Annotated in this window: 56 protein-coding genes (2 of these 56 only partly in view); 43 read left to right on the top strand and 13 right to left on the bottom strand. The window is 70.6% G+C overall.

The genetic code is table 11. The features are described from left to right. Positions 1 to 1056, bottom strand: the 5' portion of a protein-coding gene (locus EDD29_RS30260; protein ID WP_123667713.1) for a TldD/PmbA family protein. It extends 447 nt beyond the left edge of the window; 1056 of the gene's 1503 nt are visible here — the first part of the coding sequence; its start codon is at positions 1054 to 1056; the stop codon falls past the left edge of the window. 172 nt (positions 1057 to 1228) lie between these two features. Here EDD29_RS30260 and EDD29_RS30255 point away from each other — a divergent pair, with 172 nt between their 5' ends. Both EDD29_RS30255 and fabI read left to right on the top strand, forming a co-directional pair. Further along, the gene (locus EDD29_RS30255) at positions 1229 to 1933 is read left to right on the top strand and encodes a beta-ketoacyl-ACP reductase (protein ID WP_123667712.1); all 705 of its coding nucleotides are present in this window, start codon (positions 1229 to 1231) and stop codon (positions 1931 to 1933) included. A 4-nt stretch (positions 1934 to 1937) separates the two neighbouring features. Then, positions 1938 to 2726 (top strand): enoyl-ACP reductase FabI, encoded by a 789-nt coding sequence (gene fabI / locus EDD29_RS30250; RefSeq protein ID WP_123667711.1) that lies wholly within the window; start codon positions 1938 to 1940, stop codon positions 2724 to 2726. A 291-nt stretch (positions 2727 to 3017) separates the two neighbouring features. On the opposite strand, the gene EDD29_RS30245 is transcribed toward fabI, so the two are convergent. The 3 genes from EDD29_RS30245 to EDD29_RS30235 form a co-directional block, all read right to left on the bottom strand. Beyond that, entirely contained in the window at positions 3018 to 3623 is a 606-nt protein-coding gene (locus tag EDD29_RS30245; RefSeq protein ID WP_148086142.1) for a hypothetical protein, read from the bottom strand. A 109-nt stretch (positions 3624 to 3732) separates the two neighbouring features. Continuing rightward, entirely contained in the window at positions 3733 to 5373 is a 1641-nt protein-coding gene (locus EDD29_RS30240; protein WP_123667709.1) for an ATP-dependent DNA helicase, read from the bottom strand. Then, the gene (locus EDD29_RS30235; RefSeq protein WP_123667708.1) at positions 5363 to 6301 is read right to left on the bottom strand and encodes an aldo/keto reductase; all 939 of its coding nucleotides are present in this window, start codon (positions 6299 to 6301) and stop codon (positions 5363 to 5365) included. Before EDD29_RS30235 ends, EDD29_RS30240 begins: the two co-directional genes overlap by 11 nt. 119 nt (positions 6302 to 6420) lie before the next feature. On the opposite strand from EDD29_RS30235, the gene EDD29_RS45825 reads away from it, so the two are divergent. Continuing rightward, positions 6421 to 7023, top strand: coding sequence for a hypothetical protein (locus EDD29_RS45825; RefSeq protein WP_170201643.1), 603 nt, complete (start codon positions 6421 to 6423; stop codon positions 7021 to 7023). Next, complete coding sequence (locus EDD29_RS30220; RefSeq protein WP_123667705.1) at positions 7020 to 7802, top strand: SDR family oxidoreductase; 783 nt, start codon at positions 7020 to 7022, stop codon at positions 7800 to 7802. The genes EDD29_RS45825 and EDD29_RS30220 overlap by 4 nt, the downstream gene beginning before the upstream one ends. 4 nt (positions 7803 to 7806) lie before the next feature. Here EDD29_RS30220 and EDD29_RS30215 read toward each other — a convergent pair whose 3' ends face one another. Next, positions 7807 to 8775 (bottom strand): magnesium and cobalt transport protein CorA, encoded by a 969-nt coding sequence (locus EDD29_RS30215; protein ID WP_123667704.1) that lies wholly within the window; start codon positions 8773 to 8775, stop codon positions 7807 to 7809. A gap of 142 nt (positions 8776 to 8917) precedes the next feature. Here EDD29_RS30215 and EDD29_RS30210 point away from each other — a divergent pair, with 142 nt between their 5' ends. From EDD29_RS30210 to EDD29_RS30195, 4 genes are read left to right on the top strand one after another with little or no spacing between them, the layout of a single operon-like run. Beyond that, positions 8918 to 9577: a histidine phosphatase family protein gene (locus EDD29_RS30210; protein ID WP_123667703.1), complete on the top strand. Its 660-nt coding sequence runs from the start codon at positions 8918 to 8920 to the stop codon at positions 9575 to 9577. Between the two features lie 10 nt (positions 9578 to 9587). Beyond that, entirely contained in the window at positions 9588 to 10130 is a 543-nt protein-coding gene (locus tag EDD29_RS30205) for a DUF3090 family protein (RefSeq protein ID WP_123667702.1), read from the top strand. After that, entirely contained in the window at positions 10127 to 10855 is a 729-nt protein-coding gene (locus EDD29_RS30200) for an SCO1664 family protein (RefSeq protein ID WP_123667701.1), read from the top strand. Before EDD29_RS30205 ends, EDD29_RS30200 begins: the two co-directional genes overlap by 4 nt. 10 nt (positions 10856 to 10865) lie before the next feature. After that, positions 10866 to 11645 carry an NRDE family protein gene (locus tag EDD29_RS30195; RefSeq protein WP_123667700.1) on the top strand — a complete coding sequence of 260 codons (780 nt, stop codon included), beginning with the start codon at positions 10866 to 10868 and terminating at the stop codon, positions 11643 to 11645. A 92-nt stretch (positions 11646 to 11737) separates the two neighbouring features. Here EDD29_RS30195 and EDD29_RS30190 read toward each other — a convergent pair whose 3' ends face one another. From EDD29_RS30190 to EDD29_RS30175, 4 genes are all read right to left on the bottom strand, one after another. Next, positions 11738 to 12421, bottom strand: coding sequence for a hypothetical protein (locus EDD29_RS30190; RefSeq protein ID WP_123667699.1), 684 nt, complete (start codon positions 12419 to 12421; stop codon positions 11738 to 11740). 276 nt (positions 12422 to 12697) lie between these two features. Continuing rightward, positions 12698 to 13927, bottom strand: coding sequence for a cysteine--1-D-myo-inosityl 2-amino-2-deoxy-alpha-D-glucopyranoside ligase (mshC, locus tag EDD29_RS30185; RefSeq protein ID WP_123667698.1), 1230 nt, complete (start codon positions 13925 to 13927; stop codon positions 12698 to 12700). 34 nt (positions 13928 to 13961) lie between these two features. After that, positions 13962 to 14810 carry a PAC2 family protein gene (locus tag EDD29_RS30180; protein ID WP_123667697.1) on the bottom strand — a complete coding sequence of 283 codons (849 nt, stop codon included), beginning with the start codon at positions 14808 to 14810 and terminating at the stop codon, positions 13962 to 13964. 156 nt (positions 14811 to 14966) lie between these two features. Further along, entirely contained in the window at positions 14967 to 15422 is a 456-nt protein-coding gene (locus EDD29_RS30175; protein WP_123667696.1) for a universal stress protein, read from the bottom strand. 94 nt (positions 15423 to 15516) lie between these two features. Between EDD29_RS30175 and EDD29_RS30170 the strand changes: the two genes are divergently transcribed. The 18 genes from EDD29_RS30170 (at position 15517) to EDD29_RS46525 (ending at position 37035) form a co-directional block, all read left to right on the top strand. Further along, complete coding sequence (locus EDD29_RS30170) at positions 15517 to 16170, top strand: HAD family hydrolase (protein ID WP_246053081.1); 654 nt, start codon at positions 15517 to 15519, stop codon at positions 16168 to 16170. Between the two features lie 133 nt (positions 16171 to 16303). Then, positions 16304 to 16699, top strand: a complete 396-nt coding sequence (locus EDD29_RS30165) for a hypothetical protein (protein WP_123670768.1) — start codon at positions 16304 to 16306, stop codon at positions 16697 to 16699. 486 nt (positions 16700 to 17185) lie between these two features. Continuing rightward, the gene (locus tag EDD29_RS30160) at positions 17186 to 18178 is read left to right on the top strand and encodes an ABC transporter permease (RefSeq protein WP_123667694.1); all 993 of its coding nucleotides are present in this window, start codon (positions 17186 to 17188) and stop codon (positions 18176 to 18178) included. 58 nt (positions 18179 to 18236) lie between these two features. Then, positions 18237 to 19988 (top strand): ABC transporter substrate-binding protein, encoded by a 1752-nt coding sequence (locus tag EDD29_RS30155; protein ID WP_123667693.1) that lies wholly within the window; start codon positions 18237 to 18239, stop codon positions 19986 to 19988. A 94-nt stretch (positions 19989 to 20082) separates the two neighbouring features. Further along, complete coding sequence (locus EDD29_RS30150) at positions 20083 to 21099, top strand: ABC transporter permease (RefSeq protein ID WP_123667692.1); 1017 nt, start codon at positions 20083 to 20085, stop codon at positions 21097 to 21099. Then, on the top strand, positions 21096 to 22166 hold the full coding sequence (locus EDD29_RS30145) for an ABC transporter ATP-binding protein (RefSeq protein ID WP_123667691.1): 1071 nt from the start codon (positions 21096 to 21098) through the stop codon (positions 22164 to 22166). Before EDD29_RS30150 ends, EDD29_RS30145 begins: the two co-directional genes overlap by 4 nt. A gap of 14 nt (positions 22167 to 22180) precedes the next feature. Further along, positions 22181 to 23161, top strand: a complete 981-nt coding sequence (locus EDD29_RS30140) for an ABC transporter ATP-binding protein (RefSeq protein WP_281280959.1) — start codon at positions 22181 to 22183, stop codon at positions 23159 to 23161. Positions 23162 to 23518: 357 nt separating this feature from the next. Beyond that, entirely contained in the window at positions 23519 to 24514 is a 996-nt protein-coding gene (locus tag EDD29_RS30135; RefSeq protein WP_123667690.1) for an ABC transporter permease, read from the top strand. A gap of 67 nt (positions 24515 to 24581) precedes the next feature. Continuing rightward, the gene (locus tag EDD29_RS30130) at positions 24582 to 26339 is read left to right on the top strand and encodes an ABC transporter substrate-binding protein (protein WP_246053080.1); all 1758 of its coding nucleotides are present in this window, start codon (positions 24582 to 24584) and stop codon (positions 26337 to 26339) included. Between the two features lie 92 nt (positions 26340 to 26431). Next, positions 26432 to 27445 (top strand): ABC transporter permease, encoded by a 1014-nt coding sequence (locus tag EDD29_RS30125; RefSeq protein WP_123667689.1) that lies wholly within the window; start codon positions 26432 to 26434, stop codon positions 27443 to 27445. After that, positions 27442 to 28551 carry an ABC transporter ATP-binding protein gene (locus tag EDD29_RS30120; protein ID WP_123667688.1) on the top strand — a complete coding sequence of 370 codons (1110 nt, stop codon included), beginning with the start codon at positions 27442 to 27444 and terminating at the stop codon, positions 28549 to 28551. Before EDD29_RS30125 ends, EDD29_RS30120 begins: the two co-directional genes overlap by 4 nt. 38 nt (positions 28552 to 28589) lie before the next feature. After that, the gene (locus EDD29_RS30115; protein WP_123670765.1) at positions 28590 to 29621 is read left to right on the top strand and encodes an ABC transporter ATP-binding protein; all 1032 of its coding nucleotides are present in this window, start codon (positions 28590 to 28592) and stop codon (positions 29619 to 29621) included. A 114-nt stretch (positions 29622 to 29735) separates the two neighbouring features. Further along, on the top strand, positions 29736 to 30920 hold the full coding sequence (locus EDD29_RS30110; RefSeq protein WP_123667687.1) for a sensor histidine kinase: 1185 nt from the start codon (positions 29736 to 29738) through the stop codon (positions 30918 to 30920). After that, on the top strand, positions 30917 to 31609 hold the full coding sequence (locus EDD29_RS30105) for a response regulator (RefSeq protein WP_123667686.1): 693 nt from the start codon (positions 30917 to 30919) through the stop codon (positions 31607 to 31609). Before EDD29_RS30110 ends, EDD29_RS30105 begins: the two co-directional genes overlap by 4 nt. A 202-nt stretch (positions 31610 to 31811) precedes the next feature. Beyond that, positions 31812 to 32591, top strand: a complete 780-nt coding sequence (locus EDD29_RS30100) for an ABC transporter ATP-binding protein (protein ID WP_123667685.1) — start codon at positions 31812 to 31814, stop codon at positions 32589 to 32591. An 8-nt stretch (positions 32592 to 32599) separates the two neighbouring features. After that, positions 32600 to 35113 (top strand): ABC transporter permease, encoded by a 2514-nt coding sequence (locus EDD29_RS30095; RefSeq protein ID WP_123670764.1) that lies wholly within the window; start codon positions 32600 to 32602, stop codon positions 35111 to 35113. Positions 35114 to 35281: 168 nt separating this feature from the next. Continuing rightward, complete coding sequence (locus EDD29_RS30090) at positions 35282 to 35860, top strand: HdeD family acid-resistance protein (protein ID WP_123667684.1); 579 nt, start codon at positions 35282 to 35284, stop codon at positions 35858 to 35860. Between the two features lie 104 nt (positions 35861 to 35964). Continuing rightward, complete coding sequence (locus tag EDD29_RS46525) at positions 35965 to 37035, top strand: phosphatase domain-containing protein (RefSeq protein WP_211360007.1); 1071 nt, start codon at positions 35965 to 35967, stop codon at positions 37033 to 37035. On the opposite strand, the gene EDD29_RS30080 is transcribed toward EDD29_RS46525, so the two are convergent. Beyond that, positions 37032 to 37472 carry a MarR family winged helix-turn-helix transcriptional regulator gene (locus tag EDD29_RS30080; RefSeq protein ID WP_123667683.1) on the bottom strand — a complete coding sequence of 147 codons (441 nt, stop codon included), beginning with the start codon at positions 37470 to 37472 and terminating at the stop codon, positions 37032 to 37034. The genes EDD29_RS46525 and EDD29_RS30080 overlap by 4 nt on opposite strands. A gap of 63 nt (positions 37473 to 37535) precedes the next feature. On the opposite strand from EDD29_RS30080, the gene EDD29_RS30075 reads away from it, so the two are divergent. Further along, positions 37536 to 38606, top strand: coding sequence for a hypothetical protein (locus tag EDD29_RS30075; protein ID WP_123667682.1), 1071 nt, complete (start codon positions 37536 to 37538; stop codon positions 38604 to 38606). 59 nt (positions 38607 to 38665) lie between these two features. Here the strand turns inward: EDD29_RS30075 and EDD29_RS30070 are convergent, their stop codons facing one another. Together EDD29_RS30070 and EDD29_RS30065 are read right to left on the bottom strand one after the other, a co-directional pair. After that, the gene (locus EDD29_RS30070; RefSeq protein ID WP_123667681.1) at positions 38666 to 39256 is read right to left on the bottom strand and encodes a 3'-5' exonuclease family protein; all 591 of its coding nucleotides are present in this window, start codon (positions 39254 to 39256) and stop codon (positions 38666 to 38668) included. Positions 39257 to 39375: 119 nt separating this feature from the next. Continuing rightward, positions 39376 to 40272 carry a RecB family exonuclease gene (locus EDD29_RS30065; protein WP_123667680.1) on the bottom strand — a complete coding sequence of 299 codons (897 nt, stop codon included), beginning with the start codon at positions 40270 to 40272 and terminating at the stop codon, positions 39376 to 39378. A gap of 62 nt (positions 40273 to 40334) precedes the next feature. Here EDD29_RS30065 and EDD29_RS30060 point away from each other — a divergent pair, with 62 nt between their 5' ends. The 10 genes from EDD29_RS30060 to EDD29_RS30015 all read left to right on the top strand — a co-directional run bounded on the left by EDD29_RS30060 (position 40335) and on the right by EDD29_RS30015 (position 52253). Continuing rightward, positions 40335 to 41453, top strand: coding sequence for a M50 family metallopeptidase (locus EDD29_RS30060; RefSeq protein ID WP_246053079.1), 1119 nt, complete (start codon positions 40335 to 40337; stop codon positions 41451 to 41453). A gap of 63 nt (positions 41454 to 41516) precedes the next feature. Further along, positions 41517 to 42485, top strand: coding sequence for a tRNA (adenine-N1)-methyltransferase (locus EDD29_RS30055; RefSeq protein WP_123667679.1), 969 nt, complete (start codon positions 41517 to 41519; stop codon positions 42483 to 42485). A 202-nt stretch (positions 42486 to 42687) separates the two neighbouring features. Beyond that, the gene (gene arc, locus EDD29_RS30050) at positions 42688 to 44448 is read left to right on the top strand and encodes a proteasome ATPase (RefSeq protein WP_123667678.1); all 1761 of its coding nucleotides are present in this window, start codon (positions 42688 to 42690) and stop codon (positions 44446 to 44448) included. 141 nt (positions 44449 to 44589) lie between these two features. Continuing rightward, positions 44590 to 46107, top strand: coding sequence for a depupylase/deamidase Dop (gene dop, locus EDD29_RS30045; RefSeq protein WP_123667677.1), 1518 nt, complete (start codon positions 44590 to 44592; stop codon positions 46105 to 46107). Positions 46108 to 46520: 413 nt separating this feature from the next. After that, entirely contained in the window at positions 46521 to 46730 is a 210-nt protein-coding gene (locus EDD29_RS30040) for a ubiquitin-like protein Pup (protein WP_123667676.1), read from the top strand. A gap of 107 nt (positions 46731 to 46837) precedes the next feature. Next, on the top strand, positions 46838 to 47689 hold the full coding sequence (locus tag EDD29_RS30035; RefSeq protein ID WP_123667675.1) for an endonuclease VII domain-containing protein: 852 nt from the start codon (positions 46838 to 46840) through the stop codon (positions 47687 to 47689). A gap of 391 nt (positions 47690 to 48080) precedes the next feature. Next, positions 48081 to 48923, top strand: a complete 843-nt coding sequence (gene prcB / locus EDD29_RS30030; protein ID WP_123667674.1) for a proteasome subunit beta — start codon at positions 48081 to 48083, stop codon at positions 48921 to 48923. A gap of 42 nt (positions 48924 to 48965) precedes the next feature. Next, positions 48966 to 49688, top strand: coding sequence for a proteasome subunit alpha (gene prcA / locus EDD29_RS30025; protein ID WP_123670762.1), 723 nt, complete (start codon positions 48966 to 48968; stop codon positions 49686 to 49688). Positions 49689 to 49842: 154 nt separating this feature from the next. Further along, positions 49843 to 51201: a Pup--protein ligase gene (gene pafA, locus EDD29_RS30020; protein WP_123667673.1), complete on the top strand. Its 1359-nt coding sequence runs from the start codon at positions 49843 to 49845 to the stop codon at positions 51199 to 51201. A gap of 236 nt (positions 51202 to 51437) precedes the next feature. Beyond that, positions 51438 to 52253: an FKBP-type peptidyl-prolyl cis-trans isomerase gene (locus EDD29_RS30015; RefSeq protein ID WP_170201642.1), complete on the top strand. Its 816-nt coding sequence runs from the start codon at positions 51438 to 51440 to the stop codon at positions 52251 to 52253. A gap of 41 nt (positions 52254 to 52294) precedes the next feature. Here EDD29_RS30015 and EDD29_RS30010 read toward each other — a convergent pair whose 3' ends face one another. Continuing rightward, positions 52295 to 53371, bottom strand: a complete 1077-nt coding sequence (locus EDD29_RS30010; RefSeq protein ID WP_123667671.1) for a DUF3866 family protein — start codon at positions 53369 to 53371, stop codon at positions 52295 to 52297. Between the two features lie 44 nt (positions 53372 to 53415). Between EDD29_RS30010 and EDD29_RS45820 the strand changes: the two genes are divergently transcribed. From EDD29_RS45820 to EDD29_RS29985, 6 genes are all read left to right on the top strand, one after another. Then, positions 53416 to 54360: a helix-turn-helix transcriptional regulator gene (locus EDD29_RS45820; RefSeq protein WP_170201641.1), complete on the top strand. Its 945-nt coding sequence runs from the start codon at positions 53416 to 53418 to the stop codon at positions 54358 to 54360. Beyond that, positions 54357 to 55307: a helix-turn-helix transcriptional regulator gene (locus EDD29_RS45815; protein ID WP_170201640.1), complete on the top strand. Its 951-nt coding sequence runs from the start codon at positions 54357 to 54359 to the stop codon at positions 55305 to 55307. Before EDD29_RS45820 ends, EDD29_RS45815 begins: the two co-directional genes overlap by 4 nt. Positions 55308 to 55340: 33 nt before the next feature. After that, positions 55341 to 55535, top strand: coding sequence for a hypothetical protein (locus tag EDD29_RS30000; RefSeq protein ID WP_123667670.1), 195 nt, complete (start codon positions 55341 to 55343; stop codon positions 55533 to 55535). Positions 55536 to 55735: 200 nt separating this feature from the next. Beyond that, complete coding sequence (tatA, locus tag EDD29_RS29995) at positions 55736 to 56011, top strand: Sec-independent protein translocase subunit TatA (protein WP_123667669.1); 276 nt, start codon at positions 55736 to 55738, stop codon at positions 56009 to 56011. Between the two features lie 47 nt (positions 56012 to 56058). Continuing rightward, complete coding sequence (gene tatC / locus EDD29_RS29990; protein WP_246053078.1) at positions 56059 to 56919, top strand: twin-arginine translocase subunit TatC; 861 nt, start codon at positions 56059 to 56061, stop codon at positions 56917 to 56919. A gap of 51 nt (positions 56920 to 56970) precedes the next feature. Next, a protein-coding gene (locus tag EDD29_RS29985) for a DEAD/DEAH box helicase (RefSeq protein WP_123667668.1) crosses the window boundary here: on the top strand, positions 56971 to 57450 show its 5' portion. It continues 2250 nt past the right edge of the window; the window shows 480 of its 2730 coding nt (coding positions 1-480); the start codon lies at positions 56971 to 56973; its stop codon lies off the right edge, out of view.

Genomic DNA, 57450 nt, shown 5'->3' with positions numbered 1-57450 from the left:
GCGCTCCTGCCCGGTGAGGCGGGCGATCCGCCGGTCGGTCTGGTAGCCGGTGAACACGCCGCCGGTGATGATGTCCCAGCGCTGGGTGGCCACGCCCTCGTCGTCATAGCCGATGGTGGACAGGCCGTGCTCGGCCGTCCGGTCGCCGGTGACGTTCAGGACGGGCGAGCCGTACTGGAGGTCGCCCAGCAGATCGGGCGTCGCGAAGGACGTCCCGGCGTAGGCGGCCTCATAGCCCAGCGCGCGGTCGAGCTCGGTGGCGTGGCCGATCGACTCGTGGATCGTCAGCCACAGGTTCGACGGGTCCACGACCACGTCGTAGGTCCCGGCGTCGACGGTCGGGGCGGCGAGCTTCTCGGCGAGCAGCTCGGGGATCCGGGCCAGCTCGGCACCGAAGTCCCAGCCGGTGCCCGTCAGGTACTCGTACCCCCGGCCGACGGGCGGGGCCAGCGTCCGCATGGTGTCGAACGCCCCGTCGACGATCTTCACCGCGGTGAGCTGCGGATGGACCCGCACCCGCTGCTGGGTGGTGACCGTGCCGTCCAGGGAGGCGAAGAACTTGTTCTCCTTCACCTGGAGCAGGGAGGCGTCCACATGGTCCACCCCCGCCTCCAGCAGCCCCCGCGACCAGCCGCCGAGCAGCTCGGCCTTCTCGCTCGACGGGACGGTGAACGGGTCGACCTCGTAGGCCGACACCCACACCTTCTCGCCGTGCGCGGGTTCGGCGGCGAGCTCCACGGGCTCCCGGTTGATCGCCCGCGCCACCTGGGCGACCGCGACGGCCTGCTCGGCGACGGCCACGGCGGCCTCCGGAGTCAGGTCGATACCCGAGGCGAAACCCCAGGTCCCGTCCTTGACGACCCGGACCGACAGGCCGATGTCGTCGGCGTCCAGGGCCGTCTCCAGGACGGCGTCCTTCAACCTGAGGGTCTGGCTGCGGATGCGCTCCAGCCGGAAATCGGCGTGCGAGGCCCCGAGCTCTCTGGCCCGGGTCAGCGCGGCGTCGGCCAGGCGCCGCAGCGGAATGGCGGTGAAAGCCGGATCGATTTCATGCACCCTTCGAACTTATCGATCACCGGCGTGAGCGGCACACGGTTACCCGTTGCGGGCAGGGGACAAACGCGGAGGCCGGATCTTGTCGGCCTCCGCACCTGGCACGGGCGGCGCGGGCCGGTAATTTGGGCCGCGCATGTGACCCTCGCTCGCTACCCAACTGGAGGTTCCGCGCATGACGCGCTCAGTCCTGGTCACCGGCGGCAACCGCGGCATCGGGCTCGCGATCGCCCGGGAGTTGCAGGCCGCGGGCGACGCGGTGGCCGTCACCTACCGGTCGGGCCAGCCCCCGGAGGGCCTGTTCGGCGTGAAGTGCGACGTGACGAGCTGGGAAGACGTCGACGCGGCCTTCGCCAAGATCGAGGCCGAACAGGGCCCCGTCGAGGTCGTCGTCGCCAACGCGGGCGTCACCAAGGACACCCTCGTCGCCCTCATGAGCGAGGACGCCTTCACCTCGGTGATCGACACCAACCTCACCGGCTCGTTCCGCGTCGCCAAGCGCGCGGTCAAGGGCATGATGAAGATGCGCAAGGGCCGCATCATCTTCATCTCCTCCGTCGTGGGCCTCGCGGGCTCCGGCGGCCAGGTCAACTACGCGGCGTCCAAGTCCGGCATGGTCGGCATGGCCCGCTCGATGGCCCGCGAGCTCGGCTCGCGCAACATCACCGCGAACGTGGTGGCGCCGGGCTTCGTGAACACCGACATGACCGCGGAGCTCCCCGAGAAGCTCCAAGAGACGATCAAGCAGAACATCCCGCTGAAGCGGCAGGCCGAGCCCGAGGAGATCGCCGCGGTCGTGCGGTTCCTCGCCAGCGACGCGGCCTCCTACATCACCGGGGCCGTCATTCCGGTGGACGGCGGACTGGGAATGGGGCACTGAGACCATGGGCATCCTCGACGGCAAGAACATCCTGGTGACGGGCGTCCTCACCGACGCCTCGATCGGCTTCCACGTCGCGCGGATCGCGCAGGAGGAGGGCGCCAACGTCATCCTCACCGCGTTCCCCCGGCCGACGCTCACCGCGCGCATCGCCAAGAAGCTCCCCTCCGGCCCGGACAACCCGCCGCCGGTCATCGAGCTCGACGTCACCAACACCGAGCACCTCGACTCGCTCGTCGCCAACCTCGAGGCGTACGGCTGGGACCGCATCGACGGCGTCGTCCACTCGATCGGCTTCGCCCCGCAGGACGCGCTCGGCGGCAACTTCCTCAACACCAAGTGGGAGGACGTCGCCACCGCCGTCCAGATCTCCACCTTCTCCTACAAGGCCCTGGCGATGGCCTGCCTGCCCCTGATGAAGGGCGGCGGCTCCGTCGTCGGCCTCACCTTCGACGCGCAGGCCGCCTGGCCCGTCTACGACTGGATGGGCGTCGCCAAGGCCGGCCTGGAGTCCGCCAACCGCTACCTCGCCCGCTACCTCGGCAAGGACGGCATCCGCTTCAACCTCGTGGCCGCCGGCCCCATCAAGACGATGGCCGCCAAGTCCATCCCCGGCTTCGAGGGCATCACCGACGGCTGGTCCAAGTCCGCCCCCCTCGGCTGGGACATCACCGACGTGGTCCCCACCGCCAAGGCCACCTGCGCCCTCCTGTCCGACTGGTTCCCGGCCACCACCGCCGAGATCGTCCACGTCGACGGCGGCGTCCACGCCATGGGCGGCCAGTTCGACTAGGTCCCACGGTGAAGGCCCGGCCGTCCGGCCGGGCCTTCACCGTTCTCGGGTTTCGTCGCGCTCGGGTTCCCGCGGGTTCGGGTCCTCGGGCCTTCCCGGGTTCCGGACCTCCCAGGTTTCCCGCGACGGCGGGATCGACATATTGTCCGATCCCGCCCGCCTCGACCTGCCCGGCATCCCGACGTGACGACCACGCTCCCGGGAGCTCCCGGGTTTCGCGCCGTTCGGGCGGATCTCAGGGAGGTGGAGGGGCCGCGGCCCCGGGCGCTCCGACGCCCGGGGCGGCCGGGGTCAGCGGCGGGGGTGGCGGAGGCGTCTGCCGAGGATGCTGAACTGGGCCATGAGGGCTGCCGTCGCGGCGGCGGTGGCGGCGGCGGTCCAGAGGGCTCGGGACGGGTCGCCTGCGGGGGAGATGACCGCCACGGGGGCCACGAGGTGGGTTTCGGGGAGGGCCAGGGCCTGGGGGGCCTCGGCGACCTGGGGCTCGGGGAGGGCGTCCGAGGCCGTTTCCGGTAGCGGCTCGGGGTCTCCCTGGGGGACGGGGGCCCGGTAGGTGGAGACGGGGGCCGGGGCGGGGGCGGCGGGAGCCGCCGGGGGCTTGGTGGACTTGGGCTTGGTGGGCTTGGGCTTGTCGTCCTCGCCCTTGGTCGGCTTGGGGTCCCTCGGTTTGGTCTCCTCGTCCTTGCCCTGGGCCTTGTCGAGTTCGTTCTTGATGTTCTCGACGTTGTTGTTCCACTGGCAGGTGATGTTCTCGATGGTCGTCTGGGGATCGACGCCCTTGACGCACTCGTCCTCGGCGGCCGCGGCGGGTACGGCCGAGAGGACGAGCAGGGCACCTGTCGACACCAGGACGCTCGCCGTGCCGAGACGGCGGGGGGGACGACGTCCGGGGTGCATGCTCCTCCTCGGGAGTGCGGGGTGGGAGAAAACCGATCGCTCCGGACTTATTACAACGGATCGACGGCATCCAAGTCACGCCCGCGCAACGAGAGAAACGAATCTCGTTCTAGGTGAGGAGTCCGACGAGCCGCGTTCGGCGCGGCTGCGGCGTCCGGTCGGCGGCGGCCCGGGTGAGCGCGGGGCCCGCCGCGGTCACCAAGGACAGGTGGGTGCGCGCCCGGGTCACCGCGGTCAGCAGCAGCGCCCCGGAGAGGTCGGCGGGCCCGGGGAACACCGCGACGACGGCGGGCCACCGGATGCCCACGGCCTGCTGGACGGGGATCGCCCAGCCGTGCCGGAGCCGGGCGGCCTGCGCGAGCGGCACCTGGACCGTCCCGTCGGGGAACGCCACGGCGAGCCCGTCCGGACCCGCCTCGGTGACCGTGCCCGTCTCGCCCGCCGCGGCGTCGCCGAACGGCACGGCGACGACCACGCGGTCTCCGGCGTCGAACCCGCCGAACGCGCCCGGCCCGGGGTTCACCACGGCCTTCAGCGCGGCGTTGAACGCGGCGGTCCCGGCGAGTCCGGGGGTGAGCACCTGCACGTCGCCGGTGGCGATGCCCAGCGCGCGCGGGATCGAGTCGGTGAGGAGCTGCCCGGCCCGGTGCGCGGCCTCGCGCCCGTCGGCGACGGGCACCACGACGACCTCGCGGCCCGGCGCCGTCACGACGGGAAGGGTCCCGCCGCGCACGCCCTCGGCCAGTTCGGCGAGCGGCCCGTCCGCGGCCGGCACCGAGGTCACCGGGACGGCCTCGGTGGCGACGAGGTCGGCGAGCACCCGGCCGGGCCGCAGCGACGCGAGCCCCGCGGGGTCGCCGCACAGCACCAGGTGGACCCCGTCCGGGCACGCCTCGACGAGCGCGGCGGCGAGTTCCACGTCGAGCGCCTCGGCCCCCACGACGACGACCAGGGCGGCCTCCAGCGGCCACTCCTCACCGCGCGCGTACCCGATCCCGGCGTGGCCCTCCCGGGCCTCCAGGAGCCGGTGCAGGCTCACCGTGCCCGGGAACTCGGCGGCCGCCGTCGCGGTGACCGCGGCGACCGCCAGCGGCAGCCCCGTGGCCTCGAGTTCCGCGAGCACCCCGCCCACCGGACCCGTCACGACGCAGACCCCGTGGAACAGCGCCTGCACCGCCGCCTCGCCCTCCGGCGCCGTCCCGTCGTCCGGGACGTCCAGCGGGGGAGCGGTCGCGGCGAGCCGCTGCACGCCCTCGGCGAAGGTCTCCTCCGCGAGCCCGTACCGGGCGAGCGCCAGCCACTCCTCGGGGTCGGGGAAGTCCTCGGCGTCCTCGGGGAGATCGGCCTCCGACGGCTCCTCGAGGAACAGCATGACGCGCGCCTCGTCCAGCGCCGCGTTCACCGCGGCGTACGGGTCGGTGACGCGCAGCGCCGTCAGTTCCCGCACGACCGCGGCGCCCGGCAGCGCGGTGTCTCCGCGCCGCGCGGCCTCGGCGAGCAGATGCGCGACCAGCGCGCGGCCGCGCCGTGGGTCCTGCGGGTCGGCGCCGGGCAGCACCGTGAGCGCGAACCTGTCGGCCTGCGCGGGGGCCACCCCGGGCAGCCGCAGCAGCTCCCACGGGTCACCGCGCAGCAGCGCCGCGGCGTCCGGGCCGAGGTGGGCCGCGGCACGCGGCGCCAGCGCCTCGGGCACGCCGAGGGAGACGAGGTCGGAGACCGCCGGGGCGGTCGAGGAAGAGTCAGAGGACATCGGATACGTCGTCCAGTGCGTCGCGGATCTCATCGGGCAGGGTGAGCTCGTCGGCGGCCAGCGCCGCCTTGAGCTGGGTGGTCGTGCGGGCGCCGACCAGCGGCGCGGCCACGCCGGGTTGGTCGCGGACCCAGGCCAGCGCCACCGCCAGCGCGGTGGTGCCGAGGCCCTCGGCCGCCGTCGCCACCGACTCGACGATCCGGGCGCTCTGCTCGCCGAGATACGGTGCCACGAAGTGCTCGAGCCGGTCGCGCGCCGCGCGGGAGTCGATCGGGATGGAGTTCCGGTACTTGCCGGTGAGCACGCCGCGGCCGAGCGGCGACCAGGCCAGCACCGAGCAGCCCGAGGACAGCGCCGCGGGCAGCACCTCGCGCTCGGGGTCGCGCTGGAGCAGCGAGTACTCCACCTGGTTCGCCACGATCGGGCAGCGGCCCGGCCAGGCCCGCTGCCAGGTCGCGGCGGTCGCGAGCTGCCAGCCGCCGTAGTTGGAGACGCCGACGTACCGGGTCCGGCCCGAGGCGATCGCCTCGTCCAGCGCGGCGAGGGTCTCCTCGTACGGGGTCGCCGGGTCGTAGGCGTTCACCTGCCACAGGTCGACGTGGTCGACGCCGAGCCGGTCCAGCGACCGGTCGAGCGCGCCGAGCAGGTGCCGCCGGGAGGAGTCGTAGCCGTGCGGGGTGAGCCCGGCCTTGGTGGCCAGGACGAGTTCGTCGCGGTCCACCACGGTGCCGAGCAGGCTGCCGAGGATCTGCTCGCCCAGCCCGTCGCAGTAGACGTCGGCGGTGTCGACGAGGGTGCCGCCGGCCGCCACGAAGGCGGTGAGCTGGCGCGCGGCCTCGGCGGGGTCGGTGCCCTCGCCCCAGGTCATGGTGCCCAGCCCGAGCCGGGACACCATGAGCCCGCTGCGGCCGAGCTGACGATGCTCCATGAGTCCTCAAGGCTATAGCGTCCGGTGGGCCCGGGGTGCCCGGGCCGGAACGCCGCGGGGGTGCGTCCGTTCTTGTCCGGTCTCTGTCGGTATCGCCCGTCACAGGCTACTGTTCGCCTGTGGTTGATCACACGGCCGGGCCGCAGAGCGATCCGGGGTTCGCCGCCTCGCTGCGCACCCCGACGGTGCTCGGGAACCTCCGCAGGTCCTTCCTCATGCTCAGCGTGATGCCCGTCGTGGTGTTCGCGCTGTCACCGTTCATCGTCCGGATCGAGACGCACATCCTCGACACGCCGCCGCTGTGGTCGGCCGCCGCGGTTCCGCTGCTGGCGCTCGCGGTGCTGTGGCTCGCGCCGCGCCTTCCGCTGCCGCTCCCGCCGCGGGGCACCGACCTGCTCGTCGCCCCCGGGAAGACGGACGCCGCGGGCAACGCCGACGAACGGGCCGCACGACGCGTGTCCGACGCGTTCCGCGGCGCCCTGTTCCTGCGCTTCGCGCTCACCGAGGGCGTGGTCCTCGCCGGGCTGCCGCTCGCGATGGCGTCGGACTCCCTGCTCCCGATGGCCCTCGCGTTCGGGTTCGGGTATCCGCTGGTGCTGACGCTCGCGCTGCCGACCCGCGGCACGATCGAGCGGATCCGCCGCCGCCTCGGCCCGGAGGCCGACGGACGGCTATGGGCCGCTCTCCTGGACCCCTACCAGCCCCGGCTGAGCGTCGAATGACCGGCGCGTACGTGGTGAGCGGGGCCGCCTCGGGGATCGGCGCGGCCACGGCGGCGCTCCTGCGCGGGCTCGGCCATGAGGTCGTCACCGTGGACCTGCGCGACGCCGACGTCGTCGCCGACCTCGCGACCCCCGAAGGCAGGGCGGCGGCCGTCGCGGGCGTCCGCGCGCGCGTCCCGGCGGTCCGCGGCCTGGTGCCGTGCGCGGGCGTCGCCGGGCTGACCGGGACGGATCCGGCGCTGCTCGTGTCGGTGAACTACTTCGGCGCGCTCGCCCTCGTCGAGGGGCTGCGGCCCGAACTCGCAGCGGCCGATGGCGCCGCGGTGGTGCTGCTGTCGTCGAACTCGGTCACCTGCCAGCCGGGCTGGCCCGCCGCGGTCGCCGACGTCTGCCTCGCCGGGGACGAGCAGGCCGCCAGGGCGCTCGCCGCCGAGGGCGAGGCCGTGCAGGCGTACCCGGCCACGAAGGCGGCCCTGGCGTACTGGCTGCGCCGCGAGGCGATCACCGAGCGCTGGATCGGCGCGGGCATCCGGATGAACGCGGTCGCGCCCGGCCTCATCGCCACCGCGATGACCGAGGCGCTGCGCCGCGACCCCGTCCTCGGGGTCTTCGCCGACGCCTACCCGACCGCCCTGGACCGGCCCGGCAGGCCCGAGGAGATCGCCGCGCTCATCGCGTTCCTGCTGTCGGACGCCGCGTCCCTGCTCGTCGGCTCCGTGGTGTTCGCCGACGGCGGCACCGACGCGATCCTGCACCCGCGCAGGCCCGCCCCGATGTAGCGCGCTAAAGCCAGCCGCTGCGCTTGAACCTGCGGTACAGCAGCAGGCACGCGCAGACCATCACCGCGACGGACAGCGGATACCCGATCGGCCACTTCAGCTCGGGCATGTGCTCGAAGTTCATCCCGTAGACGCCCGCGATCATCGTCGGCAGCGCGAGGATCGCGGCCCACGCGGAGATCTTGCGGACGTCCTCGTTCTGCTGCCTGCCCAGCAGCGCCAGATGGGCGGTGAGGACGCTGGTGATCAGCTCGTTGTGCGCGTCGACCTGCTGGTCCACCCGCAGCAGATGGTCCTGCACGTTGCGGAACCGGTCGGCGAGCGCGGCGCACAGCCGGACGCGGCCCTTGACCAGCTCGGTCATGACGGGCAGGAGCGGGTCCTCGGCGGTCCGGAACTCCAGCGTCTCGCGCTTGACGGTGTAGATGTCCTCGGTGTGGTCGCCGCCGCGCTTGGTGAACACGCGCCGCTCCAGGTCCATGATGTCGGACTCGAGCTCGTGCGTGACCACGTCGTAGGTGTCGACCACCTCGTCCAGCACCGTGTACAGGACCGCCCCCGGGCCTTCGCCGAGGAGCTTGGGGTCGTCCTCCAGCCGGGCGCGGGCCGATTTGAGCGGGTTGGCCGGACCATGCCGGACGGTGATCACGAAGTCGGGGCCGACGAACAGCATGATCTCCCCGAGGGTCACCTCGGTGGGCCGCGTGTACGACACCGTCTTGATCACCACGAAGAACGCGTCGCCGTACTGCTCGATCTTGGGGCGCTGGTGGCCCTTGGTGGCGTCCTCGATGGCCAGGGGGTGCAGCCGGAGCTCCCGCGCGACCTCGTCGAACTCCTCGGGGCGCGGCTCGTGGAGGCCGATCCACAGGAACGCCGCCGGGTCGTCCCGGACCGACGCGACGGCGTCGGCGACCCCGCCGCCGACGTTCTCCCGGAACCCGTCCCGGTATATAGCGCAATCCACGATCACGGGCCAAGTATCCGGCACATCCCGACCTGTGCACAGGGTCTACGCCGTGACGGACACCGCATCGTCACCTGGGGGAGCGGTCGCGCCCCGATCGTGATCGGTGCGGGAGGCGGACCGGGCCGGGCCGCATAAGGTGATCCCTGTGCCGACAGTTCTTCTTATCCGTCATGGTTTGACCGCGCAGACGGGGCCGGTCCTCACGGGCTGGACGCCGGGCGTCCCCCTGGACGCCCGGGGGCAGGGCCAGGCCGAGCGCACGGCGGCCAGGCTCGCCCCGCTGCCGCTCGACGCGGTCGTGTCCTCCCCGCTCCAGCGCTGCGAGGAGACGGCCCGAGCGGTGCTGAAGGGCCGCACCCTCGGCCTGGAGACCGACGAGCGCTTCGGTGAGGTCCACTACGGCGACTGGACCGGCGGCAAGCTGGCCGAGCTCGCCGAAGATCCGCTGTGGAAGGTCGTCCAGGCCCACCCGAGCGCGGTGACCTTCCCGGGCGGGGAGTCGCTGGCCGCCGCCCAGCTCCGGGCCGTCCAGGCGATCCGCGAGTGGAACGCCCGCCTCGGCCCCGACGCCGTCTACGCGGTCTGCTCCCACGGCGACATCATCAAGGCCGTCGCCGCCGACGCCCTCGGCCTGCACCTCGACCAGTTCCAGCGGATCCAGGTCGATCCCGCCTCGGTCACGGTGATCCGCTACACCGAGCTGCGCCCGTTCCTCGTGCGCCTCAACGACACCGGGGGAGGGGTGGAGGGCCTGGTCCCGCCCAACCCGGGGAGCGGTGACGCGCCCGTCGGCGGCGGCGCGTAGGGTCTGAACCATGCCGGTCATCTCCTATGACATGCCGGACCGGTTCGTCGCCGGTACCATCGGCCAGCCCGGTCAGCGGGCGTTCTTTCTCCAGGCCCGCGAAGGCGCCAGGGTGACCAGCGTCGCCCTGGAGAAGTTTCAGGTCGGGCTGCTCGCCGAACGCCTGGAAGAGCTGCTGGACGAGGTGCTGCGCCTGTCCGGAGGCAGCGCCCACGTCCCCGCGATGACCCCCGAGGGCCTGCACGACGACTCCCCGCTGGACCAGCCGGTGGAGGAGGAGTTCCAGGTCGGCTCCCTGTCGCTCGCCTGGGACCCCGAGACCGAGCGGATCATCGTCGAGGCGGCCGAGGCCGCCGACGCCGAGGCGGGCGAACCCGACCCGGAGGGCTCCACCCTGCGGGTGTCGATCACCGCGGCGCACGCCCGCGCCTTCGCCGAGCGGGCGCTGAAGCTCGTCGCGGCGGGCCGTCCCCCGTGCCCGCTGTGCGGCCTCCCGCTCGACGCCACAGGCCACGTCTGCCCCCGGCAGAACGGACATCTAAGGACGATATGACGCGGTCCCTTGCGGAGGACGCCGAAGCCGCGGAACGGCTGCTCACCAGTGGCACCATGACCGTCGAGGGGCGGATCGTCCAGGCCTCCAACGCGACGCTGCGCTGCGACATCGAGCTGGACGGCGTGCAGGCCAAGTGCGTGTACAAGCCGGTCGCCGGCGAACGCCCCCTGTGGGACTTCCCCGACGGCACCCTCGCCGGCCGGGAGGTCGCCTCCTACATCGTCTCCCAGGCGATGGGGATGCGGATCGTCCCCCCGACCGTGCACCGGGACGGCCCCTATGGCCCCGGCATGGTCCAGCTGTGGATCGAGCCCGATCCCGAGGTCGACCTCGTGGCCCTGTCGCGCGCCAACGACGCGGCGGTCCGCCGCGTCGCGGTGTTCGACGCCGTCGTCAACAACGCCGACCGCAAGATCGGCCACCTCCTGCCGGTGCCCGGCGGGCACGTGCACGGCTGCGACCACGGCGTCACCTTCTCCACCGACTACAAGCTCCGCACGGTCCTGTGGCAGTGGCGCGGCAAGCCCCTCAAGCCGCTCGCCCTCCAGGCCCTCGCCAAGATCCGCGCCGAGCTCGACGGGACCCTCGCCGAGCGGCTCACCGGGCACATCACCCCCGCCGAGGTGGAGGCCACCCGGCATCGTGTGGACCTCATGCTGAAGCACCGGGTCCACCCCTACCCCCCGGAGGACTGGCCCGCGGTCCCCTGGCCCCCGATGTGAGGTTCCCGCCATGTGCACGTGCCTGCTGAGCTTCGATCCCGACTCCCCCGTCCCCGTCCTGGCCGTCGGCGTCCGCGACGAGTACACCGACCGGGCCTGGGACATGCCCGCCGCCCACTGGCCCGACCGTCCCGGCCTCGTCGGCGGCCGCGACCGCCAGGCGGGCGGCACCTGGCTCGCGGTGAACCCGGCCGCGCATCGCCTGGGCGTCGTCCTGAACGGCTGCGGCGTCGACGCTCCGGCCGAGGGGCGCCTGTCCCGGGGCGACCTGCCCCTGCGCGCCGCCGAGCACGGTGACCTCGGCGCCCTCGACCTCGCCCGCTTCGACCCGTTCCACCTGGTCTGCGCCGAACCCGACAAGATCCGCCTCTGGACCTGGACGGGCCTCGACCTCACCGACCGCTGGCTCGATCCCGGCACCCACCTCGTCGTCAACACCGGTCTGGACGCCACCTGCCCCGGCCCCTCCCAGATCCCCGAGGCGGCCCTGGACGGCATCCGGGCCCGCCTCGCCCACTTCCGCCCCCTCCTGGCGTCCACCCCCCGCCCCGACCCCTCCGGCGACGCCTCCACCGCCGCGGCCTGGGGCCCCTGGCTCCCGCTCGCCGAAGGCGACGCCCTCTCCACCTCCGACCCCCGGGCCCTCCTGCACCGGCACACCACCGACGAGGGCCGCGTCTTCGGCACCACCTCGGTCTCCCTCGTCGCCCTCTCCCACGAGGGACTGCGCTACGACTTCACCGCCCTGCCCGGCGACCCCACGGCCTGGACGCGCGTCCTGCCCGCCTGACCGCCGGCGCCGTCCGCGCGGGTGGCTCTACGGCCACGGGCCGCGCGGCCGTGGCGGCCGCGCGGCCCTTGCGCGCCTTGGGTGGATCCGGATCAGGGGCTGGTCGCGGTGATGGTGGGGATGGCGCTGGTGACGGAGAAGCTGCCGCTCAGGGTGGCGGCGTCGCCCACGGCGAGACCGCCGAGGGTGCAGAGGGCGCTGGCGCTCTTGATCGTCATGTTGCTGGCGCCGGTGGCGGTGATGGTGCCGGTGGTGCCGTTGGTCGTGTAGGTGCCGCCGATGACGCCGGTCTTGGAGTTGGCGCCGCCGGGGCCGTCGACCTGGACGGTGCACAGGCCGCCCAGGGCGGTGCCCTTGACGGAGAGCCCCCGGATCTCGCCGGGCGTGACGGACGGGCTGCCGGCGGTGACCCCGGTGACGTAGAGCTGCGCCGTGCCGTTCTGGGTCAAGTTGAAGGTCATCTGGGGCGTGATGTTGGTGGTGGCGCAGCCGCTCGTGGTGATGGCCAGGCCCGTGATGACCGGGGTTCCGCCGGAGGAGGGCGGGGTCGAGACCCAGGTCCCGGAGGTGGCGGCCCTCGTGCCGGTGGCGGTGGCGGAGGTGCAGGCGGCGGTGACGGGGAGGGTGCCCGCCTGGAAGATGAGGTTGGAGGAGCTGGCAGTGACCGTGGTGGGGCCCGAGTACGTCCAGGTGCCGGTGAGGGCGAAGGCGGGGCTGCCGGCGACGAGCGCCAGAGCGCCCGCGCCGACGGCGGACACGGCGAGCTTGCGGAGCATGGGGGGTGCCTTTCCTTCGGGGTGGGACCGTGAGCAGGAGATGACGCTTCGTGCGTAAGGCCAGCTCAGCGGCGAGGTTTTCACCTGCTTGTCCCCGAGCGTAAGTAAGGCTTCGGGAGGCGACAAGGCGTCGGCAGGGCCCCTGTCGGAAGTCTGTCAACGGGTGAGTAAGGGTCCCGAGAGTTTCGTATTGGCGATGATAATTCTGGAACGTTCTCACGACGAAGAGGGCGCCGGTCGGTCCGACCGGCGCCCTTCGGCGTGCGTGCAGGGTGCCTACAGTTCGACGCCCAGCAGCGCGTCGGTGATGGCGCGGATCTGGGCCGGGGCCTCGGCGTCGGCGCCGTCGGCGGCGGCCCAGCGGTCGAGGGCGGCCAGGGCGGCGGGGGCGTCGAGGTCGGTGGTCAGCGCGGTGCGGATCTCGGCGAGGACCGGGGCGGCCGGGGCGGCCGTCGGGCGCTCCACGGCGGCGCGCCAGCGGGAGAGGCGTTCGGTCGCGGCGTCGAGTTGGGGAGCGGTCCATTCCCAGTCGGCGCGGTAGTGGTGGGCCAGGAGGGCGAGGCGGATGGCCATGGGGTCGGTGCCGGAGGTGCGGAGCCTGGAGACGAAGACGAGGTTGCCGCGGGACTTCGACATCTTCTCGCCGTCGAGGGCGACCATGCCGGCGTGCACGTAGGCGCGGGCGTGGGGGTGCTCGCCGGTGGCGGCCTGGGCGTGCGAGGCGCTGAACTCGTGGTGGGGGAAGGTGAGGTCGCTGCCGCCGCCCTCCACGTCGAAGGACATGCCGAGGTGGCGCAGGGAGATCGCGGAGCACTCGATGTGCCAGCCGGGGCGGCCCTTGCCGAAGGGCGAGTCCCAGGAGGGCTCGCCCGGACGCTCGGCCAGCCACAGCAGCGCGTCCAGCGGATCCTTCTTGCCGGTGCGGGCGGGGTCGCCGCCGCGCTCGGCGAACAGGGGGAGCATCTCGGCTGCGGTGAGCCCGCTGACCTCGCCGAACCGGGCGTCGGCGGTGACGGGGAAGTAGAGGTCGCCGTCGAGGTCGTAGGTGAGCCCGGACTCCTTGAGCCCCTCGATCATCTCGACGATCATCGGGATCGCCTCGACCGCGCCGACGTAGTGGGCGGGCGGGACGACCCGCAGCGCCTCCATGTCGGTGCGGAACAGCTCGATCTCCCGCTCGGCGAGGTCGCGCCAGTCCACGCCGGTCGCCTCGGCCCGCTCCAGCAGCGGGTCGTCGACGTCGGTGGCGTTCTGCACGTACAGGACCTCGTGGCCGAGGTCGCGCCACACCCGCCCGACGAGGTCGAACGCCAGGTAGGTGTTGGCGTGGCCCAGGTGGGTCGCGTCGTACGGGGTGATGCCGCACACGTACATGCGGGCGACGGGGCCCGGGTCCGTCGCCTTGACCGTGCGGGTCGCGCTGTCGAACAGGCGCAGGGCGGGACCTGGACCGGCCAGGCCCAGATCGGAGAGACGGGGGATCCGGGGAGCTGACCAGGAACGCATGCCGTCAGCTTACCGACGGGACGGAGGAACGGGATCAGACGGGCGGTTCCATGCCCCGCCGCCGCAGGTACCGCTCGAACTCGCGGGCGATGGACTCGCCCGTCGCCTCGGGCAGTTCGGTGGCGTCCTTGGCCTCTTCCAGGGTGCGGACGTAATCGGCGACCTCGCTGTCCTGCTCGGCCAGCTCGTTCACGCCCTCCTCCCACGCGCGGGACTGCTCGGGCAGTTCGCCGAGCGGCACGGCGAGGTCGAGGAGGTCCTCGACCCGGCGCAGCAGCGCCAGGGTCGCCTTGGGGTTGGGCGGGGAGGAGACGTAGTGCGGGACCTGCGCCCACAGCGCGACGGTCTCGACGCCGCCGGCCTCGAGCCGGTCCTGGAGGACGCCGAGTATGCCGGTCGGGCCCTCGTAGGAGGACGGCTCCAGGGTCGGGTCGTCGCCGAAGGCCGAGCCGCCGCCCGATCCCGACACCGGGACGGGCCGGGTGTGCGGGGCGTCGGCGAGCAGCGCGCCGAGCAGCACGGCCGAGCGGACGCCGAGCCGCGCGAGGTAGTCGGTGAGTTCCCGGCAGAAGCCGCGCCACCGCATGTTCGGCTCGATTCCGTGCAGCAGCACCACGTCGCGGCCGGAGTCCAGCCGGGCGACGGAGATCCGCGTGGTCGGCCAGATGATCTTGCGGCCCTCGTCGTCGCGCTCGACGCGCGGCCGGGTCACCTGGAAGTCGTAGTAGTCCTCCGGGTCGATCTCGGCGATCTGCCGGGCGCCCCAGCTCTCGGCGAGATGGGTGATCACGGAGCTTGCTGCCTCGCCCGCGTCGTTCCAGCCTTCGAACGCCGCGAGCAGCACCGGGCGGTCCAGCGCGGGCAGGGAATCGAGTTCGAGCACACGGCCTCCTACCGGGGACGACGATGGATTTGCGAGTGGATCACGGTCAAGTCCAGCCTACGTCCTGGCCAACCCCTACCCATCCCGCGACGGCTCATCCCTGTGCGGTAGGGATGAGGTGATCCGTCTACATCACACTTTCCGGCGCGTGGTGGATCACTTCCCGTCGGTGGTGTGGACGATCAGGACGTCCACGGGGGACCGGTGGGAGAGGTTGGCCGGGACGGAGCCGAGGAGCCGGCCCGCGAGGCTGTTGAGGCCCCGGTTGCCGACCACCACGAGGTCCACGGACTCCTCCTTGGCGATCGTCGCGAGCACGTCGACGGCGTCTCCCTCCCGGGCGATCTCGGTGATCTCCGCGGTGCCCGCGGCGACGGCGCGTTCGCGTGCCGCGCGCAGTACGTCCTCGGCCGGGGTGGAGCCCTGGACCTTGTAGGCCAGGTCGCCGAGGCGGTCGGCCGCCTCGTTGCGCTCCCGCTCGGGCATCGGGTGGTAGGCCGACACCAGGACGAGCCGGGAGCCGGTGGCGGCGGCGAGCTCGGCGGCCCGGTCGACGGCCAGGAACGAGGTCTTGGAGCCGTCGGTGCCGACGAGGATGGACCGGTACGTCATGGGGGGTGCTCCTTACCAGTCGGTAGTTGTCCGTCGGAACGCTAGCGGGCCCGCCGGTGTTCCCGCCATGCCTGAGCGCATAGCCTTGCTCCACGTGACTCTTCAGGCTCTTGCTTTCGACCTCGACGGGACCCTCATCGACTCCGAGCCGGTGTGGCATTCGGTCGAGCGCGACGTGACGGAGTGGCTGGGCGGCACCTGGGGCCCCGAGCACCAGGACGCCGTGGTCGGCGGCTCCCTCTACGCCGCCTCGCGCTACATCATCGACCTGGCCGGGGCGGACGTGCCGGTGGAGGAGGTCGGGCGGCGGATGCTCGATCTCATGAAAGAGCGGCTCCCGACCGAGCTGGAGATCATCCCGGGCGCCAAGGAGATCCTCACCGACGCGCGCGCCGCGGGCGTGCCGGTGGCGTTGGTCACCTCGACGTTCCGGGAGCTGGCCGAGGTGGCGATCGAGGCGCTGGGCCGCGACCTGTTCACCGTGACGGTGACGGGCGACGAGGTGGACCACACCAAGCCGCATCCCGACCCGTATCTCAAGGCCTGCCGCCTGCTCGGCGCCGAGCCCGCCCGCACCGTGGTGCTGGAGGACTCCCCGACGGGCGTGGCGGCCGCCGAGGCCGCGGGCTGCGTGGTGATCGCGATCCCCAACATCGTGCCGATCCCCGAGGGTCCGCGCCGCCTCGTCGTGCCCGCGCTCGCCGATCTGAGCCTGGCCCGCCTGCGCGAGATCGCGGCCTCCCGGTAGGGGCTTCCCCGACGCCGTCTCAGGGGCGGGAACCGTTCTCGGGGATGAGGTCGGTCCTTGCCCTGACGTGTGAGTATGGGAAGAAGACGAGTTCCGCCGCCGGGCGGTGTGGAGATGCGAGGGGTTGGCCGCCATGAGTGATGCGCTGCTTTTCACGGTGAGCCTTGCGGTCACGGTCGTGGGGCTGCTGGCGAGCTGGCGGGTGGGCCGGAGCCGGGGCGGGGCCTCGGGGATGCGCGGCGCGGCCTGGTCGCTGGTGCCGATCGGGTTCTACCTGACGGGTCTGACGGGTTTCCTCGCCTCCCTGGTGTTCAGCCCGCTCAAGTGGGCCGGGGTGGCGGTCCTGGCCCTCGCCGGGACGCTCTACGTGGTCTCGGGGGCGCGCCTGCGGGCATCCGGGGGCAAGGCGCCGCGGCAGGTGCCGGGCGCGTCCGCGCCGCCCGCGGTGCGCGGCGGGGCGAAGCAGGCGCCGCAGGTCGACGACGACATGGCCGAGATCGAGGAGATCCTGCGCCGCAGGGGCCTGTGACGCCCCGCGTCCAGCCTGTCCAAACCCGATTCTGACCGAAACATGGCCCGTCCCCCTGGGGGCGGGCCTTTTTCGTGCGCTCCCATAACCCCGGAACTATGGGAACCGCTATGCCCTGAAGGTCAGTCCCATACCACAGTTCGAGCATTGGTCGATCCGCATATTCTTCGCCCGAGATCCCGTGTTCGCCGGTTCCGGTGTGCCCTGGAGGACTCGGAACGGTAAATCTTCGCGAGGTCTGACCGCTCAGGTGCGGTTCATATCGGATGCACGTATAACATCTCTCCGCGCGTCCGAAATTGACGAAGACTTCATGGAACGTTCCGCTTCCCCTGAGGCCAGGCTCCGTCGGATGCGTCACGGGGTGGCAACTTTCTGTGAAACAAGCCGCCCCTCGTGCCCGGAGACAGCCGCACCCGCCGGTACAAGGGGCACGTACACCGCTACGCGGAGTTGCGGTGTCCAGGTGGCGAGGAAGGAACGTGCGTGACCGCGCCGATCGAAGTGACGAAGGGTGAGGCCGAGGCCCACCCCGAGGACGTCCTCAAGGGCGTCGGCAGCGAGGCGATCCAGGGACGTTCACTGGGCCGCATCGCCTGGACGCGGCTCAAGCGCGACAAGGCCGCCGTGGCCGGCGCCGTCGTGATCGTCCTGCTGATCCTGATCGCGGTGGTCGGACCGTGGTTCCTCCAGGACCCCAACGCCTACCACCAGGACCTCATCGACAAGACGATGCAGCGGCCCTATGACGGCTGGCTGCACTCGGGCATCAGCTGGGAGCACTGGTTCGGCGTGGAGCCGACCACCGGCCGCGACATGCTGTCCCGGATCGTGCTGGGCGCCCGGATCTCGCTGATCGTGGCGTTCGCGGCGACCCTGGTGTCGGTCGCGATCGGCACCGTCCTCGGGGTCGTCGCCGGCTACTTCGGCGGCTGGGTCGACACCATCATCAGCCGGGCCATGGACGTCTTCCTGGCCTTCCCGCTGCTGCTGTTCGCGATCGCCCTCGTCGGAGTCGTGCCCGACGACATGTTCGGGCTGCGCGGCAACGGACTGCGCGTCGGCGTCCTGGTGTTCGTCATCGGCTTCTTCAGCTGGCCCTACATCGGCCGGATCGTCCGCGGCCAGACCCTGTCGCTGCGCGAGCGCGAGTTCATCGACGCGTCCCGCAGCCTCGGCGCGAGCCACGCGCACGTGCTGTTCAAGGAGCTGCTGCCCAACCTGCTGGCGCCGATCATCGTCTACACGACGCTGCTCATCCCGACGAACATCCTGTTCGAGGCCGCCCTGTCGTTCCTGGGCGTCGGCGTCATCCCGCCGATGCCGTCATGGGGCGGAATGCTCAGCCTCGCGGTGCCGACGTACCAGAACACCCCGTTCTTCATGATCATCCCCGGCCTCGCCATCTTCATCACGGTGATGGCCTTCAACCTGCTCGGGGACGGGCTGCGCGACGCGCTCGATCCCCGTGCCCGGTGACCCCCACCAGGTGGGTTTGCGTTCCCTGCCAGTTCTGTAGAGAGGTGCTCTCAGCACAATGAACAAGATCAAGATCGGTGCGTCGCTCGCCGCGTGCGCCGTGCTCGCCGCCGGGCTGACGGCCTGCGGTGGGGATTCGGACTCGGGGGCCACCTCCTCCTCCACCGCGGTGAAGAACGCGGCCAACACCGCGATCATCAACCCGTCCGACAAGACGGGCGGAGACCTGCGGTACGCCATGTCCAGCGACTGGGACTCGCCGGACCCCGGCGACACCTACTACGCGTTCTCCTGGAACTTCGCGCGCTACTACGCCCGCACCCTGGTGACGTTCAAGAACGCGCCGGGCGCCGAGGGCCAGGAGCTCGTCCCCGACCTCGCCGAGGACCTGGGCAAGGCGTCCAACAACAACAAGACCTGGACGTACAAGCTCCGCAAGGGCCTCAAGTACGACGACGGCACCGAGATCACCGCGCAGGACATCAAGTACGCCGTCGAGCGGTCGAACTTCACCGACGAGCTCCAGGGCGGCCCGAAGTACTTCAAGCAGTACCTCGTGGACAACGCGAGCCCCTACAAGGGCCCGTACAAGGACAAGTCCGCGGACGGTCTGAAGTCGATCGAGACGCCGGACAAGTACACGATCAAGTTCAACCTGAACACGCCGTTCGCCGAGTTCGACTACCTCGCCTTCATGCCGCAGACCGCGCCGGTCCCGCAGGCCAAGGACAACGGTCTGAACTACAAGAAGAACATCGTCTCCTCGGGCCCGTACAAGATCGACTCGTACGAGGTCGGCAAGGCGATGAAGCTCTCCCGGAACACCAACTGGGACCAGAGCACCGATGAGGTCCGCAAGGCCCTGCCGGACACCATCTCCGTCGCGCTGAACCAGAACCAGGACGACATCGACAACAAGCTGATGTCGGGCGCCCTGGACATGGACCTCGCCGCGGGTGGCCTCGGCACCGCCGCGCAGCCCAAGGCCCTCGGCGGCACCGAGGTGGGCAACACCGACGCCGCCTCCGGCTCGGCGCTGACCTACATGACGATCGACAGCCGCGTGGCTCCGTTCGACAACATCGCCTGCCGTCGCGCCGTCCAGTACGCGCTCGACAAGGACTCGGTGCAGACCAGCCTCGGCGGCCCGATCACCGGCGGCGACATCGCCACCACGGTGCTCCCGCCGACCGTCGTCGGGCACGAGGACTTCGACAAGTACCCGACCGCCGACAACAAGGGCGACGTCACCAAGGCCAAGGCGCAGCTCGCCGAGTGCGGCCAGGCCAACGGCTTCACCGCCAAGCTGACCTACCGCGCCGACCGCCCCAAGGAGGTCTCGGCCGCCGAGTCCATCCAGCAGAGCCTCGGCAAGGCCGGCATCAAGGTCGAGCTCAAGGGCTACCCGTCGGGTGACTACTTCACCAAGTACGCCGGCTCGCCCGCCTTCCTCAAGGACAACGGCGTCGGCATGGCCATGATGAAGTGGGCCGCCGACTGGCCGTCGGGCTTCGGCTTCCTCCAGCAGATCCTGGACGGCCGCAGCATCAAGCCGACCGGCAACACCAACCTCTCCTCCACCGACCTGCCGAAGATCAACAAGCTCTTCGACAGGTCCACCAAGGAGAGCGACGCCGACGCCCGCAGCAAGATCTACGGACAGATCGACCAGCTGTCCATGGACAACGCGGACATCGTTCCTCTGACGTACTCCGTGCAGCTGCTCTACCGGCCCGAGAACCTCACCAACGTGGTGGTCTCGGAGTTCATGGGCGGCCAGTACGACTACGTCAACCTCGGCCTCAAGTAAGGCCTCCCACCCGCTCGTCATCACCGAAGGCAGGTGAAGGCCGAGTGGTGGTCCCGGCCCCCTCGCGGGGGCCGGGGTCACCGGGCCGTTCCTCGTGTTCGCATTCATCGTCAGGCGCCTCGTAGGCGCGGTCGTCATGCTGGTCATCGTCAGCATGGTCACATTCGGCATCTTCTTCCAGCTGCCGAAGCTGGCCGGGCAGACCACCGACCAGCTCGCCGCCTCCTATGTCGGCAAGGCCCCCACAGCGGAGGCCATCGCGGACGTCAAGGAACGGCTCGGACTGGACGACCCCATCGCCGTCCAGTACGGCAGGTTCGTCAAGGGCATCTTCGCCGGCCAGGACTACAGCAACGGGCCGTCCGTGGACCACTGCTCCGCGCCGTGCCTGGGCTTCTCCTTCCGCACCAACGAACCCGTCCTCCCCACGCTCCTCGACCGGGCCCCGGTCACGCTGTCGCTCGGCGTCGGCGCCGCGATCATCTGGCTCGTCGCCGGAGTCGGCGTCGGCATCCTGTCCGCGCTGCGGCGCGGCACGGCGGTCGACCGGGCCGCGATGGCCGTCGCCCTCGCGGGTGTGTCACTGCCGGTGTACTTCACCGGCCTCGTCTCGATGTCGATCTTCGTCTACACCCTGAAGGTGTGGCCGGACGGCATCGCCTACGTCGGCTTCCTGGACAATCCAGGGCAGTGGGCTTGGAACCTCGTCCTGCCCTGGGTGACCCTGGCGTTCCTGTACGCGGCCACGTACGCGCGGCTCACGCGGTCGGGGATGCTGGAGACCCTGGGTGAGGACTACATCCGCACCGCGCGGGCCAAGGGCCTGGGCGAGCGGACCGTGATCGTCAGGCATGCGCTGCGCGCGTCGCTGACCCCGATCGTCACGATCTTCGGCCTCGACCTCGGCCTCCTGCTGGGCGGCGCGGTCCTCACCGAGCAGACGTTCAGCCTCGCGGGCCTCGGCTCGCTGTCGATCGACTCGATCCTGTCGGGCGACCTGCCGATGGTGATGGGCGTCGTGCTGCTGGCGACGGTCTTCATCGTGCTGGCGAGCCTGATCGTGGACATCCTGTACGCCGTCGTCGACCCGAGGGTGAGGCTGGGCAGTTGAGCACCACGAACGAACTGTCGCCGGTCCCGGCGGCGGCGAAGCAGCGGGCGTTCCTCGACGTCCGAGACCTGCGCATCCACTTCCCGACCGACGACGGGCTCGTCAAGTCCGTCGACGGCCTGGACTTCACCCTGGAGCGGGGGCAGACCCTCGGCATCGTGGGCGAGTCCGGCTCCGGCAAGTCGGTGACGAGCCTCGGCATCCTCGGCCTGCACAACCGGCGCAACTCCCGGATGTCCGGCGAGATCTGGCTGAACGGGAAAGAACTCGTCGGGGCGGACCCGAACGAGGTCCGGCGGCTGCGCGGCAAGAACATGGCGATGATCTTCCAGGATCCGCTGTCTTCGATGCACCCCTTCTACACGATCGGCGCCCAGATCATCGAGGCGTACCGGATCCACAACGACGTGTCGAAGAAGGCGGCGCGCAAGCACGCCATCGACATGCTCGGCAGGGTCGGGATCCCCACGCCGGAGAAGCGCGTCGACGACTACCCGCACCAGTTCTCCGGCGGCATGCGGCAGCGCGCGATGATCGCGATGGCGCTGGCCTGTGACCCGGAGCTGCTGATCGCCGACGAGCCGACGACGGCCCTGGACGTCACGGTGCAGGCGCAGATCCTCGACCTGCTCCGCGACCTCCAGCAGGAGTTCAACTCCGCGATCATCATGATCACGCACGACCTCGGCGTCGTCGCGGAGCTCTCGGACCGGATCATGGTCATGTACGGCGGCCGCTCGATCGAGCAGGGCACCGTCGAGGAGATCTTCCACGCGCCGCAGCACCCCTACACGTGGGGCCTGCTCGGCTCGATGCCGCGGCTGGACCGGGAGCGGACGGACCGGCTCATGCCGGTGAAGGGCTCGCCCCCGTCGCTGATCAACCTGCCGTCGGGCTGCGCGTTCAACCCGCGCTGCGCGCACATGCTCGGCGCCGGAAGCGCCTGCACCACGGTCCGCCCCGAGCTCGTGGCGACCGCCGCGCACGCGAGCCACCGGGTCGCCTGCCATCTGACCCCCGACCAGCGCCTGGACATCTGGGAGACCCAGATCCGGCCGAACCTCTGAGGAAGGTGAGCGCCTTGAGTTCCACACCTCTGCTGGAGGTCACCGGTCTCCAGAAGCACTTCCCGGTGCACGCGGGCCTGCTGCGCCGCCAGGTCGCGGCCGTGAAGGCCGTGGACGGGGTCTCCTTCTCCGTCGGCAAGGGCGAGACGCTCGGCCTGGTGGGGGAGTCGGGCTGCGGCAAGACCACCACCGGCCGGATGATCATGCGGCTGCTCGAGCCGACGGCCGGGAGCATCAAGTTCGAGGGCCGGGAGATCTCCAAGCTGTCGCAGGGCCAGATGCGCCCGCTCCGCCGCGACATCCAGATGATCTTCCAGGACCCGTACTCGTCGTTGAACCCGCGCAAGACCGTCGGGTCCATCGTCGGCGCGCCGTTCCACCTCCAGAAGATCGACACTCCGCAGGGCGTCAAGAAGGCCGTGCAGGAGCTGCTGGAGCTGGTGGGCCTGAGCCCCGAGCACTACAACCGCTACCCGCACGAGTTCTCCGGCGGCCAGCGGCAGCGCATCGGCATCGCGCGCACCCTCGCGCTGAAGCCGAAGCTGATCATCGCGGACGAGCCGGTGTCGGCGCTGGACGTGTCGATCCAGGCGCAGGTCGTGAACCTGCTGGAGGATCTGCAGAACGAGCTCGGCCTCACCTATGTGGTGATCGCGCACGACCTGTCGGTGGTCCGGCACATCTCCGACCGCGTCGGCGTCATGTACCTCGGCCGCATGGTCGAGATCGCCGACCAGGCCGACCTGTACACCCGGCCGCAGCATCCTTACACCAAGGCGCTGCTGTCGGCGGTGCCGATCCCCGACCCGGCGGCCCGCAAGGACCGCGAGCGGATCCGGCTCACCGGGGACGTGCCGTCGCCGCTGAACCCGCCGGCCGGCTGCCCGTTCCACCCGCGGTGCTGGAAGGCCCAGCCGAAGTGCGCCACCGAGGTGCCGGTGCTGGCCGACCGCGGTGCCGGGCGGAGCGTCGCCTGCCATTTCCCGGAGAACTGATCGGGCCATTGATCGGGCGTCGTCCGAAGGCGAAGAGCCGCCCTATGACATCTCCTGAAAACCGGTTGCTGTTACAGGAGAATGTCCTGATCATTACCGGGAGGGCCGGACGGGCTGCGTCGTCGGCTCGTCTGTAAAAGAACTGTTACGGCGTGCACCCCTGAGGTGCCCGCGCCGTGAGAACGGACATGAGGGGTTGAACACCCCTTATGTCCGTTCTTTGTCATGGCCTCATGCGTTTTCGATCTCGGCGACATCACGATCCGGACACGGGGTCTGGCGCCCCGTCCGCCGCGCGGCGACTGTGCTTCACGACAGAGTTCAAGGCAGCCCCGCGCTGCGTGGAGGTTCGTGAGCGTGACCGCGCCGGTCGAGGTGTCGGGGTCTGACTTCGAGGCCCATCCCGAAGTAGTCGTCAAGGGCATGGGGAAGGCCATCCAGGGCAGGTCGCTCTGGGAGATCGCCTGGCTCCGGCTGCGGCGCGACAAGGTGGCCGTCGGAGGCGCCTTCGCGATCGTCGCCCTGGTCGTCGCGTCCATCGTCGGGCCGTGGTTCCTGCCCGACCCCAACGTGTTCAACCAGGACATGATCGACACCTCGATGCTCCGGCCGAAGGAAGGCTGGCTGCACTCGGGGATGAGCTGGGACCACCTGCTCGGCGTCGAGCCCACCACCGGCCGCGACCTGCTCGCCCGCATCCTCATCGGCACCCGCGTCTCGCTGCTCGTCTCGATCGCCGCGACCCTGCTGTCGGTGGCGATCGGCGTGGTCATGGGCGGCTTCGCCGGGTACTTCGGCGGCTGGGTCGACACTGTCGTCAGCCGGTTCATGGACGCGCTGCTGGCGTTCCCGCTGCTGCTGTTCGCGATCGCGCTCATCGGCATCCTGCCGCGCCAGATGTGGGGCCTGGAGGGCAACGGCCTCAAGATCACCGTGCTGGTCTTCATCATCGGGTTCTTCTACTGCCCGTACGTCGGCCGGATCGTGCGCGGCCAGACCCTGTCGCTGCGCGAGCGCGAGTTCGTCGACGCGGCCCGCGCGCTCGGCGCGAGCCACACCCACATCTTCTTCAAAGAGGTCCTGCCGAACCTCTTCGCGCCGATCATCGTGTACGCCACGCTGCTGATCCCGACGAACATCCTGTTCGAGGCGTCGCTGTCGTTCCTCGGTGTGGGCGTGAACGCGCCGCTGCCGTCCCTCGGCCTGATGCTCAACGAGGCGGTCGCCCTCAACGCCTACGAGAACGCCCCGCTGTACATGGTGTTCCCCGGCCTGACGATCTTCCTCGCGGTGCTCGCCTTCAACCTCCTCGGGGACGGTCTGCGCGACGCCCTCGACCCCCGATCCCGCTGACGGCCGCGGCCGGAAGCCCCCGTACCCCCCCGCCCCCCACCATCCAGATCAGGAAGAGGTAACCCGGTTGAAGACCAGGTTCAAAGCGGTCGCCGCCACGGCGGTGGCGCTGATGCTGTCCGCGGGCCTTTCCGCGTGCGGCGGAGGCGACGGCGATGGCGAGTCGTTCGACACCTCCCCGGCCGACGCCGCCCTCACCGGCATGGCCAACCCGTCCGACGTGAAGGGCGGGACCCTGCGGTTCGGCCACTCCGACGACTGGGACTCGCCGGACATGGGCAATACGTATTACGCCTACTCCCAGAACTTCGGCCGCCTCTACAGCAGGTCGCTGACCACGTTCAGCCCCGAGCCCGGCAAGACCAAGGACCTGGTCCCCGACCTCGCCGAGAACCTGGGCGAGGTCAGCGAGGACGGCCTGACCTGGACGTACAAGCTCCGCGCGGGCCTCAAGTACGACGACGGGACCCCGGTCACGTCCAAGGACGTCAAGTACGCGGTCGAGCGGTCGAACTTCACCACGGAGCTCACCCAGGGCCCGCACTACTTCAAGCAGTACCTCAAGGACAACAAGGAGCCCTACAAGGGCCCCTATGACGACAAGTCCGAAAAGGGCCTGGAGTCCATCGAGACCCCCGACGACACCACGATCGTCTTCCACCTGAACCAGCCGTTCGCGGAGTTCGACTACCTCGTCTCCATGCAGACGCAGCCGGTCCCACAGGCCAAGGACACCGGTCTGGACTACCAGAACGCGATGCTGTCCACCGGCCCGTACAAGATCGACACGTACGAGCGCGGCAAGGTCATGAAGCTGTCGCGCAACACCAACTGGGACCCCGCGACCGACCCGATCCGCGCGAACCACGCGCTGCCGGAGAAGATCGAGGTCACCCTCAAGGTCGAGGCCGCCGACCTGGACAACCGGCTCATGTCCGGTGCCCTCGACGTCGACATCGCCGGCGTCGGCGTCCAGCAGGGCGCCCAGCCGAAGATCCTCGGCCAGAGCGCCAACCGCGCGAACTCCGACAACCCGGTCGCGGGCTACCTGCGCTACCTCGGCGTGAACCCGAACGTGAAGCCGTTCGACAACGTGCACTGCCGCCGCGCCGTCCAGTACGCGCTGGACAAGGTCTCCACCCAGACCGCGCACGGCGGCCCCGAGGCCGGCGGCGCCGTCGCCACCACCGTGATCCCGCCGAGCGTGTCGGGCTACAAGGAGGCCAACGCCTACCCGTCGGGCGCCGACAACCACGGCGACCTGGAGAAGGCCAAGGCCGAGCTCACCGAGTGCGGTCAGCCGAACGGTTTCAAGACGACCCTGTCGGTCCGCTCCGACCGTGACAAGGAAGTCGCCGCCGGCACCGCCGTCCAGCAGGGCCTGGCCCGCATCGGCGTCACCGTCGACATCCAGAGCGTCCCGGCCGGTGACTACTTCGGCAAGTACGCGGGTGCGCCGAAGTGGATCCGCGACAACAACGTCGGCCTGCTGTCCATGGCGTGGGCCGCCGACTGGCCGTCGGGCTACGGCTTCCTCTCCCAGATCGTCGACAGCCGCACCATCCGCGACTCCGGCAACACCAACATCCAGGAGACCAAGCTCCCCGCCGTCGACAAGCTGCTCGACGACGCCGCGAAGAACACCGACATCAAGCAGCGCGAGGCGATCTACACCCAGATCGACGAGCTGGTGATGGAGGACGCGACGATCCTGCCGCTCGTCTACGCCAAGATCCTGCTGTACCGGCCGACCAATGTCACCAACCTCACCATCACCGAGGGCTACGGCGGCATGTACGACTACCTGAACATCGGCGTCCGCTAGTCCGCCTGCCGCACGCTGCATCAGAAGGTAGGTGAAAGGCCAGCAATCCCGGGCCCGTCCCTCGCGGACGGGCCCGGTCCCGGCCGCCGCCAGTGTTGTCATTCATCATCCGCCGCCTCATCGGAGCGGTCGCCATGCTGGTGGTCACCAGCATGGTCACGTTCGGCATCTTCTTCGTCCTGCCGAAGCTGGCCGGGCAGACCACCGACCAGATCGCCGTCACCTACGCGGGCAAGGCCGCGACCGAAGAGGTCGTCGAGGACATCAAGACCCGCCTCGGCCTCGACGATCCCATCGCCGTCCAGTACGCGAGGTTCGCCAAGGGGATCGTCGCCGGGCAGAACTTCGACAACGGCCCCAGTGAGATCTGGTGCCCGCCGCCCTGCCTCGGCTACTCCTTCCGCACGTCCCAGCCGGTTCTGCCGACCCTCATCGACCGCGCGCCGGTCACCCTGTCGCTCGCCCTCGGCGCGGCGGTCCTGTGGATCGTGTCGGGCGTGGGCATCGGCATCCTGTCGGCGCTGCGGCGCGGCAGCCTGTTCGACCGGGCCGCGATGGTCACCGCGCTCGCGGGGGTCTCGCTGCCGATCTACTTCACCGGTCTGCTGTCATTGGCGATCTTCGCCTACGGGTTGAAGCTCTGGCCGATGGGCGTCAAGTACGTGCCGTTCACCGAGAACCCCGCCGACTGGGCCTACAACCTCATCCTGCCCTGGATGACCCTGTCGTTCCTGTACGCCGCCACCTACGCGCGGCTCACCCGTTCGGGGATGCTGGAGACCATGGGCGAGGACTACATCCGCACCGCCCGGGCCAAGGGTCTGCCCGAACGCACCGTCATCGGCAAGCACGCGCTGCGCGCCTCGCTGACCCCGATCCTCACGATCTTCGGCCTGGACCTCGGGGTGCTGCTCGGCGGGGCGGTGCTCACCGAGAGCACGTTCGGGTTCCCCGGGCTCGGCGCCCTGTCCATCCAGTCGATCTTCACCGGCGACCTGCCGATGGTGATCGGCGTGGTGCTGGTGGCGACCGGGTTCGTGGTGTTCCTGAACTTCCTGGTGGACGTCCTGTACGCCGTCGTCGACCCGAGAGTGAGGCTTTCGTGAGCAAGGGAGAGCCCACCGGGGCCGTGCCCGCAGAGGCCGGACCGGGAGAGGCGCCGCCGCCCGCGCAGGGCGGCGGCGAGGGCCGGAGGCCGTTCCTCGAGGTCCGTGACCTGCGCATCCACTTCCCGACCGACGACGGCCTGGTCAAGTCCGTCGACGGGCTGTCGTTCTCGGTCGAGCGGGGCAGGACCCTCGGGATCGTGGGGGAGTCGGGGTCGGGCAAGTCGGTGACGAGCCTCGGCATCCTCGGCCTGCACAACCGCGAGAACGCCCGGGTCGCGGGCGAGATCTGGCTGAACGGCAAGGAGCTGGTCGGGGCCGACCCCGACGACGTGCGCAGGCTGCGCGGCCGCCACATGGCGATGATCTTCCAGGATCCGCTGTCGTCGATGCACCCGTTCTACTCCGTGGGCGCGCAGATCATCGAGGCGTACCGGATCCACAACAAGGTGTCGAAGAAGGTCGCGCGCAAGCACGCCGTCGACCTGCTGGGCCGGGTCGGGATCCCGACGCCGGACAAGCGGGTGGACGACTATCCGCACCAGTTCTCGGGCGGTATGCGGCAGCGCGCGATGATCGCGATGGCGCTGGCGTGCGATCCGGAGCTGCTGATCGCCGACGAGCCGACGACGGCTTTGGACGTCACGGTGCAGGCGCAGATCCTCGATCTGCTGCGCACCCTCCAGCAGGAGTTCAACTCCGCGATCATCATGATCACGCACGATCTCGGGGTGGTCGCCGAGCTCGCCGACGACGTCCTGGTCATGTACGGCGGCAGGTGCATCGAGTACGGGAACGTGGACGACATGTTCCACCGCCCCCTGCACCCCTACACGTGGGGGCTGCTCGGCTCGATGCCGCGGCTGGACCGGGACCGGTCCGAGCGGCTGCTGCCGGTGAAGGGCTCGCCCCCGTCGCTGATCAACCTGCCGTCGGGCTGCGCGTTCCATCCGCGCTGCGCCTACGCCGACCGGACCGACGGGCTCAGCCGGACCGAGGTGCCCGAGCTGCGGACCGAGCTGGAGCCGACGCACCGCGCGGCCTGCCACCTGGACGCCGCCGAGCGCCGCAGGATCTGGGCGGCGGACATCGAGCCGCTGCTGTGAAGGGCGGACCGGAAGAGGAGAGCCCGGAGAGGGAGAGCATGTCCACCGAAGCACCGCACACCCCCGCGCAGCCGCTGCTGGAGGTGACGGACCTGCGCAAGCACTTCCCGGTGAACGCGGGCCTGCTGCGCCGCCAGGTCGCGACGGTCAAGGCGGTCGACGGGGTGTCGTTCTCCGTGGCGAAGGGCGAGACGCTCGGCCTGGTGGGGGAGTCGGGCTGCGGCAAGACCACCACCGGCCGGATGATCATGCGGCTGGAGGATCCGACCTCGGGCGGCATCAGGTTCGAGGGCCGGGAGATCGCGAACCTGTCGCAGAGCCGGATGCGGCCGCTGCGCCGCGACATCCAGATGATCTTCCAGGATCCGTATTCGTCGTTGAACCCGCGCAAGACCGTCGGTTCGATCGTCGGAGCGCCCTATCACCTCCAGAACATCGAGACCCCGCAGGGCGTCAAGAAGGCCGTGCAGGAGCTGCTGGAACTGGTCGGGCTCAACCCCGAGCACTACAACCGCTACCCGCACGAGTTCTCCGGCGGCCAGCGGCAGCGCATCGGCATCGCCCGGACGCTGGCGCTCAAGCCGAAGCTGATCGTCGCCGACGAGCCGGTGTCGGCGCTGGACGTGTCGATCCAGGCGCAGGTCGTGAACCTGCTGGAGGACCTGCAGAACGAGCTCGGCCTCACCTATGTGGTGATCGCGCACGACCTGTCGGTGGTCCGGCACATCTCCGACCGCGTCGCCGTCATGTACCTCGGCCGGATCGTGGAGATCGCCGACCAGGCCGACCTCTACACCCGGCCGAAGCACCCGTACACGACCGCGCTGCTGTCTGCGGTGCCGATCCCCGACCCGTCGGCCCGCGAGGACCGCGAGCGGATCCGGCTCACCGGGGACGTGCCGTCGCCGCTGAACCCGCCGCCCGGCTGCCCCTTCCACACCCGCTGCTGGAAGGCGCAGGACGTGTGCCGGACCGACGTGCCGCCGCTCGCCGACACCGTTCCCGGACACGCCGTGGCCTGCCACTTCCCCGTGCCGGACCCGGAGCCGGCGGCCACCGTCGGCGCCTGACGCCCGCCGCCCCGCCCGCGACCCCCCGCCGGACCGCGCCTCCTCCGCAAGGAGGGGCACGGTTCGGCATCCCGGAGGGGGCGGGCACTGCCGAACGGCCCCTACTTTGAGGGGGTGAGCACTCCGATCCGCGACCTCAGAGCCTGGGCCGCCCGCTATCCGGAGGCCCTCGACGGGCTCGTAGCGCTGGCGCTGACCGCGGCGACCCTCGTCGACCTGTCCGGAGCCAGGGAGACCGCGCACTCCTATGCCGAGCCCGGCATCGCGGCCTACGCGCTGTTCATCGTCGTCACCGGCGCCGTGGCCTTCCGGCAGCGGTTCCCGGTGTGCGTCCTCGCGCTCATCGTCGTCGGCGGAGTCGTCCTGCACGCGGCCGGCGTCCAGCCGTCCGGCGAGGTCATCGCGCTGCTCCTCGCCATCTACACCGTCGCCGCGCACCGCCCGCTCGCCCGCAGCGCCCTCGCGGGCGGCGCCGCCATCGCCGTCACCGCGGTCCTGCACGCCACCGCCGGGCCCGGCGCGGTGTCCTTCAGCCTGTTCGTCGCGCTGCTCGCGGCCGTGTGGTGGGCGGGCCGCAGCACCCGCCTGCGCCGCTCCTACCTGGCCGAACTGGAGGACCGGGCGGCCCGGCTGGAGAAGGCGAGGTTCGCCGACGCCCGCGCCGCGCGCGTCGAGGAGCGCTCCCGGATCGCCCGGGAACTGCACGACGTCGTCGCCCACCACGTCAGCGTGATGACGGTGCAGGCGGGCGCGGCCCGCCGGATCCTCGACCGGGACCCGGAGCTGGCCCGCGAGTCCATCGAGACGATCGAGCAGGTCGGCCGGACCGCCCTGTCGGAGATGCGCAGGATCGTCGGGGTGCTCCGCACCGACCGGGACGCGGCCCCGCCCGGCCCTGAGCTGTCCCCGCAGCCCGGCGTGGAGGACCTGTCGGGCCTCATCGAGCAGGTCCGCGAGACCGGCCTCACCGTCGACCTGGACGTCGCGGGGGAGGCCCGCCGCCTGTCCACCGGCGTCGACCTCGCCGCCTACCGGCTCATCCAGGAGGCCCTCACCAACAGCCTCAAGCACGCCGGGCCGCACGCCCGCGCCTGGGTCCGCCTCAAGTACCGCGACCGCGACCTCATCGTGGAGATCTGCGACGACGGCCGGGGCGTCATCGACTCGGCCGCCGGATCGTCCGGCCACGGCCTCGTGGGCATGCGCGAACGCGTCGCCCTCTACGGTGGTGAGCTGAGGATAGGCCCCCGCACCGGCGGGGGCTTCCAGGTCCGCGCGACCTTCCCCCTGGAGGCATGACTGTGAGCACGGCGGCGACGAGGATCCTGCTGGTCGACGACCAGCCGCTGCTGAGGGCCGGTTTCCGGCTGATCCTCCAGGCGGAGCCCGACCTGACCGTGGTCGGCGAGGCGGCCGACGGCGCCGCGGCGGTCGAGGCGACCCGCACCCTCCTGCCGGACGTGGTCCTCATGGACATCCGGATGCCCGGCGTCGACGGCATCGAGGCGACCCGGCGGATCATCCGCGACCGGGCCGCCGCGCACGACCCGCGCGTGCTCATCCTCACCACCTTCGACCTCGACGAGTACGTCATCGAGGCGGTCCGGGCCGGGGCGAGCGGCTTCCTGCTGAAGGACGCCCCGCCCGAGGACCTCGTCGCGGCGATCCGGATCGTCGCCGACGGGGACGCGCTCATCGCGCCGAGCGTCACCCGCCGCCTCATCGACACCTACGCCGCCCGGCTGCCCGCGGTCCGTGAGGAGGCGCCGCCGCCCGGACTCGACCACCTCACCGAACGGGAGCGCGAAGTGCTCGGGCAGGTCGCGCGCGGCCTGTCCAACGCCGAGATCGCCCGGGAGCTCGTGGTGTCGGAGACGACCATCAAGACCCACGTCGGCAACGTGCTCGCGAAACTCGGCCTGCGCGACCGGGTCCAGGCCGTCGTCTACGCCTACGAGACCGGCGTGATCCGGCCCGGCGGGAGCTGACGACCCTGAGCGCCGGGGGCGGCGATCCCCGACACCGGAGGGGCGACGTCTAGGGGGACCCCCTCCTTCAGGGGGAGGACCGGGGGCGGCCTTCTCCTGCGGCCGGGGGAGCGGCAAGCCCGTCCCCGCGGCTGATCCGCCGCGGCGGCGGTTTCCCTAACGTTGTGCGTATCACCGCATCCGCTTCGTTTGGGAGATCCCCGTGTCGCACACCCCCGCCGAGCCGCCCGCGCCGTCCGGCGACCTGGCCGCGCGCGTCCTGCACGTCACCAAGTCCTACGGCACCGGAGACGCCGAGGTCAGGGCGCTCGACGACGTCACCACGGGCATCCCGCGCGGCAGGTTCACCGCCGTCATGGGCCCGTCGGGCTCCGGCAAGTCGACCCTGATGCACTGCATGGCCGGGCTCGACTCGGTCACCTCCGGGCAGGTGTTCATCGGCGACGCCGACCTCACCGGCATGGACGACAACCGCCTGACGCGCATCCGCCGCGACAAGGTCGGGTTCGTGTTCCAGGCGTTCAACCTGGTGCCGACCCTGACCGCGCTGGAGAACATCACCCTCCCCCTGGACATCGCCGGCCGCAGACCCGACCAGGAGTGGCTCGACCGCGTCATCGACACCGTCGGGCTCCGGCCGCGCCTCAAGCACCGCCCGTCGGAGCTGTCGGGCGGCCAGCAGCAGCGCGTCGCCTGCGCCCGCGCCCTCGCCTCCCGGCCCGAGATCATCTTCGCCGACGAGCCGACCGGCAACCTCGACTCCCGGTCCGGCGCCGAGGTCCTGGCGTTCCTGCGCGCCTCGGTCCGCGAGATGGGCCAGACCATCGTCATGGTCACCCACGACCCCGCGGCCGCCGCCTACTCCGACGAGGTCCTGTTCCTGCAGGACGGCCGGCTCGTCGGGACCATGCCCGACCCGACCGCCGACGCCGTCCTCGAGCGCATGAAGGGCTTCGACCTGCCGGAGGTCGCGGCCCGATGAAGACCGCCATGACGCGGGTCACCCTCCGCAACCTCGCCGCGCACAAACTCCGGCTCGTCCTCACCGCCCTGTCGGTGATCCTCGGCGTCGCGTTCGTGTCCGGCACCCTGATCTTCACCGACACCGCCAACAAGTCCTTCGACGACCTGTTCAACGACGTCTACGCGCACACCAGCGTCGCCGTCCGCGCGCACACCGACGACGCGTCCTCCGCCGAGACCGAGGCGGTCCGCACCGGCGTCCCCATCGCCGAGGACCTCAAGACCGCGATCGCCGCCATCCCCGGCGTCGCCGACGCGCGCGGCGAGGTCAACGGGTACGCCGCGGTCATCGGCTCCGACGGCGAGCTCATCGGCGGCGGCGGCCCGCCCCAGCTCGGCCTCGCCTGGAACGGTGACCCGTCGACCCCGCTCGCCGAAGGCGTCCCTCCGGCGAAGGAAGGCGAGGTCGTCCTCGGCGAGCGCACCGCGGAGAAGGCGAAGGCCGGCGTCGGGGACAAGGTCCGCATCGCGGTCCAGGGCGGCCAGCAGGACGCGGTCGTCACCGGCCTAGCCTCCGGCGACGGACTCGGCGCCACCTTCGTGTTCTTCGACACCGCCACCGCCCAGAAGCTCCTGCTGGAGCCCGGCCAGTACTCCCTCATCGCGGTCGAGGCCGCCGACGGCGTCTCCCAGAAGGACCTCGCCGCCAAGATCACGCCGCTGCTCCCGGCGGGCCTCGAGGCCGTCACCGGCGACGAGCTCAAGGCCGAGAACCGCAGCGACGTCAACGAGATCCTCGGCTTCCTGCGCAACTTCCTGCTGGCCTTCGCGATCGTGTCGATCGTCGTCGGCTCGTTCAACATCGTGAACACCTTCACGATGCTCATCGCCCAGCGCACCCGGGAGCTCGCGCTGCTGCGCGCCATCGGCGCCTCCCGCCGCCAGGTCACCCGCGCCGTCCTCGGCGAGGCGGTCGTCGTCGGCCTCGTCGGCTCGACCCTCGGCCTGCTCGTCGGCGCCGGGATCGCCCTGCTGCTGAAGTCGGTGTTCGGCGCGATGGGCCTCGACCTCGGCGGCGCCCTCGCCATCACGCCCGCCGCGGTCGCCTGGTCCTACGCCGTCGGCGTCCTCGTCACCTGCGCCGCCGCCTACTTCCCGGCCCGCCGCGCCGCGAAGATCCCGCCCGTCGCCGCCATGCGCGACGACATCGTCCTCCCGCAGCGCGGGCTGCGCGCCCGCACCGTCATCGGCACCGTCCTGGCCGCGCTCGGCGCGGGCGCGCTCGCCGCGGGCCTGGCCGGGACGGGCGACACCGGCGGCACCCTCGCCCTCATCGGCGTCGGCGTCCTGCTGGTGTGGCTCGCCGCGTCCGTGCTCGCCGCGGTCATCGGCAAGCCGGTCGTCCGGCTCCTCGCGAGCTGGTACCCGAAGGCGTTCGGCGTCTCCGGCCGCCTCGCCCGCGAGAACCCGCAGCGCAACCCGCGCCGCACCGCCGTCACCGCGGTCGCCCTCATGATCGGCCTGTCGCTCGTCACCACCGTCAACGTCATCGCCTCCTCGGCCAAGGCGTCCCTCGCCGACGTCGTGGACAGCCAGTTCGGCGCCGACTACATCGTGCAGACGATGAGCCCGGCCGGACTGGAGCCCGGCGTCACCGACGCGGTCCGCGCCGTCCCCGGCGTCACCTCGGTCCTCGGCGTCGGCCTCGGCGCGTTCACCCTCGACGGCGACACCGCCCAGTACGCGAGCGGCGACCCCGCGCCGCTGCTCGCGATGATCAACCGGGACGTCGTCTCCGGCACCGCGCAGCCGGGCCGCGACGGCATCCTGATCTCCGAGGCCAAGGCCGAGGAGGACGAGCTCGCCGTCGGCGACACCCTCAGCGCGGCCTTCCCCGACGGGAAGACCGAGACGCTGCGCGTCGCGGGGATCTACCAGACCAGCCAGTTCATCGGGAACTACGTGCTGCCGGCGGAGACCTGGCAGGCGCACACCCCCAAGGCGCTCCCCACCCTGCTGGCCCTGGACGCCTCGACCACCGGCGCCGCCGTCCACGGCGCCCTCGACAAGGCGGTCGCCGCCTACCCGGGCGCGGAGGTCCTGGACCAGGCCGACCTGAAGGAGGAGACGATGTCGGGGCTCGACCAGATCCTCGTCTTCTTCACCCTCATGCTCGCCCTGTCCGTCATCATCGCGGTCTTCGGGGTGGTCAACACCATCACCCTGTCGGTCACCGAGCGGACCCGGGAGATCGGGCTGCTGCGGGCGGTCGGCCTCAGCCGCCGCCAGACCCGCCGGATGATCCGCCTGGAGTCCGTCGTGATCGCCGTCTTCGGCGGCTTCCTCGGCATCGCCCTCGGCCTGGTCTTCGGCATCTCCATCCAGCGCAGCGGGGGAGAGGAGATGGCGATCCTGTCCATCCCCTACGTCTTCCTCGCCGTCTGCGCGCTGTTCTCCGCCCTCGTCGGCATCCTCGCCTCCCTGTGGCCGGCCTGGCGGGCCGGGCGCATGGACGTCCTCAAGGCCATCGCCACCCAGTGACGGCCTGACCCGACCGCGGACCCCCGGCGACGGCGCCGGGGGTCCGCGCCGTCTTCCCGGCGCGCGGTGCCCTGCCTGGTTTGCCGCGTCTTGGCCGCCTCGCCCGATTGCCTTGGGGCGTCCCGCGGGCATCCCAGGAGAAACGCCCAAGATCGGGAGGGACCCGCGATGATCGAGGAAATCGCCCGCCACTGGTGGCTCGTGCTCCTGCGCGGCATCATCGCCGTCCTGTTCGGGATCATCGCCTGGGTGTGGCCCGGCATCACCGTCATCGCCCTGGCCATCCTCTTCGGCGCCTACGCCCTCGTCGACGGCATCGCCGCCGTCTACCACGCCATCAAGGGCGTGCCGGGGCAGTCGCGCGGCTGGCTCGCGTTCACCGGCGTCCTCAGCATCCTCGCCGGGCTCATCGCCCTGTTCTGGCCCGGCATCACCGTGTTCGTGCTGCTGCTCGTCATCGCCTGCTGGGCCATCATCACCGGCGTCTTCGAGATCATCACCGGGATCTGGCTGCGCCGCAAGATCGACGGCGAATGGTGGTACATCGTCGGCGGGATCGTCTCGGTCCTGTTCGGCCTGCTGCTGCTCATCTGGCCCGGCCAGGGCGGCCTCGCCCTCATCTGGATCATCGGCCTGTTCTCGATCCTCGCCGGCATCGCCCTGATCATCACCTCGTTCCGGCTGCGCGGCCTGCGCGGGAAGGGCCCCGACCTGCCGTCCGGCCCGCCGCCCGCCGCCGCCTTCTGACCCCGGCCGGACCGCGCTGACCTGCGCCGGGAAACGATTTGCCGGGGAACGTCCCGGTCTGGCACCGTGACGGGACCCGTCCCCGAGCGCGCTGGAGCGGCCCCGTGAACCCCGGCACCGTCCTGCTGTCCGGCATCGTCGGCTCCACCGCCTACGGCCTGGCCACCCCGGCCTCCGACACCGACCGGCTCGGCGTCTACGCCGCCCCCACCTCGGCCTTCCACGGCCTCAACCCGCCCACCGGACGGCGTGCCTCCCACGTCACCGGAGGCCCCGACGGCGACGACGCCACCCTGCACGAGGCCGCCAAGTACGCGGGACTCGCCCTGGGCGTCAACCCCACGGCCACCGAGCTGCTGTGGCTGCCCGACCACCTCTACGAGGTCCGCACCCCCCTCGGTGACGCCCTCATCGCCCTGCGCGGCGGCCTCCTGTCGGCGGGCCGCGTCCGCGACGCCTACCTCGGCTACGCCACCGCCCAGATCCACCGCGCCGAGTCGGGCAAGAGCGGCACCCGCACCGCCAAGGCCGCCCGCCACCTCGCCCGCCTCCTCCACCAGGGCCTGGAGCTGTACCGGACCGGGCACCTGACCGTCGCCCTCCCCGACCCCGAGAAGATCCGCGCGTTCGGCGAGCGCTTCGCCGCCGCCCGCAGCCCCCTGCCCGACGCCCCGGACACCGAGGCCGCCGAAGCCTGGCTGCACACCGTCCGCGCCGCCCACTACGCCCCGCCGCCCCCACCCGGCGCCGCTCCTTGGCTCGTCGACCTCGACGGCACCGTCGCGCTGCGCGACCAGGGCATGGAACGGCCCCGCTCGCCCTACGACATGACCCTCGTCGGCACCGACCTGCCCAACCGGCCCGTCATCGCCGTCGTCCGCGCCCTCGCGGCCTCCGGCCACCCCATCGTCTACCTGTCCGGCCGCGGCGAACGCGCCCGCGCCGCCACCTCGGCCTGGATCGCCCACCACATCGGCGTCCCCGGGCTCGACCTCCTCATGCGCGCCGACGGCGACCACCGGCCCGACGAGATCATCAAGTCCGAGCTCTACCAGCGGCGCGTCCTGCCCGCGCACGGCCCCGCCGGGGGCGTCATCGACGACCGCGACAAGGTCGTCGCCATGTGGCGCGCCCTCGGCCTCACCGTCCTGCAGGCCGCCGACGGCGACTTCTAGTCACGCGCCCGCGCGTTGAACGCCACCACGTAGTCGGCGAACCGCGCCAGATCCTCCGCCGGCCAGTCCGCCAGCCGCTCCGCGAACAGCTCGTGCCGCCGCGCCGACGCCCCCGCCAGGGCGCGGCGGCCCGCCGCCGTGAGATGCAGCACCTGGGCCCGATGATCGCCCGGATCCGGGCGCCGCTCGATCAGCCCGTCGCGCTCCAGCGCCGCGACCTGGCGGCTCACCGTGGACTTGTCCAGCCGGTAGTGCGCGGCGAGGTCCACCACCCGGGACCCGTCGCGGTCCTCCAGCCGTGACAGCAGCGTGAACGACACGAGGGACAGCTCGGGGTGCATCCAGGCCGCGGCGGCCCGCGCCCGCCGCGCGAACGCGGTCATCTCCCGCTCGATGATCTCCACGGCGTCGTCCGGTGTCGGGTCTGGTCGCGTCATGGTTGTAGAGTACAACCATCTTCAGTCAGTTGTATTCTGCAACCAATTGGGAGGACGGCACAGGTGCCCGAATCAACCGCCGCGCACGCGGCCCCCTCGAACGGACCGGCGGCCCTGCGCTCCCCGGCGGCGGCACACCTGCTCATCCACCTCCTCACCCCCCTCGTCCTCTGCCTCGGCATGGGCCTCGCCTACATGAGCGCCCTCGCCTCACCCGCCCCCCACCACATGGCCGTCACCGTCGTCGCCGACAACGCCAAGACCAAGGCGTTCGCCCAGACCCTCAAGGACACCGCCGGCGCCGCCCTCGACGTCACCACGGTCCCCAACCGGGCCACCGCCGCCGCCCTCGTCGCCGACCGCGCGACCACCGCCGCCTACGTCCCGGCCACCCACGAGCTGATCGTCGCCAAGGCCGCCTCCGAGACCAGCGCGAGCGCCGCCGAGACCGCCTTCACCAAGGTCGCCGCCGAACAGGGCGCCCCCCTCGGCGTCACCGACCTCGCCCCCACCGCGGCACACGACCCCACCGGCCAGGGCCTGTTCTTCCTCCTCGTCGCCCTCAGCATCGGCTCCTACGCCTCCGCCGGGCTCATCGGCGCCACCACCGGCGCCCTCCCCATGCGGATCCGGCTCCTGTTCGCCGCCGCCATGTCCGCCGTCGTCGCCACCGCGGGGACCCTCCTCGGCGCCCCCGTCTTCCACGTCCTCACCCACGGCCTCTGGACGTTCTGGCCCCTGGCCTGGCTCTACTCCGGCGGGATCATCCTCATCGGCGTCGGCCTCTTCCCCTTCCTCAAGCGCTGGACCACCCTGGTCGTCACCGTCCTGTTCGTCATGCTCAACTTCACCAGCTCAGGCGGCATCTTCACCCCCGACCTCCAGAACGGCTTCTTCGGCGCCCTCCACACCTTCTGGAACGGCGCGGCGCTCCTGGAGACCGTCCGCACGACCCTCTACTTCCCCGACGCCGCCCGCACCGGCCACATCCTCACCCTCTTCGCCTGGCTCGCCGCGGGCGCCCTCCTGTGCGCCCTCGCCGCGCTCGCCGAACGGCGCCGCCGCCCCGCACCCGCCCCCGCGCCGGAACCCGACCCCGTCACCGAGGAAGAGATCGAGACCGTCGCCGCCTGACCGGGCCCGGGCACCGGGCGGGGACTCCACCCGGCGCCACGGCCCGGCCGGTCACCGGCTCAGCGGGAGCCGTCCCACACCATCAGGTTCTGCAGCAGCTCCGCCTGCTCGATCGCGTCGTCCAGCGCGTGATGCGTGTGCGGCCTGCGCGACAGCAGCCGGCGCGGCATCGCGCTCTTCACCGCGTCCCGGATCTGCGCCCCGGCCCGCGCCGCGTACAGCGTCTTGATGTCCAGCGCCCGCGCGTGCCCGAACGGCGACCCCGCCTCGGCGAACTGGATGAAATACCAGTACATGAACAGCCAGTCGAAACCCAGCGGATAAGCCGCGAACACCGGGACCGCCTTGGCCTCCCGAGCCCGCGCCCGCACCCACACGCCCGCCGCCGTCATCGCCGCCCGCGGATCCTGCCCCTCGGCGACCAGCCGGGCACGGTCCAGCCCGCTCACCGCCGCCGCCTCCGGCACGAACTCCGCACTGATCGGCTTCAGCTCCGCATAGAACGTGTGCTTCGTCGGCGGATAGGGCGTGAACGACCGCCCGTCGAACACCCCGGCCACCGACAGCCCGAAACTCGACATCGAGTACGGGCCCGGCACCGGACCGTCGGCCTCCACGTCGCACGAGAAATAAAGATCCGGCGCACCCATACCCCGCACCGTAACCGGCGCGCGGCGCCCATGCGTCACCAATCCATCACCAGACCCCTACAAAACCGTAGGACTCCGACGAAACACTCCTTGAGCGGCTGGTGCTTTCGGGCTGGAACTCATAGATCGTCAGAAAAATCCCGTTGTGCCGGGACCGCCACCTCCACCGGCGCCCTGCGCACCCCCTCCGGGCCGGCCCCCTCCGGCAACGGCGGCAGCACACCCCCGAACTCAGGGCACCGCTCCTTGTGATCGCACCAATCGCACAACCGCCCCGGCCGCGGCCGCCACTCACCCGTCTCCGCCGCCCGCGCGATCGCCCGCCACAACGCCTCGAGCTTCCGCTCCGTCGCCCGCAGATCCGCCTCGTCCGGCGCATACCGCAGCACCTCGCCGTTCCCCAGATACATCAACTGCAGCAACGCCGGAACCCGCCCCTGCAACCGCCACAGCACCAGCGCGTAGAACCGCATCTGGAACAGCGCCCGAGCCTCGAAATCCGCCCGCGGCGCCGACCCCGTCTTGTAATCGACGATCCGCACCTCACCCGACGGCGCCACATCCACCCGGTCGATGTACCCCCGCAGCTTCAGCCCCGACTCCAGCACCGTCTCCACGAACAGCTCACGATCGGCCGGCTCCAGACGACGCGGATCCTCCAACGTGAAATAACTCTCCACCAGCTCATGCGCCCGCGCCAGCCACTCCTCCCGCTCACCCTCCGCCGCCCCCTCGAACAGCGAATCCAACTCCGGCTCCCGCGCCACCAGATCCGCCCACTGCGGCTCCAGCATCGCCCGCGCCGCCACCGCCGTGCGCTCCGCCGCCGGAAGATCGAACAACCGCTCCAGCACCGCGTGCACCAGCGTCCCCCGCACCGCCGCCGGCGACGGCCGCTCCTCGATCCGATCGATCACCCGGAACCGATACAGCAGCGGACACGTCATGAAATCGCCCGCCCGCGACGGCGACAGCGAACCGATCACCGAGGGCCCAGAACCGGTCGTGGAGGTCATGGCGAAGAGACTAGGGGACGGGTACGACGGAACCCGCCCACCCGCTGGCTAGCATCGACAACGTGCGCAGAGACGAAGAACGACCGCCCGGCCTGTCCCTCGGCACGATCATGGGCGTCCCCGTGTACGTCTCGCTCAGCTGGTTCCCCATCGCCCTCCTCATCACCCTCGGCTTCCTGCCCGCCGCCGAACGCGTCGCCCCCCAGCCCGCCGCCACCGCGCTCGCCGCCTCCTTCGCCATCCTGCTCTACCTCTCGGTCTTCCTCCACGAACTCGGCCACGCCGTCACCGCCCGCGCCTTCGGCCTCCCCGTCCGCGCCATCGTCCTCCACCTCCTCGGCGGCGTCACCCAGCTCGAACGCGAATCCACCCGCCCCGGCGCCTCCTTCCTCATCGCCGCCGCCGGACCCGTCCTCTCCCTCGCCCTCGGCGGTGCCGGAGCGGCCCTCCTCGCCCTCACCCAGCCAGGACCCGTCCCCGCACTCCTCCTCCAGGCCCTCACCCTCACCAACCTCATCGTCGGCGTCTTCAACCTCCTGCCCGGCCTCCCCCTCGACGGCGGCTTCCTCGTCCGCGCCACCGTCTGGAAGATCACCGGCCGCGACCGCACCGGCACCATCGTCGCCGCCCACACCGGCCGCGCCCTCGCCCTCCTCGTCCTCCTCGGCGGCACCTGGCTCGCCGTCCGCACCACCGGCGGCACCGACTGGATCACCGTCCTGTGGGCCGCCTTCCTCGCCTCCTTCATGTGGATCGCAGCCACCCAGTCCCTGCGCGCGGAACGCCTCCGCGACCGCCTCCCCCTCCTCACCGCCCGCCGCCTCGCCCGCCGCGCCGCAGCCGTCACCGCCGACACCCCCCTCGCCGTCGCCCTCGACCACGCCCGCGCCAACGGCGCGGGAGCCCTCGTCATCGTCGACGGCCACGGCCGCCCCACCGGACTCGTCAGCGAACACGCCGTCGACGCCGTCCCCCCCGCCCGCCGCCCCTGGACCACCGCGGGCGAGGTCTCCCGCGGACTCGACGCCGCCACCACCCTCGCCGCCGACCTCTCCGGCCAGGACCTCCTCCAGGCCGTCCACGACTCCGGCGCCACCGAGCACCTCCTCCTCGACCCCGCCGGAGACATCTACGGCGTCCTGTCCACCACCGATCTCCACCGCACCCTCACCAACACCTGACCGGCCCGGAGCCCACCGGGCTGACCGGCCCGAAGACCCCTCCGGGACCGATAATCTGACCCGATGAGCGCCACCCACGAACCCGGCCCCCGCACACCCCACGGCATCCTCCGCGACGGGGACCAGGTGCAGCTCACCGACCCCAAGGGCCGCATCAACACCGTCACCCTCGCCGCCGGCAAGCAATGGCACGGCCACAAGGGCTACCTCCAGTTCGACGAGATCATCGGCCGCCCCGAAGGCATCGTGGTGCGCTCCACCGGCGGCATCGACTACCTCGTCTTCCGCCCCCTCCTTCAGGACTTCGCCGTCCGCATGCCGCGCGGCGCGGCCGTCGTCTACCCCAAGGACGCCGGCCAGATCGTCGCCATGGCCGACATCTTCCCCGGCGCCCGCGTCGTCGAGGCCGGCGCCGGATCCGGCGCCCTGTCCTGCTTCCTCCTGCGCGCCGTCGGCGAGCACGGCACCCTGTCCTCCTACGAGCGCCGCGAGGACTTCGCGGAGGTCGCCCGCAAGAACGTCGAGAAGTTCTTCGGCGGCCCCCACCCCAGCTGGAAGCTCACCGTCGGCTCCCTCGAGGACGCCATCACCGAGACCGACGTCGACCGCGTCGTCCTCGACATGCTCGCCCCCTGGGAATGCCTCGACGCCGTCGGCAAGGCCCTCGTCCCCGGCGGCCTGGTGTGCGCCTACGTCGCCACCACCACCCAGATGTCCCGCGTCGTCGAGGGACTGCGCGAACACGGCTCCTTCGCCGAGCCCTACGCCTTCGAGACCATGGTCCGCTCCTGGCACGTGGAAGGCCTCGCCGTCCGGCCCGACCACCGCATGATCGGCCACACCGGCTTCCTCATCACCGCCCGCCGCCTCGCCGACGGCGTCACCCCGCCGCTCCGGCGCCGCCGCCCGGCCAAGGGCGCTTACCCCGAACCGGCCGAAAACGAACTCACCCGCGGTAACGGGAATACCTTCCCCGCCGAACCCGTGAACGTTACGGACGGAGAATCGGAAATCGGTTCGCCTCCGGCGTAATCGACCCCCGGCCGACCCGCCGCGCCGTGATTTTTCTGTTTCACCGACGTTTCTTTAGCCGTCCAGGCCGATCTCACCTGCCCGAACCGCGCGCCGTAACTGGACCGCCACGGTAAGGAAATGCAATAGTCAGGTTACGGATCCCCGCCAGATAGGTAGGGTCAGAGTAGGTCGTCGGCTCTTCGTGAGGAGGTGACGGGGCGTGGCCGCTCGTGATGACGCCGCAGGGCGAAAGACGCACGACAGAGAGGTTCGTGACCTCCAGACGCAGCTCTCTTTCCTGGAGGAAGAGATCTCCGTTCTGCGTCGGAAGCTCGCGGAATCCCCCCGCCAGACGCGGGTGCTCGAGGAGCGCCTGCATGAGGCACAGGCGAATCTGGCCGCAGTGACGGGCCAGAACGAGCGACTGGTGTCCACACTCAGAGAGGCAAGAGAGCAGATCATCGCTCTCAAGGAGGAGGTCGACCGGCTGGCGCAACCGCCATCCGGCTACGGCATCTTCCTCAGCGCTCGTGAGGACGGCACCGTCGACATCTTCACCGGGGGCCGCAAGCTCCGGGTGAACGTCTCTCCGGCAGTGGAGGTCGAAGACCTCCAAGTCGGTCAAGAGGTCATGCTCAACGAGGCACTCAACGTGGTCGAGGCCCTCGAATTCGAGCAGCAAGGCGAAGTCGTCGCCCTCAAGGAGGTGTTCGCCGACGGCGAACGCGCCCTCGTGGTGGCGCACGCCGACGAGGAACGGATCGTCAAGCTCGCCGAACCCCTGCGCGGCATCGTCCTGCGCGCCGGAGACTCGCTGATGCTCGACACCCGCTCCGGCTACGTGTACGAGAAGATCCAGAAGGCCGAGGTCGAAGAACTCGTCCTGGAGGAAGTCCCCGACATCGCCTACGAGGAGATCGGTGGACTCGGCCCGCAGATCGAGATGATCCGCGACGCCGTCGAACTGCCCTACCTGCACGCCGAACTGTTCCGCGAGCACAAGCTCCGGCCACCGAAGGGCGTCCTGCTGTACGGCCCGCCAGGCTGCGGCAAGACCCTCATCGCCAAGGCCGTCGCCAACAGCCTCGCCAAGCAGGTCGCCGAGAAGACCGGGCAGGAAGGCAAGTCCTTCTTCCTCAACATCAAGGGCCCCGAACTTCTCAACAAGTACGTCGGCGAAACCGAGCGCCACATCCGCCTCGTCTTCCAACGAGCCCGCGAGAAGGCCTCCGCCGGCACCCCGGTCATCGTCTTCTTCGACGAGATGGACTCGATCTTCCGCACCCGCGGATCCGGCGTCTCCTCCGACGTCGAGAACACGATCGTGCCCCAGCTCCTGTCGGAGATCGACGGCGTCGAGGGACTGGAGAACGTCATCGTCATCGGCGCCTCCAACCGCGAGGACATGATCGACCCCGCGATCCTGCGGCCCGGACGGCTCGACGTCAAGATCAAGATCGAGCGCCCGGACGCCGAAGCGGCCAAGGACATCTTCTCCAAGTACCTCATCCCGGAACTGCCCCTGCACCCCGACGACCTCAAGGAACACGGCGGCGAGAACCAGCACACCGTCGACGCCATGATCCAGGCCACCGTCGAGCGCATGTACACCGAGACCGAGGAGAACCGCTTCCTCGAGGTGACCTACGCCAACGGCGACAAGGAAGTCCTCTACTTCAAGGACTTCAACAGCGGCGCGATGATCCAGAACATCGTCGACCGCGCCAAGAAGATGGCCATCAAGCAGTTCCTCGACACCGGCCAGAAGGGCCTCCGGGTCCAGCACCTCCTCGACGCCTGCGTCGACGAGTTCTCCGAGAACGAGGACCTGCCCAACACCACCAACCCCGACGACTGGGCCCGCATCTCCGGAAAGAAGGGCGAACGGATCGTGTACATCCGCACGCTCGTCTCCGGCACCAAGGGCGCGGAATCCGGCCGGAGCATCGACACCGTCGCCAACACCGGCCAATACCTGTAACACCGGTCGCCACAAGCACCACAGAACGGCGGGCACCCAGTGTGCCCGCCGTTTCGCATGCCCACACACCCGCACCACAAAAACGCGCCGAACCGGGCTCCGCCCGTCGAGATCCGCGAGAAGCCCACTAGGCTCGGACACATGAGCGTTCGGCGGGTCATGGGAACAGAAACCGAATACGGCATCTCCGTACCGGGACAACCCGGGGCCAACGCGATGGTGACCTCCAGCCAGGTCGTCAACGCGTACCTCGCGGCATCAGCGGCACGGGCCCGCAAAGCCCGCTGGGACTTCGAAGAGGAGAACCCCCTGCGCGACGCGCGCGGCTTCGACCTCGCCCGCGAAGTCGCCGACCCCACCCAACTCACCGACGAGGACCTCGGCCTCGCCAACGTCATCCTCACCAACGGCGCCCGGCTCTACGTCGACCACGCACACCCCGAATACTCCACCCCCGAGGTCACCAACCCCCTCGACCTCGTCCTGTGGGACAAAGCCGGTGAACGGGTCATGGCCGACGCGGCCAAGCGCGCCGCCCTCGTCCCCGGCACCCACCCCATCCAGCTCTACAAGAACAACACCGACAACAAGGGCGCCAGCTACGGCTGCCACGAGAACTACCTGATGAAGCGCGAGACCCCGTTCTCCGACATCGTCAGGCACCTCACCCCCTTCTTCGTCACCCGCCAGGTCTTCTGCGGCGCGGGCCGCGTCGGCATCGGCGTCGACGGCCGCGGCGACGGCTTCCAGATCAGCCAGCGCGCCGACTTCTTCGAAGTCGAGGTCGGCCTGGAGACCACCCTCAAGCGGCCCATCATCAACACCCGCGACGAACCCCACGCCGACCCCGAGAAGTACCGGCGCCTGCACGTCATCATCGGCGACGCCAACATGAGCGAGATCTCCACCTACCTCAAGGCCGGCACCACCGCCCTCGTCCTCGCCATGATCGAAGACGGATTCCTCACCGCCGACCGCGGCATCGAATCCCCGGTCGCCTCGCTGCGGGCCATTTCGCACGACCCGAGCTGCAAACACCTCATCACCCTCAAGGACGGCCGCAAGATGACGGCCATCCAACTCCAGATGGAATACCTCGAGCAGGCCCGCAAATACGTCGAGGACAAATACGGGACCGACACCGACGAGATGACCGTCGACATCCTCACCCGCTGGGAATCGGTCCTCACCCGGCTCGGCGACGACCCGATGCAGCTGTCCCGCGAACTCGACTGGGTCGCCAAACTCGAACTCCTCGAGGGCTACCGCAGCCGCGACGGCCTCGACTGGGGCCACAGCCGCCTCGAACTCGTCGACCTCCAGTACTCCGACATCCGCCCCGACCGCGGCCTCTACAACAAGCTCGTCGCGCTCGGCCGCATCGACCGCCTCCTCACCGAGGACGACGTCACCCGCGCCATCGAGGCGCCGCCGGAAGACACCCGGGCCTACTTCCGCGGCCGCTGCCTCGCCCAGTACGCCGACAACGTCGCCGCCGCCAGCTGGGACAGCGTCATCTTCGACGTCCCCGGCCGCGAATCCCTCCAGCGCGTGCCCACCCTGGAGCCGCTGCGCGGCACCAAGACCCACGTGGGCGCCCTCCTCGACCGCTGCCGCACCGCGGCCGACCTTCTGGCCGTCCTGGCCGGCCAGGGCTGACCGAGGGCCTCCAGGACGGCCGGGCGGCCCGGCAGTCCGTCCAACGCCGAGGGTCCCGCACGCACCCGTGTGCGGGACCCTCGGCGTTCCCTCCCCGGAGGCTCCGTAGCCCTCGGAGGGCCCCGCCCACCCCATGTGAGCACCTCACCCGAGGACCCCGGTGGGAGGCCCCCAGACGCCCCCGCACGGCCCTCTCGGAGGCACCCGGGCTCCGTCCTTCGGCGCGCGCCGCCCCCGCCACCAGGCACGCCGCACGGCGATGTGCCCTTTACCCCGTTTCGGCAACCCGCGTAAGGGTGATAACCGTAGGGACCCCTCGGTCGCTCTGCTCAGGGCGGAACGCCACCTACGCCAGCCCGTAGCAGCCCCAGGTAAGGTCGCCGTACACGCGGCACATACGGGAGGAGCCCCTAATGGCCACCAAGGACACCGGCGGACAGAAGCAGACCACCCGACAGACCGAAGAGGTCGAGGAGACCACCACCGAAGCCTCCTCCGACGTCCAGGAGCGCAGCGAAAAGCTCTCGGACGATGTCGATGCAATTCTAGACGAAATTGACAATGTGCTCGAGGAGAATAGCGAGGAGTTTGTCCGGTCCTATGTGCAAAAGGGCGGGCAATAGCGCATAAATCGGACACTGGGCAGATGTCCGATTGTCTCTAGGAAAGCCCGCGGGGTCGAACAGGCGTTCCCCTGCGGGCTTCCTTTTTTGCCATTACATTGACCGGCATGGACGCAGAACGGAAAGCGGCGGTCAAGTACTGTCGCGGATGCGAGCAAAGCAAGCCGGTCATCTCTTTTGGAGTGGACCGGTCGAAAGCGGATGGACTGGCGCTTCGCTGTCGGTCCTGCACGCTGGCACACGCCCGGGAGGACCACCGTCGGCGGCGTGAGGCGCAGGGCGCCGTGGTCCGGCCCCGGCCCGGCCGCGAGAACAACGGCGTCGACAAACTCTGTCCGGATTGCGGGACGGTCAAGCCGCTCGGTGAGTTCGGCAGGAACAAGGCGTTGCAGGACGGCCACTCCTTCTATTGCAAGGAGTGCGCCAGGCTTCGCAGCAACCGTCTGTACCGGGAGCGGGCCGTTCAGCAGGGGCGCGCCGTGCGCGAGCGGACGGAGGTTCCGGAAGGGACGAAGTGGTGCCCGACCTGCCGGACGGTGGTCCCGCACGCGGGGTGGCACAAAACCGCCCGCAGCGCGGACGGGTTCGCCTCCGCGTGCAAGGCGTGCCGGAAGGTTCGTGGTGCGCGGGACCATCTGAAGCGGACGTACGGGCTCACGCCTGAGGACGTCGAGCGGATGCTGCTGGCGCAGCGGCGGCTGTGCGGGATCTGTCGGAGGCGGCCTGCGGCGCACGTCGACCACGATCACCGCTCGGGTGCGGTGCGGGGGATGCTGTGCTTTCTCTGCAACGTGCTGCTGGGGCATGCCGAGGACGACGTGCGGGTGCTCGTCGCCGCGGTCGGCTACCTGGAGCGGTTCCCGTCGGTCGGTCCGCCGCGGGCGGCCGATGCCCGCTGGAGGGAGGTGCCGACGCTGATGGTCGGGCCGCTGTCCGCGGATTGGGAGCGGCGGAACTGAGCGTGGTCCGTGTCGGCCGGGACGGGTGAGGTTCCGGGGTCGGTGCGGAGACCGGAGGGAAGCCGCAGGGGAGCAGTCGGGACAAGCTGGCTTCGTCCGGTCGTAGGGGGTGGTGGCGTGTGCGGTGGTGGTGAGGGGAAGTCGGTGAGGGGAAATCGAGGGCTGGAGCTGGGCTCCGAGTGGCCGAGGTGTGGTGTCGGGTGGGGCTGGTGGGGTGGTTGGGGTGGGTTTGGTGGGGGAGGCTTGGTCACGATTTGGGGTTCGGGGGAAGTGGGGGGTGTGCGGGGGGTTCGCCGAGGGCGGAGCGAGGGAAGATCTCGCGGCATGCGGAAGACGGTCGAATGTCAGTAGGGTCGAGACAGTTCTACCGGCGTGCTGGGGAAGGAGTCGCATGGCGTCTATGCCGATGGGCGGGGGTCTTCCGGGGGTCTTCATGAACTCGGGTCCGTCGTCGTTCGCTGACTTTCTGGGGGCCTACCGGCCCGAGCTGCTCCCTGGGAACCGGATGGTGTCGGGGAGTGTGGAGCACTTGAACATTCCGCACGCGACGACGATCGTGGCGGTGACGTTCCCGGGTGGTGTGATCATGGCGGGCGACCGCCGGGCGACCGCGGGCAATGTGATCGCGCAGCGCGACATCGAGAAGGTGTTCCCGGCGGACGAGTACTCGGCGGTGGCGATCGCCGGGACCGCGGGGATCGGCCTGGAGATGACGCGGCTGTTCCAGGTCGAGCTTGAGCATTACGAGAAGATGGAAGGCCGTCTGCTGTCCCTGGAGGGGAAGGCGAACCGGCTGGCGACGCTGATCCGGGGGAACCTGGGGATGGCGATGCAGGGTCTGGTGGTCGTGCCGCTGTTCGCGGGTTACGACCTGGAGAAGGGGATCGGCCGGATCTTCTCCTATGACGCCGCGGGCGGCCGGTACGAGGAGCACGACTTCCACTCGATCGGGTCGGGTTCGGTGTTCGCCAAGGGTGCGCTGAAGAAGCTGTGGCGGCCGGATCTGTCGGAGGCGGACGCGCGTGTGGTGTGCGTGCAGGCGCTGTACGACGCGGCCGACGACGACTCGGCGACGGGCGGGCCGGACTTGACGCGCGGGATCTTCCCGGTGCTGGCGTCGATCACCGACGACGGGTTCCTGCGGGTGCCGGACGCCGAGGTCGGCGATGTGGCGCGGGCCGTCGTGGAGGCGCGGTACACCTCGCCGGGCGGTCCGAACGCCCCCCTGCGGTAATCGTCCCCCGGTCAGGCTGGAGAAGGGTCAGAAGCGATGTCGATGCCGTTCTATGTGGCTCCCGAACAGCAGATGAAGGACCGCGCGGATTACGCGCGGAAGGGCATCGCTCGGGGCCGTTCGGTGGTGGTCCTGCAGTATGACGACGGGATCCTGTTCGTGGCGGACAACCCGTCGCGGGCGCTGCACAAGATCTCGGAGATCTATGACCGGATCGCGTTCGCGGCCGTCGGCAAGTACAACGAGTTCGAGCAGCTGCGGCTGGCGGGTGTCCGCTACGCGGATGTGAACGGGTACATGTACGACAGGTCGGATGTGACGGCGCGGGGTCTGGCGAACGCGTACGCGCAGAGCCTGGGTGCGATCTTCACGGAGCAGACGAAGCCGTACGAGGTGGAGCTGGTCGTCGCGGAGGTCGGTGACGACGCGAGCAGCGACCAGATCTACCGGTTGACGTTCGACGGGTCGGTCGCCGACGAGCATGGTTTCGTGGCGATGGGCGGCGCGGCGGACGCGGTGGCGACGGCGTTGAAGGAGGGCTACCGCGATGGCGAGAGTCTTTCCGAGGCGTTGAAGGTCGCGGTGCACGCGTTGCAGCAGCAGGACGCCGAGAGGGTGCTCGAGGCGGAGAAGCTGGAGGTCGCGGTGCTGGACCGCAATCGTGACCGGCGGTTGTTCCGGCGGCTCGCGCCGTCGCGGATCGATGAGCTGCTGGCGCGGTCCGCGGACGCGCCGGCGGCGCCGGAGGCTCCCGCGGAGGACTGACGCCGATCACGAGCAGGGTCACTTCAGGCGTAAATCGCCTGGAGTGGCCCTGTTGCGCGTGTTATGTGTTTTGTGCGATGGGCCGCCCACGAATCGTGAGAATCGTGGGGTGCGGAGACTGTTGGTCGGGGGCTTCGGCGCATAGGGTCAAGGTGTGGACAGGCGCATTTTCGGGCTCGAGAACGAGTACGGGGTCACCTGCACCTTCCGCGGGCAGCGGCGGTTGTCACCTGATGAGGTGGCGCGTTATCTGTTCCGCCGGGTGGTGTCGTGGGGCCGGAGCAGCAACGTGTTCCTGCGAAACGGGGCACGGCTCTACCTGGACGTCGGCAGTCATCCTGAGTATGCGACGCCTGAGTGCGACAACGTGGTCGATCTGGTCACGCACGACAAGGCGGGGGAACGGATCCTCGAAGGTCTTCTCGTGGACGCCGAGCGGCGGTTGCGGGAAGAGGGGATCGCCGGGGACATCTATCTGTTCAAAAACAACACGGACTCGGCGGGCAACTCCTATGGGTGCCATGAGAACTATCTCGTGGGGCGCCATGGGGAGTTCGGCCGGCTGGCCGATGTGCTGATTCCCTATCTGGTGACGCGGCAGATCATCTGCGGCGCGGGCAAGGTGCTGCAGACGCCGCGTGGTGCGGTGTACTGCGTGTCGCAGCGGGCGGAGCACATCTGGGAGGGTGTGTCGTCGGCGACGACGCGGTCGAGGCCGATCATCAACACGCGCGATGAGCCGCATGCGGACGCCGAGCGGTTCCGGCGGCTGCATGTGATCGTGGGCGACAGCAACATGTCGGAGACGACGATGCTGCTGAAGGTCGGGGCGACCGATCTGGTGCTGCGCATGATCGAGGCCGGGGTGGTGATGCGGGACCTGACGTTGGAGAACCCGATCAGGGCGATCCGCGAGGTGTCGCATGACATGACGGGCCGCAGGAAGGTGCGGCTGGCGAACGGCCGGGAGGCGTCGTCGCTGGAGATCCAGCGGGAGTACTTCTCGAAGGCGAAGGACTTCATGGATCGGCGTGGCGCCGATCCACTGGTGCAGCGGGTGCTGGATCTGTGGGATCGGACGCTGACGGCGGTCGAGACCGGGGATCTGGACATGGTGGCGCGGGAGATCGACTGGGTGACGAAGTACCAGCTGATCGAGCGGTACCGCCACAAGTACGATCTGCCGTTGTCGTCGCCGCGGGTGGCGCAGCTGGATCTGGCGTACCACGATGTGCACCGGAACCGCGGTCTGTACTACCTCCTGGAGAAGAAGGGGGCGGTGGAGCGGGTCGCGCAGGATCTGGCGATCTTCGAGGCGAAGTCGGTGCCGCCGCAGACGACGCGGGCGCGGCTGCGGGGTGAGTTCATCAAGAAGGCCCAGGAGAAGCGCCGTGATTTCACGGTGGACTGGGTGCATCTGAAGTTGAACGACCAGGCGCAGCGGACGGTGCTGTGCAAGGATCCGTTCCGGTCGGTGGATGAGCGGGTGGACAAGCTCATCGCCGGGATGTGACGTAGCGAAGGGCGGGTGTCGCCTTACCGGTTCGTAGCCCCTTTTGCGGGGACTTACTGATCGGTAGGGTGGGCGCCCGTCCTTTTCGTTTGTCTCAGAGGGTTGTTTTGATGCGTCGTAGTCTCGCGGTTGTCTCTGCCTCTGTGCTGCTCGTGTCGTCCCTCGCGGGGTGCGGCGGGGACGGGCCTGCGGATCCGGAGGTCGAGGTGTCGGGGGGTTTCGGGGCGGTGCCGGCGGTGGAGTTCCCGAAGGGCGGGGCGCCGGGGGAGGCGTTCGCGCTGGAGACGGTCGTGGAGGGTGACGGGAAGGTCGTGGCGGACGGCGATCTGGTGGTGGCGGATTATGTGGGGTACACGTGGGCGCAGGGTGGGACGTCGAAGCTGATCGGGAACAGTTTCCAGGGGGGCACGCCGGCGGCGTTCCCGTCGTGGAATCTGGTGCCGGGGTTGAAGCGGGCGCTGGTGGGGGCGAAGGCGGGCAGCCGGGTGGTGGCGGTGATCCCGCCGAAGGACGGGTACGGCGACAAGGGGTCGGACCGGTTGGGGATCGCGGCGGACGACGCGCTGGTGTACGTGCTGGACGTGCGGGCGACGTTCCCGAAGGGCGCTTCGGTCGAGGACGCGCCGGCGTTCGCGGAGGGGGCGGGCCTGCCTGAGGTGGCGGCGGGGGACGTGCCGGGGATCAAGGTCCCGAAGGCGGCGCCGCCGAAGAAGCTGACGGTGGAGACGGTGAAGACGGGTCCGGGGCCGGAGGTGAAGGGCGGTGACCTGTTGGCGATCCAGTACGTGGGCGCGCTCTGGCGGGACGGGAAGGTGTTCTCCTCATCCTGGACGGACGGCAAGGTGTACGCGGCGGTGATCGGCCAGCAGCAGGTGATCAAGGGGTGGGACGAGGCCCTGGTCGGCAAGAAGGTGGGGAGCCGCCTTCTGGTGGTGGCCCCTCCGGACATGGCTTACGGGGCCAAGGACATGGCGGTGAAGGGTCTGCCGAAGTACGGGATCAAGGAGTCGGACACCCTCGTCTACGTGATCGACGTGCTGGGCGCGTTCTAGCGCACGGCGTGGAGGGGCCCGCGCGGGCCCCTCCGAGGGTGTCAGAGCAGGGTCGCGGTGTGGCGGCCGGCGGCGGCGCAGGTGAGGAAGTACTCCAGGTCGCCGTCGATGCGGCGGCCCATGGTGGACATGCGGACGCCCCAGGCGGTCTCGTCGGCTCTGAGCGCTTCTTCCAGGCCGTCGAGGGCGATGGCGGCGCGGTGGTGCCGGTCGGGGAGGGTCGCGGCCTGTGCGGCGACGCGGGCGCCGAAGGGACCGGGCAGATCGGGGACGGGGATGTCGGCGGGGGCGAGGGCGACGCGGCCGTAGGCGGTGAGGCTGTGGTGGGAGATGCCCTGGTGGCGTTCGCGTGCGTCGCCGGAGCTGACCCGCAGGGATGCGACGGGCCTGCCGTTGAGGGTGGCCGCGGCGTTGACGGCCTCGCCGGCGGTGACGCCGGAGAAGCCCCAGCGGGTGCCGGTGCCGAGGTTGCCGGGGCCCTGGGCGACGATGGCCACGTCGGCGGCCAGGACGTGGCGGGCGGCGAGGAGGCCGGTGTGGACGGTGACGGTCTCGAGGTCGCCGCCGAAGGACTGGCCGGTGGTGACGCTTCCGGCGAGGACCCCGGCGGCCTTCAGTTGGGCGATGGACATGGAGAACCAGGCCGGGAGCGCGCCGCCGTCGGGCATGACGTAGACGACGCGGGTGCCGGGTCGGTCCAGGAGGAGCCCGGAGAGCAGGGCGGGCAGGGCGGAGTGGAGGTCGGCGATGAGGACGGGCATGCCGTCGAGGTCGTCGGCGTCGGCGAGGACGGCGTGGTGGGGGGAGTCCTGCTCGTCGGCGCCCAGGACGGTGGCCTGGAGGGGGGTGTAGCGGGCTTTGACGAGGTGGCCGGGCCCGTCGGGGTCGGGCGGGAGCCGGTCGGGGACGGCGACGACCATGGCGTAGCCGCCGGTGCCGAGGCCGAGGGCCAGGGCGCCTGTGTTGAGCAGGACGGTGTCGCCGGGCTCGGGTCTGCCCACGAGGGACGGGTAGGCGAGCGCTCTGGCGCCCTGCCCGTCGATGGTCACGTCGAGTTCGACCGCGCCCGGCCATTCGCGGCGGACGCCCTGCACTGTGCCTTTACGCCATCGGATCACGGGGAAGACGGTAGCGTTTCACCGCGAGGGAGGTGGCGCTGGAGATGTCACGGCGCAAGACCGACCGGTTGCTGCATCTGGTGGTCTGCCTCCTGGCGACCAGGCGGTACCTGTCGGCGGAGCAGATCAGGAGGGCGGTCCCGGGTTACCCGGATTCGCCCGACGCGTTCAAACGCATGTTCGAGCGGGACAAGGACGAGCTGCGTGAGCTCGGCATTCCGCTGGAGTTGGGGTCCGACGGAGACGACGAGATCGGCTACCGGATCCCGCCGCACGCCTACGAGCTGCCGGACATCCATCTGACGCCCGATGAGGTGGCGGTGCTGGGTCTGGCTGCGCGGGTGTGGCAGCAGACGACGATGGCCGAGGCCGCGTCGGGTGCGCTGTTCAAGCTGCGCGCGGCGGGGATCGACGCGGATCCGGCCGGGTCACCGGTGCTGGAGTCGCGGGTGGCGGCCGACGATCCGGCGTTCCCCGCGCTGTACGAGGCGGTCCGCGATGGGCGTCCGGTGGCGTTCGAGTATGTGAAGATGGGCAGGTCGGAGCCGCAGCGGCGGCTGGTGGAGCCGTGGGGGCTGACGTCCCGGCGGGGCCGCTGGTATCTGGTGGGGTTCGATCGGATGCGGGGCGCGCAGCGGGTGTTCCGGCTGTCGCGGGTCGTCGGCGAGGTGGCCTCCGCGGGTCCGGACGGTTCGGTGAAGGTCCCCGAGGGGACCGACATCCGGGCGTTGGCGTTCGATTTCGGGGAGCGTCCGGCCGAGCGCCGCACGGCCCGGGTGCGGTTGCGCAAGGGCGGCGCGCAGGGGGTGCGGCGGTGGGCGTCGGACGTGGTGCCGGTGGACGAGCAGTGGGAGGAGGCCGACTTGAGCGTCTGGGACGCGGAGTGGACGGCGTCGAGTCTCGCGCGGTTCGCCGATGATCTCGTGGTGCTGGATCCGCCGGATCTGCGGGACGCGGTGATCCGGCATCTGAAGGGGGTCTTGTCGTGACGACGACGTCGTCGGACCGGTTGTCGCGGCTGCTGGCGCTGGTGCCTTATGTGGTGTCGCGCGACACCGTGAGCGTGGCGGAGGCGGCCGAGGCGTTCGGGGTGACGGAGCGGGAGCTGCGCGATGACCTGAACCTGCTGTGGTGCCTGGAGCTGCGCTCGCCCGATCCGTACTGTCCGATCGACCTCAGTTATGAGGGCGGCGACATCACGGTGGCCGAGGCGGAGTCGATCAGCCGTCCGCTGCGGCTGGGCGCGGACGAGGCGGCGGCGCTGCTGGTGGCGCTGCGGATGCTGGCGGAGCTGCCGGGGTCGGCGGAGCGCGACGCGCTGAGCCGGGTCGTGGCGAAGCTGGAGGCGGCGGCCGGGGGCGCGGCGGAGGCGGCCCGGCAGGTGTCGGTGGAGGTCGACGGCCGGGCGGGCGCGCTGGGCCAGGTGCAGGAGGCGCTGCGGACGGGCCGCAGGCTGTTCCTGCGGTACTACGTGGCGGGCCGGGACGAGCACACCGAGCGCGAGGTCGACCCGATGCGGGTGCTGGTGGTCGACGGCAGGACGTATCTGGAGGGGTGGTGCCGCCGGGCGGAGGCGGTGCGGCTGTTCCGGATGGATCAGATCACCTCGGTGCGGGTGCTGGAGGTCGCGGCGTCGGTGCCGGACGGGGTGGCGGGCCGTGATCTGGACGGCGGCCTGTACCAGGGGTCGGCGCAGGACGTGCGGGCCACTTTCGAACTGGCGGCGCAGGGCCGCTGGGTGGCCGACCACTATCCGTGCGAGAGCGCCGAGGAGCTCGGTGAGGGCAGGATGCGGATCGTGCTGCGGGCGTCGGACGCGCGGTGGGTGCGGTCGCTGGCGCTGCGGCTGGGCGACCAGGCGCGGCTGGTGGCTCCGGCGGGGCTGGCCGAGGAGGTGCGGGGGGACGCCGAGCGGGCGCTGGCGCTGTACACGTGAGGGCGGCGGGGTCGTCCGGTGTAGGTTGGCGGCGTGGGCTGGGCGATGACGTGGGTGGCGCTGACGACGGTCGGCATGTGCGTGGTGGCGTTCGCGGCGTTCCGGTTGTTCCTCGCGGTGCGGGAGCTGGCCTGGGCGGTGGAGCGGACGCGGCGCCGGCTGGATCCGAAGCGGTCGCGGCTCCAGAAGAAGATCGACAGGTTGTGGGAGCGCCTGCGGGACCGATAACTCTGTCCGTTAAGTCCCCGTTTCGGATGTTTCAGGGGGAGACTTCGGTGCGGTAGGGCGAGTAATGTGTGGTCCTGGTTCACCGCCGGTGAATAGGAAAGAAACCTTAGGGTTCTACTCTTTTGACGGTTACGCACCACCCTGGGTGAGGCGTAGCATCGGGAGGGTAAAAGAACCCCGCCTGAAGTGGAGACTGGACTATGGGGTCGTTCGGTTGGGGCGAGATCCTGATCATCGCCGTTGTGATCTTGGTGCTGTTCGGTACCAAGAAGATGCCCGACGCCGCGCGCTCGCTCGGCCGCTCCCTGCGCATCTTCAAGTCGGAGACCAAGGGCCTGATGAACGACGACGAGGCCAAGCCGGCGCCCGCGCCGCAGCAGGCCGCCGCCCCCGCGCAGGAGATCCCCGCGCCGCAGGCCGACGGGACCACCATCAGCGGTGTGCCGGTCAGCCCGGAGCAGGCGAAGAAGGCCTGACGCACCCTCTCCTTCCCGTCAGCTGAACACACCCCGAGGATGAGGACATGAGCGGGCGTTCGGACAACCCCGATGGCCGCATGCCGCTCCTGGACCACCTGCGCGAGCTGCGCAACAGGGTGGTCAAGGCGCTGCTGGGCCTGCTGGTCGGCATGGTCATCGGCTGGCTGGTCAAGGAGGAGGTCTGGGACTTCCTGCGGGAGCCGTTCTGCGCGGTCGACCAGTCCAGGGCGCTCAAGGGCGACGCCTGCTCGCTGGTCGTCAACGGGATCTTCTCCTCGTTCTTCCTGAACGTGAAGATCTCGTTCATCGTCGGCGCGGTGCTGTCCTCGCCGGTGTGGCTGTACCAGCTGTGGGCGTTCATCGCCCCGGGGCTGCACAGCAAGGAGAAGCGCTGGACGGTGCTCTTCCTCGGGCTGGCGCTGCCGCTGTTCCTCGCGGGCACCGCCCTGGCGTACTTCGCGATCGAGCGGGGCCTGGCCCTGTTCCTCGGGTTCACCCCCGACGACGTCACGCCGCTCATCACCGTCGAGGAGTATCTGAGCTTCCTCATCACGATGCTGCTGGTGTTCGGCCTCGCGTTCGAACTCCCGCTCGTGGTGTCGATCCTCAACTTCGCCGGCGTCCTGCCGCACGCCACGATCCGCAAGTGGCGGCGCGGCATCATCTTCGGCATCTTCCTCTTCGCGGCCGTCGCCACGCCGAGCGCCGACCCGTTCACCATGGTCTCGCTGGCCGCCCCCGTGGTGGTGCTCTTCGCGCTCGCCGAGGGGATCGCCTACCTGGTCGACAAGCGGCGTGCCAAGGCGCCGAGCCTGTACGACGGGCTGTCCGACGACGAGGCCTCGGCCCTCGACGACGAACCGTCCGACATCGGCGAGCCGGAAGCGCTCGAAGAGCGTCGCTGAGACCGGAAAACCGGGTGGGAATCGGCTCCCGCGAAACCATAGGCTGGACGCATGAGCAGTCCCGCCGAGCGTTACGCGGCCCACAGGAAGAGCGTCACCGAGAACGGGCCCGCCCTGCGGGAGTTCCGCGGCCTGTACGACTTCGACCTGGACGGATTCCAGTTGGAGGCGTGCCGGGCCCTGGAGTCCGGTGACGGCGTCCTGGTCGCCGCCCCCACCGGGTCGGGCAAGACCGTGGTGGGGGAGTTCGCGGTCCACCTCGCGTTGCGGGAGGGCCGTAAATGCTTCTACACCACCCCCATCAAGGCCCTGTCGAACCAGAAGTACGGTGACCTCCAGAAGCGGTACGGGGCCAAGAACGTCGGCCTGCTGACGGGAGACAACTCCGTCAACGGCGAGGCGCCGATCGTGGTGATGACCACCGAGGTCCTGCGCAACATGCTGTACGCGGGCTCGCAGACCCTCGACCGGCTCGGCTACGTCGTCATGGACGAGGTGCACTACCTGGCCGACAGGTTCCGCGGCGCCGTC

It is taken from the genome of Actinocorallia herbida (assembly GCF_003751225.1).
GTDB classification, from domain to species: Bacteria; Actinomycetota; Actinomycetes; order Streptosporangiales; family Streptosporangiaceae; genus Actinocorallia; species Actinocorallia herbida.
This window is presented reverse-complemented; position numbering and strand designations above follow the sequence as displayed.

Coding starts and splice junctions, on each gene's coding strand:
- EDD29_RS30255 (WP_123667712.1), top strand. CDS start 1,229: ATGACGCGCTCAGTCCTGGTCACCGGCGGCAACCGCGGCATCGGGCTC.
- fabI (WP_123667711.1), top strand. CDS start 1,938: ATGGGCATCCTCGACGGCAAGAACATCCTGGTGACGGGCGTCCTCACC.
- EDD29_RS30245 (WP_148086142.1), bottom strand. CDS start 3,623: ATGCACCCCGGACGTCGTCCCCCCCGCCGTCTCGGCACGGCGAGCGTC.
- EDD29_RS30240 (WP_123667709.1), bottom strand. CDS start 5,373: ATGTCCTCTGACTCTTCCTCGACCGCCCCGGCGGTCTCCGACCTCGTC.
- EDD29_RS30235 (WP_123667708.1), bottom strand. CDS start 6,301: ATGGAGCATCGTCAGCTCGGCCGCAGCGGGCTCATGGTGTCCCGGCTC.
- EDD29_RS30220 (WP_123667705.1), top strand. CDS start 7,020: ATGACCGGCGCGTACGTGGTGAGCGGGGCCGCCTCGGGGATCGGCGCG.
- EDD29_RS30205 (WP_123667702.1), top strand. CDS start 9,588: ATGCCGGTCATCTCCTATGACATGCCGGACCGGTTCGTCGCCGGTACC.
- EDD29_RS30200 (WP_123667701.1), top strand. CDS start 10,127: ATGACGCGGTCCCTTGCGGAGGACGCCGAAGCCGCGGAACGGCTGCTC.
- EDD29_RS30195 (WP_123667700.1), top strand. CDS start 10,866: ATGTGCACGTGCCTGCTGAGCTTCGATCCCGACTCCCCCGTCCCCGTC.
- EDD29_RS30190 (WP_123667699.1), bottom strand. CDS start 12,421: ATGCTCCGCAAGCTCGCCGTGTCCGCCGTCGGCGCGGGCGCTCTGGCG.
- mshC (WP_123667698.1), bottom strand. CDS start 13,927: ATGCGTTCCTGGTCAGCTCCCCGGATCCCCCGTCTCTCCGATCTGGGC.
- EDD29_RS30175 (WP_123667696.1), bottom strand. CDS start 15,422: ATGACGTACCGGTCCATCCTCGTCGGCACCGACGGCTCCAAGACCTCG.
- EDD29_RS30165 (WP_123670768.1), top strand. CDS start 16,304: ATGAGTGATGCGCTGCTTTTCACGGTGAGCCTTGCGGTCACGGTCGTG.
- EDD29_RS30155 (WP_123667693.1), top strand. CDS start 18,237: ATGAACAAGATCAAGATCGGTGCGTCGCTCGCCGCGTGCGCCGTGCTC.
- EDD29_RS30115 (WP_123670765.1), top strand. CDS start 28,590: ATGTCCACCGAAGCACCGCACACCCCCGCGCAGCCGCTGCTGGAGGTG.
- EDD29_RS30105 (WP_123667686.1), top strand. CDS start 30,917: ATGACTGTGAGCACGGCGGCGACGAGGATCCTGCTGGTCGACGACCAG.
- EDD29_RS30095 (WP_123670764.1), top strand. CDS start 32,600: ATGACGCGGGTCACCCTCCGCAACCTCGCCGCGCACAAACTCCGGCTC.
- EDD29_RS30090 (WP_123667684.1), top strand. CDS start 35,282: ATGATCGAGGAAATCGCCCGCCACTGGTGGCTCGTGCTCCTGCGCGGC.
- EDD29_RS30080 (WP_123667683.1), bottom strand. CDS start 37,472: ATGACGCGACCAGACCCGACACCGGACGACGCCGTGGAGATCATCGAG.
- EDD29_RS30070 (WP_123667681.1), bottom strand. CDS start 39,256: ATGGGTGCGCCGGATCTTTATTTCTCGTGCGACGTGGAGGCCGACGGT.
- EDD29_RS30065 (WP_123667680.1), bottom strand. CDS start 40,272: ATGACCTCCACGACCGGTTCTGGGCCCTCGGTGATCGGTTCGCTGTCG.
- EDD29_RS30055 (WP_123667679.1), top strand. CDS start 41,517: ATGAGCGCCACCCACGAACCCGGCCCCCGCACACCCCACGGCATCCTC.
- dop (WP_123667677.1), top strand. CDS start 44,590: ATGAGCGTTCGGCGGGTCATGGGAACAGAAACCGAATACGGCATCTCC.
- EDD29_RS30040 (WP_123667676.1), top strand. CDS start 46,521: ATGGCCACCAAGGACACCGGCGGACAGAAGCAGACCACCCGACAGACC.
- EDD29_RS30035 (WP_123667675.1), top strand. CDS start 46,838: ATGGACGCAGAACGGAAAGCGGCGGTCAAGTACTGTCGCGGATGCGAG.
- prcB (WP_123667674.1), top strand. CDS start 48,081: ATGGCGTCTATGCCGATGGGCGGGGGTCTTCCGGGGGTCTTCATGAAC.
- prcA (WP_123670762.1), top strand. CDS start 48,966: ATGCCGTTCTATGTGGCTCCCGAACAGCAGATGAAGGACCGCGCGGAT.
- EDD29_RS45820 (WP_170201641.1), top strand. CDS start 53,416: ATGTCACGGCGCAAGACCGACCGGTTGCTGCATCTGGTGGTCTGCCTC.
- tatA (WP_123667669.1), top strand. CDS start 55,736: ATGGGGTCGTTCGGTTGGGGCGAGATCCTGATCATCGCCGTTGTGATC.
- tatC (WP_246053078.1), top strand. CDS start 56,059: ATGAGCGGGCGTTCGGACAACCCCGATGGCCGCATGCCGCTCCTGGAC.